We start from the raw sequence: 42154 nt of genomic DNA, 5'->3' as shown, positions 1-42154 counted from the left end.
AGGAAATGGTCATGCCAGGCGATAACGTGTCGATCACTGTGCAGCTGATCAACCCGATCGCGATGGAAGAGGGTCTGCGTTTTGCAATCCGCGAAGGCGGCCGTACCGTCGGCGCCGGCGTTGTTGCAAAAATCCTCGACTAAACTCGTCGCTCTTACACTGCCGCGGGTGATCATCACTCGCGGCTCGCTCTTTAAAGGAAAGAATTCATGGAACAGCAGAAGCAAAAACCGGCGAGCCTGAAGCAAAAGATCCGCATTCGCCTGAAGGCATTCGACTATCGCCTGATCGATCAGTCCGCTCAGGAAATCGTTGACACCGCAAAGCGTACCGGCGCGGTTGTGCGCGGACCGGTTCCACTGCCAACCCGCATGCAACGCTTCGACATCCTGCGCTCGCCGCACGTCAACAAGACGTCGCGTGACCAGTTCGAGATTCGTACCCACCAGCGCCTGATGGACATCATCGACCCGACCGACAAGACTGTCGACGCACTGATGAAGCTGGACCTGCCAGCTGGCGTGGACGTCGAGATCAAGCTGCAGTAATTGTTTTATTTGGCGCCGGGACCTTGCGCCGCAGATTTTTCTGTTGTATGTGCCCGGTTGCCGCGCTATACTAGCCGGCTTAATTCCGAATCGCCAGTTTGCACCGCATTCGCGACGATTCAAGTAGTACCAACATCAGCCCCGCCCAATCGCAGGCGGGAATGGAGAAAAAATGAACCATGACCAAAATCAGGGCCAAGGCCTGCTTGGTCGCAAGGTTGGCATGATGCGCATCTTCACGGATGACGGGGATTCGATTCCTGTGACCGTGCTGGACGTGTCCAACAACCGTGTGACTCAGATCAAAACCCCTGACACTGACGGCTACACGGCCGTTCAGGTTGCATTCGGTAGCCGCCGTGCTTCCCGTGTCAACAAGGCCGCCGCCGGACATTTCGCAAAAGCGGGTGTCGAGGCCGGATCGGTGCTTCGTGAATTCCGCATCAGCGCAGCAGCGGCATCCCAGCTCAAAGTTGGCGATGTCATTCCCGCTTCGCTGTTCGAAGTTGGCCAGAAGGTCGATGTGCAAGGCACGTCGATCGGTAAGGGCTACGCCGGCACCATCAAGCGTCACAACTTCAAATCTGGCCGTGCTTCGCATGGTAACTCGCGTTCCCACAACGTTCCGGGCTCCATCGGTATGGCGCAGGATCCGGGTCGCGTTTTCCCTGGCAAGCGCATGACGGGCCATATGGGTGACGTTACCGTGACCACGCAAAACCTTGAAATCGCTCGCATCGATGCAGAGCGCCAGCTGCTGCTGGTCAAGGGTGCGGTCCCGGGCGCCAAGAACGGCCAGGTCGTAGTTCAGGCTGCCATCAAAGTCAACGCCAAGAAGGGAGCCTGATAAATGGAACTTACGCTCCTGAATGAGCAAGGCCAGACCGCATCAAACGTCTCGGCTCCCGACACCATTTTTGGTCGGGACTATAACGAGGCGCTGATCCATCAGGTCGTGGTCGCCTACCAGGCGAATGCTCGTAGCGGTAACCGCAAGCAGAAAGATCGCGAAGAAGTCAGCCACACCACGAAGAAGCCATGGCGCCAGAAAGGCACCGGCCGTGCTCGTGCTGGTATGTCGTCCTCGCCGCTGTGGCGCGGAGGCGGTCGCATCTTCCCGAATTCGCCGGAAGAAAACTTCTCGCACAAGGTCAACAAGAAAATGTATCGCGCAGGTGTCTGCTCGATCCTTTCCCAGTTGGCGCGTGAGGGTCGCGTGTCGGTTATTGAAGGCATGACGCTGGAAGCGCCCAAGACCAAACTCTTGTCGCAAAAGCTCAAGGGCATGGGGTTGGACTCCGTGCTGGTCATCACCGACAGCCTCGACGAGAACCTGTTACTGGCGTCGCGCAACCTGGCCAATGTGCTGGTGTGCGAGCCGCGTCACGCCGATCCGGTGTCGCTGGTCTTCTACAAGAAGATTCTGGTGACCCGTGCTGCGCTGGCGAAGATTGAGGAGATGCTGGCATGAGCGCCATCCAATTCACTGAAGAGCGCTTGTTGAAAGTGCTGCTGGCTCCGGTGATCTCCGAGAAGGCGACTTTCGTCGCCGAGAAAAACGAGCAAGTCGTTTTCCTCGTCTCGCCAGATGCTACCAAGCCGGAAATCAAGGCAGCGGTTGAGCTGCTGTTCAAAGTACAAGTGGAGTCGGTGCAAGTTGCAAACCGGCAGGGCAAGGTCAAGCGTTCGGGTCGTTTCACGGGCCGTCGCAATCACACGCGCCGCGCGTTCGTGTGCCTCAAGGCCGGCCAGGAAATCTCTTTCACCGAGGAGGCTAAATAATGGCACTCGTAAAGACGAAACCGACCTCGCCAGCCCGTCGTGGCATGGTGAAGGTGGTGACGCCCGGCCTGTTCAAAGGTCGTCCGTTCGCCGCCCTGATCGAGAAGAAATCCAAGACTGCCGGCCGTAACAACAACGGCCATATCACTACCCGTCATATCGGTGGTGGTCACAAGCAGCACTACCGTGTCATCGACTTCCGTCGCAACAAGGACGGTATCGCGGCCAAGGTTGAGCGTCTGGAATATGACCCGAACCGCAGCGCCAACATTGCGCTGGTGCTTTACGCCGATGGCGAGCGCCGCTATGTGCTGGCCAGCAAGGGCATGGCTGTTGGTGATCAGCTGATGAACGGCTCGGAAGCGCCGATCAAGGCGGGTAACTGCCTGCCGATCCGCAACATTCCGGTCGGTACCACGATGCATTGCGTCGAAATGCTGCCAGGCAAGGGTGCGCAGTTGGCGCGTACTGCAGGCGCTGCAGTAGTTCTGATGGCGCGTGAAGGAACCTACGCTCAGGTTCGCCTGCGCTCGGGTGAGGTCCGCCGCGTGCACATCGAGTGCCGCGCTACCATCGGTGAAGTTGGTAACGGCGAACATAACCTGCGCAAGATCGGCAAGGCTGGCGCTAATCGTTGGCGTGGTATTCGTCCGACGGTTCGCGGTGTTGTCATGAACCCGGTTGACCACCCGCACGGTGGCGGCGAGGGCAAGACAGCTGCAGGTCGTCACCCGGTCTCGCCGTGGGGTCAGCAAACCAAGGGCAAGAAGACGCGTCGCAACAAGCGCACGACTTCGATGATCGTCTCACGCCGCGGCAAGAAATAAGGAATAGGACATGGCACGCTCATTGAAAAAAGGGCCGTTCTGCGACGCCCACCTGCTGGATAAAGTGGAAGCTGCTCAGGCGGCAAAAGACAAGAAGCCGATCAAAACCTGGTCCCGTCGTTCGACGATCCTGCCGGATTTCATCGGACTGACGATTGCCGTGCATAACGGCAAGCAACATGTGCCGGTTTACGTGTCCGAGCAGATGGTCGGTCACAAGCTCGGCGAATTCGCGCTGACCCGGACGTTCAAGGGTCATGCCGCTGACAAGAAGGCTAAGAAATAGGTCCGATCATGGAAACTAAAGCTACTCTCCGTGGCGTGCGTCTGTCGGCCCAAAAAGGCCGGCTGGTCGCCGATCAGATCCGCGGCAAGAAAGTCGAACAGGCTCTCAACATCCTGACCTTCAGTCCGAAAAAGGGCGCGGTCATCCTGAAGAAAGTCCTGGAGTCCGCGATCGCGAACGCCGAGCATAACGACGGCGCCGATATCGACGAATTGAAGGTCACCCAGATCTATGTCGAAAAGGCTGGCGTGCTCAAGCGGTTTACCGCTCGCGCAAAAGGCCGGGGCGATCGCATCTCCAAACAATCCTGTCACATCTTCGTGACTGTCGGTAACTAAGGAGTCACGATGGGACAGAAAATACATCCGACCGGGTTCCGACTTTCGGTTACCCGTAACTGGGGTTCGCGTTGGTACGCAGGTAACAGCAATTTCGCCACGATGTTGGGCGAAGACCTGAAAGTCCGCGCTTACCTGAAGAAAAAGCTGAAGAACGCATCGGTCAGCCGCGTCGTCATCGAGCGCCCGGCCAAAAATGCGCGCATCACGATTTTCAGCTCGCGGCCCGGTGTCGTCATCGGCAAGAAGGGCGAAGACATTGAAGTCCTGAAGACCGAACTCTCCAAGATGATGGGCGTGCCCGTGCACGTCAACATCGAGGAAGTTCGCAAACCGGAGACTGATTCCCAGCTGATCGCCGATTCTATCGCTCAGCAGCTCGAGAAGCGGATCATGTTCCGTCGCGCGATGAAGCGTGCGATGCAGAATGCGATGCGCCTGGGCGCCCTGGGTATCAAGATCATGTCCTCCGGTCGCCTGAATGGTATCGAGATCGCCCGTACCGAGTGGTACCGTGAAGGTCGCGTGCCGCTGCATACCCTGCGTGCCGACATCGACTATGGTACTTCCGAAGCCGAGACGACTTACGGCATCATCGGTATCAAGGTCTGGGTCTACAAGGGTGATCGCCTGGCCAATGGCGAAACGCCTGTGGTCGAGGTCGCAGCAGACGATGACAAGAAGCGCCGCGGTCCGCGTCGTGACGATGGCAAGCCAGGTGCTGGCCGTCCGCCCGTACGTGGCGCCAGGCGTCCTGAAGGCCAGGCTGCAGCGCCCGACAGCGCTCCGGCCCGAGCCAAACGTGTGCCGGCCGCCAAGAAGCCGGAAGGCGCAGCCCCGGCTGAGAAAGCAGGAGAATAATCATGCTGCAACCAGCACGCAGAAAATATCGCAAAGAACAGAAGGGCCGCAATCGCGGAATCTCGCACGATCGCGGCACCGCGGTGTCGTTCGGCGAATTCGGCTTGAAGGCAATTGGCCGCGGCCGTATCACGGCTCGTCAGATCGAAGCAGCCCGTCGCGCCATGACCCGTCACATCAAGCGTGGTGGACGGATCTGGATTCGCATTTTCCCGGACAAGCCTATTTCCAACAAGCCCGCAGAAGTTCGTATGGGTAACGGCAAGGGTAACCCGGAATACTACGTCGCCGAAATTCATCCTGGCAAAGTGCTGTACGAGATGGATGGTGTCGATGAGACGCTGGCGCGCGAAGCATTCCGTCTGGCTGCTGCCAAGCTGCCCCTGCAGACGACTTTTGTCATCCGCCAGGTCGGCCAATAATTGGAGTGGAACATGAAAGCATCTGAACTCAGCGGCAAGGACCAAGCCGCCCTGACCAAAGAGATGACCGACTTGCTGAAGGCGCAGTTTGGTTTGCGCATGCAGCTGGGAACCCAGCAGTTGAGCAATACGTCCCAGCTGAAAAAGGTTCGTCGCGATATCGCTCGGGTCAAGACGGTCATGAACCAGAAGGCAGGCAAATAATGAACGATCAGGTAAAAAAATCGCTCAACCGCACGCTCGTAGGCCGCGTTGTGTCCGACAAGATGGACAAGACCGTAACCGTGCTGATCGAGAACCGGACCAAGCATCCGCTGTATGGCAAGATCATCGTCCGCTCGCGCAAGTATCACGCGCATGACGAATCGAACCAGGTGAAGGAAGGCGACGTAGTCGAGATCCAGGAAGGTCGTCCAATTTCGAAGACCAAGGCATGGTCGGTTACTCGTGTCGTACAGGCTGCACAAAACGTTTGATTTGGTATTGCGTCGCGGCTGCTTTGCTGCCATAATGATTGGCTTCGCTTCAGAAGGTGCAATGCCTTCTGAAGCTTGCAGCGCAGCAGCAAGATTCGCAGTTCCGTAGTACCAGTTGTTTGGTAAATCGTCACCCTAATCGACCTGCCTGAATTTGGCGGGTTGCCGGGACCAAGACTGACCGTCGTACTGCATTGTGCGGTGACGCGGGAAAAGTTGGGAAAGAAAAAATTATGATTCAGACAGAAAGCCGGCTAGAAGTAGCCGACAACACGGGTGCGCGTGAAGTCCTGTGCATCAAGGTGCTGGGCGGGTCGAAGCGCCGTTACGCCGGCATCGGTGACATCATCAAGGTCACGATCAAGGAGGCCGTTCCGCGCGGTCGCGTCAAAAAAGGCGAAATTTACAATGCGGTCGTCGTTCGGACTGCCAAGGGCGTGCGCCGCCAGGATGGGTCGCTGGTCAAGTTTGATAGCAATGCTGCTGTCCTGCTTAACGCCAAGCTCGAGCCGATCGGTACGCGCATCTTCGGACCGGTCACGCGTGAGCTGCGTACCGAGCGCTTCATGAAGATCGTGTCGCTCGCACCGGAAGTCCTGTAAGGAGGCAACATGAGTCATATTCGGAAAGACGACGACGTAATCGTCATCGCCGGTAAAGATAAAGGCAAGCGTGGCGTAGTCAAGCAGCGTATCGATGCCGACCACGTCATCGTTGATGGTGTGAATGTCGCCAAGAAGGCGGTCCGCCCGAACCCGATGACGGGTACGACCGGCGGTATCGTCGACAAGCTGATGCCCATACATGTATCGAACGTAGCGCTGTTCAATGGCGCGACCGGCAAGGCAGATCGGATTGGATTCAAGACCGTTGACGGCAAGAAAGTCCGCGTCTTCAAATCCAACGGCGAAGCCGTGAAGGGGTAAGGAAAAATGACCCGTTTCCAGGATTTCTACGAAAAAGACGTCGTCGCCAATTTGACGACGAAGTTCGGCTACAAGTCGCGCATGCAAGTGCCGCGGCTGACCAAGATCACGCTCAACATGGGTGTGGGCGAGGCGATTGCCGACAAGAAAGTCATTGAGCATGCTGTCGGCGACATGACGAAGATCGCAGGCCAGAAGCCTGTGGTGACCAAAGCACGGAAGGCAATCGCGGGATTCAAGATTCGCGAAGGCTACCCGATCGGTTGCATGGTGACCTTGCGCGGCAAGGCGATGTACGAGTTTCTCGATCGCCTGGTTACCGTTGCGTTGCCCCGCGTTCGCGATTTCCGTGGTGTGTCTGGTCGTGCATTTGACGGCCGTGGCAACTACAACATCGGTGTGAAAGAGCAGATCATTTTCCCCGAGATCGAGTACGACAAGATTGATGCGCTGCGTGGGCTGAACATCAGCATCACGACTACCGCAAAAACTGACGAAGAGGCCAAGGCTCTCCTCGCCGAATTTAAATTCCCGTTCAGAAACTGAGGATGCCATGGCAAAACTGGCACTGATTAACCGTGAACAAAAGCGCGCCGACCTGGTAAAGAAGTATGCCGGCAAGCGCGCCGAGTTGAAGGCAATCATCGACGACCAATCGAAGTCCGAGGAAGAGCGTTACGAGGCGCGGCTGAAGTTGCAAGCGCTGCCCCGTAATTCGAGTCCGACGCGTCAGCGCAATCGTTGCGCCCTGACTGGTCGTCCCCGTGGCACTTTCCGCAAGTTCGGTCTGGCCCGTACCAAGATCCGTGAAATCGCCATGCGCGGCGAGATCCCGGGTATGACTAAAGCCAGCTGGTAATAGGAGAACAAGCATGAGTATGAGCGATCCTATCGCCGATATGCTGACCCGCATACGCAACGCCCAAGGCGTGGAGAAAGCATCGGTATCGATGCCCTCGTCCAAGGTGAAAGTTGCGATTGCCGCAGTGTTGAAGGATGAAGGTTATATCGACAGCTACGTCGTCACTGAAGAAGGTGGCAAGGCGCAGTTGGCGATCACGTTGAAGTATTACGCCGGTCGCCCGGTCATCGAGCATCTGAAGCGCATATCGCGTCCTGGCCTGCGGATCTACCGCGGCAAGAACCAGATCCCGACCGTCCTGAATGGATTGGGTGTTGCCATCATGTCGACGCCCAAGGGCGTGATGACCGACCGCAAAGCACGCGCAGCCGGTCTCGGCGGCGAGTTGATTTGCACCGTCGCTTAAGGAGTGCAAGATGTCTCGTGTAGGTAAAAGCCCCATTGCACTGCCGGCCGGCGTGGAAGTTACGCTAGCTGCAGAGCAGATCAAGGTCAAGGGCCCGTTGGGCACCCTGACTCTGCCTTTGACCGGTCAGGTCAAGGTAAAAAATGAGAACAACACGCTCACGTTCGAGCCGGTTGGTGACAGCCGTGAAGCGAATGCGATGTTTGGTACCGTTCGCGCACTTGTCAACAACATGGTGACCGGTGTCTCCAAAGGTTTCGAGAAGAAGCTGAACCTGGTTGGCGTTGGTTTTCGTGCCGCTGTGCAGGGCGACAAGCTGAATCTGTCCCTCGGCTACTCGCATCCGGTGGTCTACGAGCTTCCGGCTGGTACGAAGGCTGTGGCAACGACGCCCACCGAGATCGTGATTTCGGGTGTTGATCGTCAGGTGGTCGGCCAGGTGGCGGCTGAAGTTCGTGCTTATCGTCCGCCAGAGCCTTACAAGGGCAAGGGTGTTCGGTACTCCGACGAAGTCGTCGTGATCAAAGAAACCAAGAAGAAGTAACAGGGGCTGCGAATGGACAAGAAACAATCACGTCTGCGTCGCGGACGCCAGACCCGGGCAAAGATTGCGGAGCTCAAGGTCAATCGCCTTTCCGTGCATCGTACCAACCTGCATATCTACGCAACGATCTTCGGACCGGACGCGAAGGTGCTGGCATCCGCATCTACCGCGGAAGCCGAGGTTCGGCAGGAACTGGCCGGTCAGTCGGGCAAGGGCGGCAACGTCGCTGCTGCCGCGCTGGTTGGAAAGCGGGTAGCCGAGAAAGCGCTGAAGGCCGGAATCTCTGAAGTGGCTTTCGATCGCGCCGGTTTCCGTTACCACGGCCGTGTCAAAGCCGTAGCCGAGGCCGCTCGCGAAGCTGGCCTGAAACTCTAAGGAATAGTCATCATGGCAAAGATGCAATCGAAGATGCAAAGCGAGAAGCCGGATGACGGCATGCGCGAGAAGATGATCGCCGTGAACCGCGTGACCAAAGTGGTCAAGGGCGGTCGGATCATGGGTTTCGCAGCGCTCGCAGTGGTTGGTGATGGCGATGGTCGCATCGGCATGGGCAAGGGCAAGTCGAAGGAAGTGCCAGTCGCCGTGCAGAAAGCGATGGAAGAAGCCCGCCGCAAGATGATCAAGGTTTCGCTCAAGAACGGTACGCTGCAGCACGCGGTGACCGGCAAGCATGGTGCCTCATCAGTTCTGATGGCGCCTGCCAAGGACGGTACCGGCGTGATCGCCGGCGGCCCGATGCGCGCAATTTTTGAAGTGATGGGCGTGACCAACGTGGTCGCCAAGTCGAACGGTTCGACCAACCCTTACAACATGGTTCGTGCCACGTTGAACGGTCTGGCGAAGATGAACACTCCTTCCGAAATCGCTGCCAAGCGTGGCAAGTCGGTTGAAGAAATCCTCGGCTAAGGTGATGCAAATGGCAAAAATCAAAGTCAAGCTGGTCAAGGGCCTGATCGGAACGCGCGCAGATCACCGTGCGACGGTTCGCGGACTCGGTCTGCGTCGCGTCGATTCGGTTTCCGAGTTGGAAGATACCCCATCGGTACGCGGCATGATCAACAAGGTTTCCTATCTCGTGAAAGTTGTTTCGTAAGCCTAGCGCTTGCGAACGGAGCAAATGATGGAATTGAATAACATTCAGCCCGCCGATGGTGCCAAGCACGCGAAGCGCCGTGTCGGTCGTGGTATTGGTTCGGGCTTGGGCAAGACCGCCGGCCGCGGACATAAAGGTCAGAAGTCACGTTCGGGCGGCTTCCACAAGGTGGGTTTCGAGGGCGGTCAGATGCCTTTGCAGCGTCGCCTGCCGAAGCGCGGCTTCAAGTCGCTGGCAACGCCGTACAAGGCCGAAGTTCGCCTCTCCGACCTGGAGAAGCTGCCGGTCGGTGAAGTTGACATGCTGGCATTGAAACAAGCCGGCGTCGTGTCGGATCTGGCGCGCGTCGTTCGCGTGATTGCTTCCGGCGCGTTGACCAAAAAGGTCACCCTGACGGGACTGATCGTAACCAAAGGCGCAAAGGCCGCAATCGAAGCCGCTGGCGGCTCGGTCGCGTAACCTCCAGCCCACTCGGAGCAAGGTTTGGCGACTAGTCCGCAATTGGCGAAAAGTGGTGCAAGCGGGTTCCCGTGGAGCCGTGTGTGGTTCCTGCTGGGCGCGCTTGTCGTGTACCGGATCGGTGCGCACATCCCGGTGCCCGGTATTGACGCTACCCAGCTTGCGCAGCTTTTCAAGCAGAACCAGGGCGGCATCCTGGGCATGTTCAACATGTTCTCGGGTGGTGCGCTGTCGCGGTTCACGATTTTCGCGCTGGGCATCATGCCGTACATTTCGGCGTCGATCATCATGCAACTGTTGACGGTGGTGTCACCGCAACTGGAAGCTTTGAAGAAAGAGGGCGAGGCGGGCCGTCGCAAGATTACGCAGTACACCCGCTACGGTACGTTGCTGCTGGCGACGTTCCAGGCGCTCGGTATCGCAGTGGCCCTGGAGTCGCAAGCGGGGCTGGTAATCGATCCGGGCTTGGCATTTCGTTTCACCAGTGTTGTTACGCTGGTAACCGGAACGATGTTCATGATGTGGCTGGGTGAGCAGATTACCGAGCGCGGTTTGGGGAACGGTATCTCCATACTGATCTTCGCCGGTATTGCTGCCGGGCTTCCGAGCGCGATCGCTGGCCTGTTCGAGCTGGTCCGCACCGGTTCCATGAGTGCGCTGGCTGCGATTGTGATTTGTGTGATTGTGGCGGCGGTGACTTTCCTGGTCGTGTTCATCGAACGCGGTCAACGCAAGATCCTGGTGAACTATGCAAAGCGTCAGGTTGGAAACAAGGTTTATGGCGGGCAAAGCAGTCATCTGCCGCTGAAGTTGAACATGGCAGGCGTGATTCCACCGATTTTCGCATCGTCGATCATTCTGTTCCCGGCGACGATCACGAGCTGGTTCACGACGGGCGAGTCAACGAATGTCGTGACCTTGTTCCTGAAAGACCTGGCTGCTTCGCTGGCGCCTGGTGAGCCGATTCATGCGTTGCTGTACGCTGGTGCAATTATATTTTTCTGCTTCTTCTACACGGCTCTGGTGTTCAACAGCCGGGAGACGGCAGATAATCTGAAGAAAAGTGGTGCGTTTGTTCCTGGTATCCGCCCTGGTGATCAGACGGCTCGTTATATCGACAAGATATTGATGCGCCTGACGCTGGCCGGCGCGTTGTATATCACGCTGGTGTGCTTGTTGCCTGAGTTCCTGATTGCGCGTTGGAAAGTACCGTTCTACTTTGGCGGAACATCCCTGTTGATCATTGTGGTCGTCACGATGGACTTCATGGCGCAGGTTCAGAATTATGTGATGTCGCAGCAATACGATTCGTTGCTGCGCAAGGCAAATTTTAAGGGCGGCATGTCGCGCTAGGCGGCCCATAGATCGAGCACATCGAATGGCAAAAGACGACGTCATCCAGATGCAGGGCGAGGTTCTCGAGAATCTGCCGAATGCGACATTTAGAGTAAAGCTGGAAAATGGACACGTGGTGCTGGGTCATATCTCTGGCAAGATGCGAATGAACTATATCCGCATCCTTCCAGGGGACAAGGTGACAGTGGAACTGACGCCTTATGACCTTAGCCGTGCGCGGATCGTATTCCGTACCAAGTAATCAAAGCAACTGAATAACGAACTGGAAGAAAGAGGGCCACCATGAAAGTGCTCGCATCAGTAAAGCGGATCTGCCGCAACTGCAAAATCATCAAGCGCAAAGGCGTCATTCGTGTGATCTGCACGGAACCGCGTCACAAGCAGCGCCAAGGTTAACTTTAACGTTATTGATCAAGGAATAACGAATGGCACGTATTGCAGGGGTTAATATCCCCAACCATCAGCACGCCGTGATCGGCTTGACTGCTATTTATGGTATTGGCCGCCCGCGCGCAGAACAGATTTGCGAAGTCACAGGCGTTCCGACCGACAAGAAGGTCAAGGACCTCGACGACAACGAACTCGAGAAGCTGCGTGACGCCATCGGCAAGTTCCTCGTCGAAGGCGACCTGCGTCGCGATATCTCGATGAACATCAAGCGCTTGATGGACCTCGGTTCATATCGTGGCCTGCGTCATCGCAAGGGTTTGCCAGTTCGCGGTCAGCGCACTCGCACCAACGCCCGTACCCGCAAGGGTCCGCGCAAGGCCGCGCAAGCACTGAAGAAATAATTCCGAGCCTACGTCGGATTCAAGGAAAAGATTATGGCAAAAGCACCGAATAACGCCGCAGCAGCACGCGTGCGCAAGAAAGTCAAAAAGAACGTTGCTGAAGGCGTCGCGCACATCCATGCGTCCTTCAACAACACCATCATCACCATCACGGATCGCCAGGGCAATGCGTTGTCCTGGGCAACTTCGGGTGGTGCTGGCTTCAAGGGCTCGCGTAAATCGACTCCGTTCGCAGCGCAGGTTGCTGCCGAAGCGGCCGGACGCGTCGCTATTGAATATGGCGTGAAGAATCTGGAAGTTCGCATCAAGGGACCTGGTCCTGGCCGCGAGTCCGCAGTTCGCGCACTGAACGGTCTTGGCCTGAAGATCACCCAGATCCAGGACGTGACGCCGGTTCCGCACAATGGTTGCCGCCCGCCTAAGCGCCGTCGCATCTGATTTGTTTGGCAGTATCCAGTAAACTGCCCGCCAATGTCCTTGGCGGGCTTTGTTCTTAAGACCACCGTCCGCCTGATAAGGGGCCGGACTAGCGCCTGATGGAATTTCCACCGGGGCGTCATCGTAAAAGGAAAAAAACGTGGCACGTTATATCGGACCTAAAGCAAAACTGTCGCGCCGTGAAGGCACCGACCTGTTCCTCAAGAGCTCACGCCGCTCGCTCGATTCCAAGTGCAAACTTGATTCGAAGCCTGGCCAGCATGGCCGCACCTCCGGCGCCCGTACCTCCGACTATGGCAACCAACTGCGTGAAAAGCAGAAGGTCAAGCGCATGTACGGCATCCTCGAGCGCCAGTTCCGCCGCTATTTCGCTGAAGCGGATCGCCGCAAGGGCAATACCGGTGAGACGCTTCTGAGGCTGCTGGAAGCGCGTCTCGACAACGTCATCTACCGCATGGGCTTCGGCTCGACCCGCGCTGAAGCGCGCCAGCTGGTGTCGCACAAGGCGTTCACGGTCAATGGCAACGTTGTCAACATCGCGTCGTACCAGGTGAAGTCGGGCGACGTGGTCGCCGTGCGTGAAAAGGCCAAGAAGCAAGCGCGTATCATCGAAGCGCTGTCGCTGGCAGAGCAGAGCGGAATGCCATCGTGGGTTTCCGTCGATGCTAAGAAAATGGAAGGCACCTTCAAGTCGATGCCTGACCGCAGCGAGATCGCCGCTGACGTCAACGAGTCGCTGATCGTCGAACTGTATTCGCGTTAATCGCAATTTGCCCGCCTCCCTGGAGGCGGGTGTCTCCCCGTAATGCCATCAGCCTTATCGGCGTAACGAGCCGAGGGTATTGAAAAGGACATTTCATGCAAAATAGCTTGTTGAAGCCCCGAATTATCGAAGTCGAGTCGCTTGGCGCCAGCCACGCTAAAGTGGTCATGGAGCCGTTCGAGCGGGGCTACGGCCACACGCTGGGCAACGCCCTGCGCCGCGTTCTGCTGTCGTCAATGGTTGGTTATGCGCCGACCGAAGTGACGATCGCCGGTGTCGTGCACGAGTATTCGTCGCTTGATGGCGTTCAGGAAGACGTCGTCGACCTGCTGCTGAACCTGAAGGGCGTGGTATTCAAGCTGCACAACCGTGACGATGTCACGCTGACCCTGAAGAAAGAAGGCGAAGGCGCCGTGCTGGCGTCGGACATCGACCTGCCGCACGATGTCGAGCTGATCAACCCGGATCACGTCATTGCGCATCTGACTGCCGGCGGCAAGCTGGACATGCAGATCAAGGTCGAAAAGGGCCGTGGCTATGTTCCTGGTAACGTGCGCCGTCTGTCGGAAGACACGAACAAGACCATCGGCCGCATCATTCTCGATGCCTCGTTCTCGCCGGTGCGCCGCGTGTCCTACTTCGTCGAATCTGCGCGCGTCGAGCAGCGCACCGACCTCGACAAGCTGGTCATCAATATCGAAACCAACGGCGTCATTTCGCCCGAAGAAGCAATTCGCCAGTCCGCTCGCGTGCTGGTTGACCAGCTGAACGTGTTTGCCGCACTGGAAGGCACGGAAGCAGCTGCAGAAGCACCATCGCGTGCACCTTCGGTCGACCCGATCCTGTTGCGTCCGGTGGACGATCTGGAGTTGACGGTTCGTTCCGCAAACTGCCTGAAAGCAGAAAACATTTACTACATCGGCGACCTGATCCAGCGCAGCGAGAACGAGCTGCTGAAGACGCCGAACCTGGGCCGCAAATCGCTGAACGAGATCAAGGAAGTTCTTGCATCCCGTGGTTTGACCCTTGGCATGAAACTCGAAAACTGGCCACCGGCCGGTCTCGAGAAATAATCGGGAGGGGCGGTTGATCCGCCCCTCCATTCGTAGCACCAGGTAGCACCACGTAGCCTTACCTTGCACTACCGGCCCGCGCGGGGATTGTCCCGCGATAGAAGAGCTGGATTCAAACTTAAACCAGAAAGGAATTACCATGCGTCACCGTCACGGCCTTCGTAAACTGAACCGCACTTCGTCCCATCGTTTGGCGATGCTGCGCAACATGACCGTTTCCCTGCTTCGCCACGAAGCAATCAAGACCACGCTGCCGAAGGCAAAAGAACTACGCCGCGTGATCGAGCCGATCATCACCCTGGGCAAGACCGATTCCCTCGCCAACAAGCGCCTGGCCTTCAACCGCCTGCGCGACCGCGAGATGGTCGTCAAGCTGTTTGCCGAGATCGGCCCGCGCTATGCAACCCGTAACGGCGGTTACCTGCGTATCCTGAAGATGGGTTTCCGTCAGGGCGACAATGCGCCGATGGCTTTCATCGAACTGCTTGACCGCCCCGAGACCACGGAAGCCGTGGACGATACGAGCGGCGAGTAAGCACTACCTGCTCCAGCAAAAAGCCAGGCCAAGCCTGGCTTTTGTTTTTTTGGGGATAATGCTGCTGTGCCCGCGTGCGGGCCACTGCCGCCCGTCATTCAATCCGTCGCCAACAGGTCAGAACGATGTCCGATCCGATCATCCTTTCCGCTTCCGGTCTGCACAAGTCATATGGAGAAGGGACGGGGCGTATCGATGTCATCAACGGCCTGTCGTTTACTCTTCGGCGCGGCGAATGTTACGGCCTGCTGGGACCGAACGGTGCGGGAAAGACCACGACCTTGCGGCTTTGCCTGGGCCTGACCGTGCCTGACAGCGGGACCATCCGCCTGGTCGGCCACGAGATACCGCAGGATGCCCGTGCGGCGCGTGTGCGCATCGGCGTCGTGCCGCAAGGCGACAACCTCGATCCGGACTTCACGGTCTCCGAGAACTTGCTTGTATTCGGCCGCTATTTCGGACTGCCCGATGCTGTGATCCTGGAGCGGATTCCGCGCCTGCTCGAGTTTGCCAACCTCACTTCCAAGAAAGACGCAGGGATCGGCGAACTGTCCGGCGGCATGAAGCGCCGGCTCACGTTGGCCCGATCCCTGATCAATGATCCGGATCTGATCTTCATGGACGAGCCGACCACCGGTCTCGATCCCCAAGCTCGCCACATGATCTGGGAGCGGCTCAAGCGCCTGCTTTCCGAGGGCAAGACAATCTTCCTGACCACCCACTTCATGGATGAGGCGGAGCGGCTTTGCGACCGGCTTGCGGTGATCGATCAAGGCCGCATGATTGCAGAAGGCGAGCCACGGTCATTGATCGCGGCGCATATCGAGGCGGAAGTGGTGGAAGTCTACGGCGAGAATGCGCTGAGTTGGGGAGAAACGACCGGACGCGGCATGTCGGCGCGCTTCGAGATCAGCGGTGAGACAATTTTCTGCTACACCAACGACGCGCAGCCCTTGCTCGACAGCTTGGCCGTCGCTGCTGGCGTACGCTATATCCACCGCCCGGCCAACCTCGAGGATCTGTTCCTCAAGCTTACCGGCCGCGAAATGCGCGACTGAAATCAGGAGCACCTGTGGTTTCGAACTATTCATTGCCGTCCTTCTCGCTGCGATTCATTCCCATATGGCGCCGCAATTTTCTGGTCTGGCGCAAGCTGGCCGGCGCCAGCGTGCTGGGAAATGTGGCCGAGCCCCTGATCACCTTGATCGCATTCGGATACGGCCTGGGCAGCCTGCTGAGCAACATCGATGGCGTGCCCTACATTGCCTTCCTCGCATCGGGCGCGATCTGCATGTCGATCATGATGGCTTCGTCGTTCGAAGCGCTGTATTCGGCATTCTCCCGGATGCACGTCCAGAAAACCTGGGATGCGCTGCTGAATGCGCCGCTCGACCTCGACGACGTGGTGCTGGCGGAAATGCTGTGGGCCGCCACCAAGGCCATGTTTTCCGGCATTGCGATCCTGCTCGTGATGTTCTTGCTGGGCATAGGCTTGCACCCGCAAACCATTCTCGTGCTGCCCTTGCTGTTCCTTACAGGCATGACCTTCGCGTCGCTTGGCCTGGTCGTCAATGCATTGGCAAGGGGCTATGATTTTTTTACCTACTATTTCACCCTTTTCAACACGCCGATGATCTTCCTGTCGGGGATTTATTACCCGACGTCGAACATGCCGCAGTGGCTGCAAATGGTGGCGAATTTCCTGCCTCTCAGCGCGGCCGTCAATTTAGTGCGACCATTGATCCTGGGCCGATGGCCGGAATCCTGGCTGATGAACTTGGTAGTCCTCGCCATTTATTGTGTTGCCGGCTTCTATGCGGCTACCGTCCTCACCCGGCGCCGGCTCCTGAAATAGGAGACCACGGAAATGGATAGTGCAAGCGTCGTCCTGTGCAACGTGCCCGACCTCGATACCGGACGGGCAATTGCCCGGATACTGGTCGAGAAGCGACTTGCCGCGTGCGTCAACCTGCTACCCGGCGTGCAGTCGATCTACCGATGGCAAGGGCAGGTCGAGGAAGCGCCAGAGGTGACCATGGTGATAAAAACCGCGTCGTCCCGATATCAGGAATTGCAGCAGGCGATCCGCTCTGCGCATCCCTATGAAGTCCCGGAGATCGTATGTCTTCCGGTCGCGGGCGGGTTGCCGGCCTATCTGGACTGGGTGATTACTGAAACAAGGAAAGAGCTGGATGTTTAAGGGAAGTCCATTCATGTCGATAAGGGCAGTGCTGATCTGGTTTGCAGCCTTGCTGGCCATGGTTCCGTTTGCCTCTGGCGCGGCCGAAGACTATCTCGAGCCAGAAGCTGCGTTCAGGTTCTCGGCCCGCATGGCTGATGAGAAAACCATTGAAGTGCGATACGAGATCGCTGACGGTTACTACATGTACCGTGAGCGCTTTGCGTTCAGGGCGGAAGGTGCCGGGCTTGGCACACCAGACCTTCCGCCGGGCAAGGTGAAGTTCGACGAGACCTTTGGCAAGGACGTCGAAACTTACCGCAAGTCGGTGACGATCCGCGTGCCGGTGACTGCCGACCAGCAATTCAAACTGATCGCGACCAGCCAGGGTTGTGCCGACAAGGGACTTTGCTATACGCCGATGGACTCCGAGATCCGCCTGTCGCCCAAGCCGGGCAGCGGCTTGTTGTCTGCCGCGCGCAATGCGCTGGAGCCAAATGCCACGCAGGCGCCGCCACCGGGGGCGACAGCGCCTGCGGCCGGCAAGCTTGCTGCCGGTCGTGAGATGGGAAGGATAGAAGCATCCCTGCAAAGCGGCCGGCTGGCCTTGATCGTGCCGCTGTTCATCCTGCTCGGCCTCGGCCTCGCATTCACGCCCTGCGTGCTGCCGATGGTGCCGATACTTTCGTCCATCATCGTCGGCGAGGGCAGCAAGTCCGGAAGGGCGCGCGGGTTCGCACTGGCGCTGTCCTATTCACTTGGCATGGCACTGGTCTATACGGCGCTGGGTATTGCGGCCGGACTGGTAGGCGAGGGCCTTTCCGCCAGTCTCCAGAACCCGTGGGTGTTGTCGGCCTTTGCGGGGTTGATGGTCTTGCTCTCGCTCTCCATGTTCGGCTTCTACCAGCTCCAGATGCCAGCCGCGCTACAGACTCGCCTGATGCAGGCCTCTGGCCGCACGGGCGGCGGCAAGCTGCTTGGCGTGGGACTGATGGGTGGAATCTCGGCCCTCATCGTCGGCCCCTGCGTCGCCGCACCACTCGCCGGCGCCTTGGTCTACATCAGCCAGACACGGGATGTGGTGACCGGCGGCAGCGCCTTGTTTGCCATGGCAATGGGCATGAGCATTCCCTTGCTGCTGGTTGGCCTATCCGCTGGCACGCTGCTGCCGCGTGCCGGAGCCTGGATGGACACCGTCAAGCGCTTCTTCGGCGTACTGATGCTCGGTATGGCGGTGTGGATGGTCACGCCCGTCATTCCAGGATGGATCGCAATGCTTGCGTGGAGCCTGCTCGGTGCCGGTGCCGGGATCTGGCTATTGCGCAGGAGCAAGACCGGTTGGGTTTTCAAGATTGCGGGCGTGCTTTTTCTCGTGGCTGGAGCAGTACAATTTGTCGGACTTGCCACCGGCGGGCGCGACCCGCTTGAACCAATTGCGCATTTGACCGGTCAAGCGCGCCCGATCGAATTTCAGCCGGTGCGCTCGGTTGCAGAACTCGACCAGGCATTGAGGCAGACCGGCGGCAAGATCGCGATGCTCGATTTCTATGCGGACTGGTGCATATCGTGCAAGGAAATGGAGAAGCTGACATTCACCGATGCGCGGGTTCGCGCGGACCTGGAAAAGATGGTGTTGCTGCGCATCGACGTCACTGCCAATAATGCCGACGACAAGGCAATGCTGAAGCGTTTCGGCTTGTTCGGACCGCCCGGGATACTTTTCTTCGACGCCGAAGGGCAGGAAATCCGGCCCGCGCGCGTGGTGGGCTACCAGGCTGCGGAAGAATTCCTGCAGTCACTGTCATTGACTGCAGCGCAACCCGCCAGGCCGTCGCCACGTGGCTTGTAGCTGGCTGCAAGTCGTATAGTGTTTCTATTTCGGGTCGGGACCGTCGTCGAGATAGTGCTGGCGGCGGAACAGGAACAGCAGGACCACGACCACCACCGCCATTATTCCGATCGCCATCCAGAATCCCTGTTTTTCGCGCAGCAGCGGCATGTCAATGAAGTTCATGCCGAAGATACCGGTGATCAAGGTCAGTGGCATGAACAACGCGGTGATCACGGTCAGCATGCGCATGATCTCGCTGGTCCGGTGCGCCATTGCGGCGAAGTGGATCTGGACCGCGGTTTCAATCGACGATTCAAGCCGCCGCGCATGGTTCAGTACCCGGGTCACGTGCTCCATCAGATCGTTGATGCGTACCAGCAGCAGGTCGCTGCCGTGCCCTTGCGGTAGCTCCGACAGGTTGTCGACGAAATGGTCGCGCAGCTCCTGCAGGGCATCATGTTGCTCTTCGCACAGATGCTCCAGCCGGCGCAGTTCCACCCGGGCATCCAGCAGCGACATCCAGTTGTTGAACTGTCGGCGAGGGTTGAGCAGCGTGCGTTGCCAGCGATCGATCTGATTCGACAGCGGCTGTCGCAAATCGAGATATTGATCCACCATGGCGTTGAGCAGTCGCAGCATCAACTCCTGGGCAGACTGTGGCAGTCTTGACTGGCTGCCGCGCGGCCGTTGATCCAGCAGCTTGGCGCGTACCATTTCCACCGTGCGGCTGCCGGCTGCATGAACCGTCACCAGGGCGCGGTCCAGAAGCAGGAAGGTAACCGGCACGGTCGAAAGCTTGCTCACCGCCGGTGGCAGGCGACGCTCGCCCGCCTGCTCCTGTGCGGCCTCGGTGCCGCCCAGCAGTAGCTTGCGGAACACCAGCATGTAGTAATCGTGCGTCGCGTCGAAATAGGACGGATGCCGGAGATTAACGGCGTCGGTCAGGTGCGGGTCATACACCTGGATGCCGGTTGCTTGTTGCAGCAGGTCGCGCCAATGTTCCGGATCGGCCTGCACCTCGTCGTGGGTGAAGTCGAGCCAGTAGAACCCGCTGGACGGAAGGCCGACCGGCAGTTCGCTCAACAACTTCGCCTGACCATCCGCTACCAGGAATGCGTCCAAGCTGACCCCCTCCGGTTGATCGACAGGCTAGTTGGATTGCTTCAACAAGCGTGCTATGTCACGGGCAAAGTAAGTCAGCACGCCGTCAGCGCCTGCACGCTTGAAAGCGAGCATCGCCTCCATCATCGCCTTGTCGTGATCGAGCCAGCCGTTCTGCGCGGCGGCCTTGATCATCGCGTACTCTCCGCTCACCTGATACGCGAAGGTGGGCATCCGGAATTCGTCCTTCACCCGCCGCACGATGTCGAGGTAGGGCATGCCGGGCTTCACCATCACCATGTCGGCGCCTTCGGCGATATCGAGCGCAACTTCGCGCAAGGCCTCGTCGCTGTTGGCCGGATCCATCTGGTAGGTGGCTTTGCTGCCCTTGCCGAGGTTGGTCGCGGATCCGACCGCGTCGCGGAACGGTCCGTAGAATGCGGATGCGTATTTTGCCGAGTACGCCATGATGCGGGTATGGATTTGTCCCTGCTCCTCCAGTGCGGCGCGGATGGCGCCAATGCGTCCGTCCATCATGTCCGACGGGGCGACGATGTCCACGCCCGCCTGCGCCTGCACCAGAGCCTGCCGCACCAGGATCGCGGTGGTTTCGTCATTCAGCACATAGCCGTCGTCTGCCAGCACGCCATCCTGTCCGTGACTGGTGTAGGGATCAAGGGCAACGTCCGTCAGGATTCCCAGTTCCGGAAAGCGCTGCTTGAGTTCACGCACTGCGCGCGGAACCAGGCCTGCCGGATTCACTGCCTCGATTCCGTCCGGCGTTTTCAGCGAGGGGTCGATCACCGGGAACAGCGCGATCACCGGGATGCCCAGCGCCACGCAGTCCGCTGCGACGGCGAGCAGCACATCGACCGACACCCGTTCAACTCCCGGCATCGAGGCGACACTCTCGCGCCGGTTCGTTCCCTCCAGGATGAACACCGGGTAAATCAGGTCCGAGGGAGTGATCGTGTTCTCGCGCATCATCGCGCGCGAGAACACGTCCTTGCGCATGCGCCGCATGCGGATTTGCGGAAAGCCAGGCTTTGGGTCGGTTCGCGTCATGGTGTGTTCTGTGAAGAATTGGATGAAGAATCCGGAATTTAACGAAACTTTTTTCGCTCAGGGAGTCTCTACCACAGCAGGTGATTCGTCACCTCCCGCTTCTCCTCCCTGAGCGGGGCCGGCCGTTTTCACGGCCGGCGTTACTGCCCTGGAGATGCTCCCCTTTCTCCAGGGCTTTTTTCTTCGTCGGCGGCATCTTTTGCGGCAGCGTCGGTATTGGCCTCAATGTCGTCGGTAGCGTTGGCAACGTCGGCATCCTCGCCGCCCAATCCAAGCCACCCCTCGATTCGTTCGGTAGCCTCTTCAAGGCCGGTCCGCTTCAGCGCAGAGAACAGCTGGGCAGTGAACGGGAACGGCTGCCCCTTCTCGTCGACATAGCTGGCAAGGATGGTGCGTGCCTGCTTGAGCGCATTGGTGCTGTCGTTGCGGTTGAGTTTGTCGGCCTTGCTCAGCAGGCAATGAATCGGCTTTCCGGTTGGCGCGAACCACTCAAGCATCTGAATATCGAGGTCGGTGAAGGGGCGTCGGCTGTCGATGATCAGGACCAGTCCGGCCAGTTGCTGCCGGGTTTGAACATAGTCGCCCAGCAGAATCTGCCAATGGTCCTTGGCCGATCCGGACACCTCTGCGTAGCCATAGCCCGGCAAATCGACCAGGAAGCCCTTGATCTCATCGACCCGGGTCGGGTCCTTGCGGTGTTGCCCGACATGGGAGCCGCCGATCGAGAAATAATTGATATGCTGGGTGCGGCCAGGCGTCTTGGAGGCGAAAGCCAGCCGTTTCTGGTTGCACAATACGTTGATTGCGGTGGACTTGCCGGCGTTCGAGCGTCCTGCAAAGGCGATCTCGGGCACCTGCGTACTTGGCAGGTCGCGCAGGTGGTTGACGGTGGTGAAGAAGCGCGCTTGCCAGATTTGGGACATGAGGGAGGGTAGAAAATACAGGGGGGAGGCGAAAATGCCCGGAAGCTATTGTACAATATCGGGTTGCGTACGCCGAGAAGTCAACCGGATCTCCCTCCGGTCAGTACCCGGCGCGTGAGGTCGGTAGTCCGGCGCGATAGGTACTCAGGTATTCCATTCCAGCGCCATCGGCCATCAGGGCAGAATTTTAAATCTTCTCAGGGTGTTTGAATGAACCGTGCATTGATCCCGTTTCTGAAGTCGGCGTTGCTGGTAGTGCTGGCCGCGACCTCCATGGCTGGCCAGGCTGCGCAAGAAAAACCGGCCGCCAAAGCCGATCCCGCCAAGGGCGAAGCGATCTACACCAATGGCGACGCCGCTCGCAATATTGCTGCGTGCGTCTCCTGTCATGGCGCTGCCGGCAATTCGACCATCGTACAGAACCCCAAGCTGTCGGCACAGCACGAAGCCTATCTGGTCAAGCAGCTGACCGAATTCAAGGGGCCGACCCGGAACAATCCGGTCATGACCGCCATTTCCAAGCCATTGACCGACGACGAGATCAAGAACATCGGCGCTTACCTCGCCAAGCAGCAGGCGAAGCCGGGCGCAGCCAAGAACAAGGCTACGGTCGAAATGGGCAAGAAAATTTATCGGGCCGGTATCGCCGAGAAAAACATTCCCGCCTGCGCAGGCTGCCATTCTGCCAATGGCGCTGGTATTCCCGCGCAGTTCCCGCGTCTGGCCGGCCAGCATCAGGACTACACGGCAGCCCAGTTGGTGAATTTCCGTACTGGCGCGCGCAAGAACAGCGAGCAGATGACCACGATTTCCAAGCGCCTGTCTGACGACGAAATCCAGGCGGTCGCCGATTACGTTGCCGGCCTGAAGTAAGCCGCTTCAGGAATCAGCAGCGGTTGACGCTGCACCAGAAGACCAGACATCGGAAATCGGAATGACGGACAAAGGGGGTGGCGAATGCCGCCCCTTTTGCTTTGGATTGCAGCCCCCACTTTTGGCAGACATGGATACTACGACGTCAGGCATTGAACTCCAGACCCAGCGCCGCTGGTTGCGCGACTTCGTCGAGATGCTGTCGTCGATGCGCTTCGCCATCAGCTTGTTGAGCCTGATCGCCATCGCGTCGGTGATCGGCACCGTGCTCAAGCAGAACGAGCCGATGCCAAACTATGTCAACCAGTTGGGACCGTTCTGGTTCGAGGTGTTCGGCAAGCTTGGCCTGTATGCGGTGTATTCGGCCTGGTGGTTCCTGCTGATCATGGGATTCCTGGTGGCTTCGACTTCGCTTTGCATCGTGCGCAATGCACCCAGGATGCTCAGCGACATGCGCAGCTGGCGAGAAAACGTGCGGGAACAATCCTTGCGCAATTTCCATCATCGGGCCGAGTGGTCTGAAGCGAGCGGCGAACAGGCCATGCTGCAGCGCGCGCTGGCCGTCGTCTCCTCCCGCGGCTACAAGGTCAAGGTGGTCCAGAAAGATGGCGCGGCCCTCCTGACCGCCAAGCGCGGCGCCGCCAACAAGTGGGGCTATATCCTGGCCCACTCGGCGATTGTGATCATTTGCATAGGCGGATTGCTTGACTCGGACCTGCCGATCCGCTTCCAGCAGTGGGCATTCGGCAAGACACCGTTTTCCGGTAGCGGCGTAATTGCCGAGATTCCCGCAAAGCACCGGCTCGGGCTGGGCAACCCCAGCTTCCGCGGCAATACCCTGATACCCGAGGGCGGCAAGAGCGACACCGCAATCCTGCCGCAGGCGACCGGCGTGCTGATACAGGAATTGCCATTCACCATCGAGTTGAAAAAGTTCGTGGTGGATTTCTATTCGACCGGCATGCCCAAGCTGTTCGCCAGCGAGGTGATCGTCACCGATAACGAGACCGGCAAGCAGTTTCCGGCGACCATCAAGGTGAACGAGCCCCTGATCTTCAAAGGCATGGCGGTGTACCAGTCGAGCTTCGAGGATGGCGGCACCAAATTGAAAGTCACCGGCTATCCGATGGTGGGCGAGCGCAGCTACGGGTTCAAGCTTACCGGCGAGGTTGGCGGAACGACGCCGCTGTCCAGCGATCGTGGCAATGAATACACGGTCGAGTGGAGCGGATTCCGGGCATTCAATGTCGAAAACATGGCGGCCAACGGCGACGTGCGCGCGGTGTCACGCAACAAGACCTTGGCCGAAAGCCTGGATTCCCGGCTCGGCTCTGCTGCCAAGGCCGGCGGCAACAAGGACTTGAAAAACGTCGGTCCGAGCCTCCAGTACAAATTGCGCGACAAGACTGGGCAGGCGCGGGAGTTCCATAACTACATGCAGCCCGTGCAGGTGGACGGAGCATGGGTGTTCCTGGTCGGCATGCGGGAATCGCCGTCCGAGCCATTCAAGTATTTGCGCATTCCTGCAGACGACAAGGATTCGGTCGAGGAATGGATGCGGCTGCGGGCGGCAATCAGGAACCCGGCATTGCGCGAACAGGCCGCTCGTCGATATGCAGCCAAAGCGATGGCGGCAAACGCCGATGGCGGCATGCAGGATCGGCTGCGGCAGTCGGCCTTGCGTGGCCTGGAGATATTCGCCGGGGACGAGCAGCAGGCGGGCTTTCTCGCCATCTCCCGTTTCCTTGAGAAAATTCCCGCCGCCGAGCAGGAAAAGGCAGCCGACATTTTCATGAAGATACTGAACGGCAGCCTGTGGGACTTGTGGCAGGTGGCGCGGGAGGCGGACGGATTGCCGGCGCTGGCTGCCGACGAGAAGCATGGCAAGTTCCTGCAACTGGCGACCAACGCCCTGGCCGACGCCTTCTTCTATCGTGCACCGGTGTTTCTGCAACTCAACGAGTTCGATGAGGTCAAAGCCTCGGTGCTGCAGGTGACGCGCTCGCCCGGCAAGAATGTAGTGTACTTTGGCAGCCTGCTGCTGGTGCTGGGTGTGTTCGCGATGCTGTACATACGCGAACGCCGCTTGTGGATATGGGTGCGTCCGGACGGGCAGGAGGGCGGCGCTCACGCGCTGATGGCCATGAGCACCCAGCGCAAGACCCTCGACTTCGAGAAAGAATTCGAATCCATGAAGATCGACCTGACTGGAGCCGCCACGCCGGCCCGGGCGGCTTCCGGCAGCTGAACCCGAGCTCAACTATACTGGCGGCGCTTCCCTTCGCGGAGGCGCCGCCAACGACGGATACGTCTGGAGAAATACAATGGATATCGCACAAGAATCAGCGCGTGGCTTCTCGCCCGCGCCCGGGTTTTTCAAACGGCTGACGGTCCTCGACTGGCTGTATGCAGCCGCACTGCTGGGCGGCGCATTGTTTGCGCTGAACCGCTACGGCAGCTACATGGATGTGTACGAGAAAGCCATCCTCCTGCTGTCCGCCCCAGTTTTTGCATGGCTTGGCTGGAACTGGCGCGCGGCACAAGCGCTGATGGCAGGGCTGGCGCTGCTGTCGCTGGGGGCCATTGCGCTATATGACGGCTCGCTGGCAGCGGCAAACACGAAATTCCTGCTCAAGTACCTGTTGTCGAGCCAGTCGGCGATTTTGTGGATGAGCACCTTGTTCTTTCTGTCCACCCTGTTTTACGTCGGCGGCCTGGCGCTGCGATCCGAAACCGGTGGCTCCATCGGCAACAAGCTGTGCTGGTCCGCCGTCGTCTTCGGTTTTACTGGCATGCTGGTGCGCTGGTACGAATCCTATCTGGTCGGCGCAGACGTCGGGCACATTCCGGTCTCGAACCTCTATGAAGTGTTCGTGCTGTTCTGCCTGATCACCGCGCTGTTCTACTTGTATTACGAGCTTCAGTACCGCACGCGCGCCCTGGGTGCGTTTGTCATGCTGGTCATTTCGGCTGCGGTTGGATTCCTGCTCTGGTACACGATCAGCCGCGAGGCGCATGAAATCCAGCCGCTGGTTCCTGCCCTGCAGAGCTGGTGGATGAAGATCCACGTCCCGGCCAACTTCATCGGCTATGGCACATTCGCACTGGCGGCTATGGTTTCGATCGCCTACCTGCTGAAGTCGCATGGCCACCTTACCGACCGCCTGCCATCGCTCGAACTGCTCGACGACGTGATGTACAAGGCGATTGCCGTCGGGTTCGCATTCTTTACCATTGCAACCATCCTCGGCGCACTGTGGGCTGCTGATGCCTGGGGCGGCTACTGGTCCTGGGATCCGAAAGAAACCTGGGCGCTGATTGTCTGGCTCAACTACGCGGCCTGGCTGCATATGCGGCTGATGAAGGGCTTGCGCGGACGGGTCGCGGCATGGTGGGCGCTGGTGGGGCTGCTGGTGACCACGTTTGCCTTCCTCGGCGTGAACATGTTCCTGTCCGGACTGCATTCCTACGGCCAGTTGTGACCGCCCCGGCGACTCCTGCCGAAATCGTGTAAGGTTGGCCGGTTCCGCCCGACCAAGGCATACACCTATCGAGCAAGCTGCCCAGGAGTCGCCATGTTGATCAAACGTAGTCCCAACGGCATCGATCTGCCGTTTCCTTCCGAGATCACGCCGCGCGCGGTATTCGAGTCCCGGCGCGCTTTCATCAAGCAATTGGCACTGGGCTCCATCGGCGGCGCCGCGCTGCTTGAAATGGCCAGCCGCGAAGCCTTTGCGCAGTCCGGACAAAGGCTGCCCGCGCGAGCAAATCCCTCCTATGTCGTGATGGACAAGCACACGGCATACAAGGACGCCACCAGCTACAACAACTTCTACGAATTCGGCACTGACAAGGACGAGCCGGCAGGCATCGCATCGGTAATGAAAACCCGGCCCTGGACGGTGTCGATCGAAGGCGAGGTGGCCAAACCGCTCACCCTCGACTTCGACAGCCTGAGCAAGCTCGCTCCCCTCGAAGAGAGGGTGTACCGGCTGCGCTGCGTGGAGGGCTGGTCCATGGTGATTCCATGGGTAGGCTATTCCTTCTCGAACCTGATGAAGAAGGTCGAACCGAACAGTAACGCGAAGTTCGTCGAATTTACGACGCTTGCCGATCCGAAGCAGATGCCGGGACTCAATAGTCGCGTTCTCAAATGGCCTTACGTCGAGGGTTTGCGCATCGACGAGGCCAACCATCCGCTGACGCTGCTGACATTCGGCATGTACGGCGAAGTGCTGCCCAACCAGAATGGGGCACCGGTGCGCATGGTGCTGCCGTGGAAATATGGCTTCAAGTCGGCAAAGTCGATCGTCAAGATCCGTTTTGTCCGCGAGCAGCCGCAAACCGCCTGGAACCGTGCGGCGCCACGCGAGTATGGCTTCTATTCGAACGTGAATCCCGAGGTCGACCATCCGCGCTGGTCGCAGGCAGCCGAGCGCCGGATCGGCGAGGACGGACTGTTTGCGAAGAAGCGCAAGACGCTCATGTTCAACGGCTACAGCGAGGTTGCGCCCCTGTACGCGGGGATGGACCTGAGGAAGTTCTACTGACGGGTGAGTGATGTTCCACCCGAACTTCCATCCGACGCCCGGCCAGCTCAAGGCGATCAAGGGCGTCCTTTTTGCTGCCGCATTGCTGCCGTTCCTGCGGCTGGTCGTCTTCACGCTCACCGACAGGCTGGGCGCCAATCCGATTGAATTCATTACCCGCAATACGGGTGACTGGACGCTTTATTTCCTGTGCATCACGCTGGCCGTCACGCCGCTGCGGCGGCTGACGAATTGGCCGTGGCTGATCCGTTTGCGCCGCATGCTGGGCTTATATGCTTTTTTCTATGCCTGCCTGCATTTCCTGACCTTTCTCTGGTTCGATCACTTCTTCGATCTGCAGGAAATGTGGAAGGATGTGATCAAGCGGCCCTTCATCACCGTCGGATTCATTGCCTTCCTGCTGCTGATTCCGCTGGCGGTGACGAGCAGCAACGGCATGGTCAGGAGGCTGGGAGGCAAGCGATGGCAGTTGCTGCATCGGCTGGTGTACCTCATCGCCGGACTGGGTATCCTGCATTACTTCTGGATGAAGGCCGGCAAGAATGATTTTGCCCAGCCGATCCTGCTTGGCAGCATTGTGCTGGCACTGTTGCTGTTCCGGCTTTGGTGGGCATGGTCGCAGCGGCGCGTGAGAGCCGCTGCACCGGCCCGGCGCAGTTAAGACTGGGCGGGAAGTTGCTCCAGGGCGAACAGGCTCTCAGGCGTCTCGCGTTGCCGAACCAGCGTGCATCGTGAACCGTCGACCAGCACTTCCGCAGCCCGGCCACGGGTGTTGTAGTTCGACGCCATCGTCATGCCATACGCACCTGCGCTGTTGATCACCAGCAGGTCACCTTCGGCCACGACCAGTCCACGATCACGGGCAAGCCAGTCGCCGGATTCACATACCGGTCCGACCACGTCGTACTGAACCTCATCGCCACTGCGTTGCGTGACCGCCTGCACGCCCATCCAGGCTTCATACATTGCCGGGCGCATCATGTCGTTCATGGCGGCGTCGACGATGCAGAAATTCTTTTCCTCCCCCGGCTTCAGGTATTCGATCCTGGTCAGCAGCACGCCGGCATTGCCCACGATCGAGCGGCCAGGTTCGAAGCACACCTTGATCGGCCGGCCGCCATGTTTCTGCTGGCGCCATGCGTCGATACGCGCGAATACCCGGCCCAGGTAATCCCCGACCGCGACCGGTTGCTCATCGTCATAGGTAATGCCGATGCCGCCGCCGAGATCGAGATGGTGGATCGGGATTCCCTCGGATTCCATGGTGTCGATCAGGTCGATCAGCTTGTCGAGCGCTTCCAGCAGCGGCGCGTCGTCCAGCAGTTGGGATCCGATGTGGCAGTCAATACCGACGACTTCGATATTGGGAAGGCTGGTCGCCAGGCGGTACGCATCCAGGGCGTCGGTAAAAGCAACGCCGAACTTGTTCGCCTTCAGGCCGGTCGCAATGTAGGGATGCGTCTTCGGATCGACGTTGGGGTTGACCCGCAAACTGACCGGCGCGCGTTTGCCTGCTTCGCCCGCGACTTCATTGAGCCGCCGCAGTTCGGGAATCGACTCCACGTTGAAGCACAGGATATCGTGCGACAGTGCCAGCCGCATTTCGTCGCGCGTCTTGCCGACGCCGGAAAACAGGCATTTGCGCGGATCGCCGCCGGCTGCGATCACGCGCAGCAGCTCGCCGCCAGAGACCAGGTCGAAGCCTGCCCCGCGCGAGGCCAGCAGGCGCAGGATCGCCAGGTTGGAGTTGGCTTTCATTGCATAGCAGACCAGGGCATCCCGGCCGGCGCAGGCATCGGCATATGACGCGAAGTTTTCCAGCAGGGACTGCTGCGAGTAGACGTAGGTCGGCGTGCCGAAACGACTGGCAATGTCTGCCAGCGATACGGATTCGGCATGCAACTCGCCGTTGCGATAAGAAAAATGGGACATGAACAAAGGCCTATCGGGTTCCCGGGTAGGGAATCGTGGTGGTTGGCGCTGGCCGCTGCAATTGCGCGTCGTTCGCGGCCGGGACGGTACCGGGCACAGGGGCCGGCGCCGTGACAGCGCTTGCAGGCGCGGATTGCCCGGAATTGGGCAGGTAGAGCGGTCCGGTCTGTCCGCAGCCGCTTGCCAGGAAGGCGATTGCCGCGGCCAGCGCGACATGCAAAGGCAGGACTAGGTGCTTCACGTTTAGAATCCGGGATGGACAGACGAATGAGTGATTGGAGTTTAGCATGACGGAATCGGAATTCCTTGCCCTGGCGGAGTCGACGCTAGCCGCAATAGAGGCGGCGGCAGAACGCCTGGCCGACCAGGACGACCTCGACCTGGAGTGCAGCCGTCGCGGCAATGTGCTGGAGATCGAGTTGCCCGGAAACGGCGGGAAAGTGATTATCAACAGCCAGGCGCCGATGCAGGAAATGTGGGTGGCGGCTCGTTCGGGTGGCTTTCACTATCGCCAGCAGGAAGGGCGCTGGATCGACACGCGCAGCGGCGCGGAATTGTTCGAAGCGCTATCGAAGATATTGAGTGCGCAAGCCGGGCAGCCAGTAGTCCTGGCGCCCGGCTAAGCCGCTAGAACAGTTCGCTCTTGACTTCGTCCCGCGCGCGATTTCCCTCGGCCGGGCCGCCTTCGGGGCCACCAGCGCCAAGGCTGCGAACGCTGTTTGATGGCGGGTACTCGGCGTAATAGTAATCCCCATTGGCCGTGATCAAGCCTTCTGGCGCCGGGCGTTCTTCTACCGGAACCCCCTTGAGCGCTTTTTGCATGTAGTTGATCCAGATCGGCAATGCGACGCCGCCACCGGTCTCGCGATTGCCGAGATTGCGCGGCTGGTCGTATCCGATCCACGCCACGCCGACCAGTTTGGGCTGATAGCCGGCGAACCAGGCATCGATCGAGTCGTTGGTGGTGCCGGTCTTGCCTGCCAGGTCGGTCCGCTTCAGCGCCAGCGCCTTGGTCGCCGTGCCCTGCCTGACGACATCCTTGAGCATGCTGTCCATCAGGAAGGCATTGCGGGCGTCGATCACCCGGTTGGCCTCGTCGCCGGCTTTTTCGGGCACAGCCTGGCTCAGCACGCGGCCGCTGCTGTCCGTGATTTTGGTGATGAGGTAAGGGCTGACCTTGTATCCGCCGTTGGCGAATACCGCATAGGCGCTCGCCATCTGCAACGGCGTTACTGCACCCGCGCCGAGTGCGAGCGTCAAGTAAGGCGGATTTTTCTCGGCATCGAAGCCGAAACGGGTAGCGTATTCCTGCCCGTATTTGGCGCCGATCTTGTGCAGTATCCGGATCGAGACCATGTTTTTCGATTTGGTCAGGCCGCGACGCATGCTCATCGGGCCTTCGTACTTGCCGTCGTAGTTCTTCGGCTCCCACGCCTGTCCGCCAGTCTGGCCGGCGTCGAAGGTAATTGGCGCGTCATTGATGATTGTGGCCGGAGACAGGCCCTTTTCCAGCGAGGCGGAATAGATGAAGGGCTTGAACGACGAACCCGGCTGCCGCCACGCTTGCGTTACGTGGTTGAACTTGTTGCGGTTGAAGTCGAATCCGCCTACCAGCGCGCGAATCGCCCCATCGGTGGTGTTGGCCGCGACGAATGCCGACTGCACTTCCGGCAACTGGGTGACGGCCCAGTTCTTCCCATCCTGGATCACGCGGATGATCGCGCCACGGCGCACCCGGCGGTTGGGCGGGGCCTTGTCGCTCAAGAGATTGGTTGCGATTGCCAGGCCGGGCCCGGTGATCGTGATTTCTTCCCCGGACACCAGCATCGCCGTGATCTGCTTTGGCGACGCATCCAGTACCGCCGCGGCGACGATGTCGTCGCTGTCAGCACGATCGGCAAGCTCCGACTCGATGGCGTCTTCAGCCTGTTCCTTGTTGGCCGGAATCTCCATGTAGCCTTCCGGTCCGCGGTAGCCATGGCGCTTGTCGTAATCCATCACGCCCTGGCGCAACGCGAAATAGGCAGCATCCTGGTCGGTCTTTGTGATCGTCGTGAAAACGTTCAGGCCGCGGGTATAAGTCTCTTCCTTGAATTGCTCGTAAGCCATCTGGCGCGCCATCTCGGCGACATACTCGGCATGGATGCCGAACTCGCTGCTGTCAGTCTTTACACGCAGTTCCTGCTCGCGGGCCGTCTTGTACTGGGCTTGCGTGATGTAGCCCAGCCCGTGCATGCGCTCCAGGATGTACAGCTGGCGGGCGCGGGCGCGCTTGGGGTTGACCACTGGATTGTTGGCCGACGGCGCCTTGGGCAGGCCGGCCAGCATTGCCGCCTCGGCCACCGTGATCTCGCTCAGTTTCTTGCCGAAGTAGATCTGGGCCGCGGAGGAGAAGCCATAGGCGCGCTGTCCCAGGTAGATCTGGTTCATGTAGACCTCGAGGATCTGGTCCTTGCTCAGGCTCTCCTCGATCTTCCAGGCCAGCAGGACTTCGTAGAGCTTGCGTTTTAGCGTCTGTTCGCTGGACAGGAAGAAGTTGCGCGCCACCTGCTGCGTAATGGTCGATGCGCCCTGCTTGGCGCCGCCAGACAGGTTGTGGACCGCTGCCCGCAGGATGCCCAGATAGTCGACGCCACCGTGCTCGTAGAAACGGTCATCCTCGATCGCCAGGACGGCTTTTTTCATGACATCGGGAATGTCCTTGAAACGGACGACGTTGCGCCGCTCCTCCCCGAATTCGCCGATCAGGACGTTATCCGCTGAAAAAATCCGCAGCGGCATTTTGGGACGGTAGTCGGTCAGGGTATCCAGGGCCGGTAGGTTCGGATAGGCCATGACCAGCATGAAGCCGATCAGCAGCAGGCCGCCCAGGCCCAGTCCGCCGAGGATGCCACCGGCGGTCAGGGTCAGCTTGAGCGCGAGACTACGTTGCTTGCTGGGTGGGGTGCTGCCGGAAGCGGAGGATGCCATTCGGTGAGCGGAGGGGAAGAGGATGGATGCCGCGCATTATAACGGCGCGGACGGCACCCTGCGATGGTGCCCGCGTAACAGGAAGTTAATGAGTACTTACCCTCTTTGCAACACCCGCGTGGGGTTTTGGCAACGGGTCCCTGCTTACTCTGCAGAAAATCTTTACATGGGGATACCCCGTTGCTACGATTTAATGTAACGATTGATAAATATTTGCTAACTCCAAGTATTTAAACAACTTTTGCCAGAAATTCCGGTTCCTCACCGGCTCAGACAACCAAGGAGAGGGCTGGTTCACCGACCAGCCTTCCGGAGATATGCCCTTGTCATTCGATATTGCGTCCTTACTGGGCAAACGGAACGCGCCACTGATTGGCTTGGACATCAGCGCATCCGGTGTCAAGCTGGTCGAGTTGTCCTTGGCGGCGCCCGAGGAGTATCGGCTTGAACGCTGCGCGATCGAGCCGCTTCCGCGTGGCGCCGTCGTCGACGGCAACATAGAAAACATAGAACAGGTTTCCGAGGCGATCCGGCGCGTATGCAAGAAGAGCGGCACCCGTGCCAAGCTCGCCGCGCTCGGACTGCCGCCGGCCTCTGTCATCACCAAGAAAATCATCCTGCCTGCCGGCCTCTCCGAGGAAGAACTGGAGATCCAGGTCGAAACCGAAGCCAACCAGTACATCCCGTTTGCCCTTGACGAAGTCAGCCTCGACTTCGACGTGATCGGTCCGGTCGCCAACTCGCCGGAGGATGTCGAGGTGCTGCTCGCGGCATCGCGCAAGGAGAAGGTCGAGGACCGGGTTGCCGTCGCCGAGGCGGCTGGCCTGAAGGCGATCGTGATGGACATCGAATCGTACGCGGCGCGCGCGGCGATCGAACGGGTCAACGCCTTGTCCCGGCAGGATGGGGCAAGCCGCATCACGGCCCTGTTCCAGATTGGCGCGCAGGTGACCCACGTTTCGGCGCTGTTGAATGGCCAGGTGCTGTACGAACGGGAGCAGCCATTCGGCGGCAACCAGCTCACGCAGGACATCGTGCGCAGCTACGGCTTGTCGCAGGAAGAGGCGGAAGCCAGGAAAAAATCCGGCGACCTGCCGGACGACTACCAGACCGAGTTGCTCGAGCCGTTCCTCGAAAATGCCGCGCTGGAAGTGACCCGCGCGATTCAGTTTTTTTTCACCTCCACGCCTTACACCCGCATCGATCAGATTTTCCTGGCTGGCGGATGCGCCGCCATGCCGGGCCTGGTGGATATTGTCGCCAGCCGGACCGAAGTCAACACTTCCGTCGTCAGTCCTTTCAAGGGCATGCAGCTAGGCCAGGACGTGCGCGAGAAGCAGTTGCGGCTGGATGCGCCCGGTTACCTGGTCGCCTGCGGGCTGGCAATGCGGAGGTTCGACAAATGATACGGATCAACCTCCTTCCGCACCGCGAGGAAAAACGGCGGGAACGCAAGAACGCGTTCTATGCATCGCTGGTCGCCTCGGTACTGACCGGTGGCGTCATCGTGCTCGGGGTCGGAAGCTATTTCGGCACACAGATATCGAACCAGCAATACCGGAATGCCTTCATCAAGGGCGAAAATGCAAAGCTGGACCTGCAGATCAAGGAGATCGCGTCCCTCAAGCAGGAGATCGACGCCCTGAAGGCACGCCAGCAGGCGGTCGAAGACCTGCAAAGCGATCGCAACCAGCCGGTTTACCTGATGGTCGAACTGGTCAAGCAGGTGCCGGAGGGGATCTATCTTCGCTCACTGAAGCAGACCGGCCAGCGCGTTGTCCTGAACGGCATCGCTCATTCAAACGAGCGGGTGTCCGAGTTGCTGCGCAACCTCGGCAACAGTTCGTCGTGGCTGGAACGGCCGGAGCTGGTTGAAATCCGTTCGACGCCAATCGGCACCAAGGACGCGCGCAAAGCCTTCGACTTCACGGTCAACGTCGGAATCCGGCGTGCCCGCGACAAGGAAGCAAATGCCCAGACGCCAGTACCGGCGCTGCAGAATGTCTCCGCACCTGGCGCGCCGGCTACCGGCACGCCACCGCCCGCTGGCAATCCCGCAGCTCCCAAATCGTAGGATGAGATTCGCATCATGGCAGACGTGAAAAATTTGGGCGAGCGACTTGGCGCGCAGTTCCGCGGGCTGAATGGACGGCACCCCGGCCAATGGCCGCTGTTGCCCCGGCTACTGTGCGGAGTTGGCGTGCTGGTGGGCGTATCGGTGCTGGGCTGGTACCTGTACTGGGATGGCCAGATGGAGGAACTCGAACTCGGCGAGCGCGAAGAGGCGAAGCTCAAGGACGAGTACAAGCTCAAGATACAGCAGGCGGTTAACCTGCCTGGACTGCGCAAGCAGAAGGAACAGGTCGGCGAATACGTGGCGACGATGGAAAAGCAGTTGCCGAGCAAGGCCGAGATGGATGCGTTGCTGCAGGACATCAGCCAGGCCGGACGCGGACGCGGGCTGCAGTTCGAGCTCTTCAAGCCGGGGCAGGTGCTGGTCAAGGAGTATTACGCGGAGCTGCCGATCGATATCCGGATCACCGGCAACTACCACGACATTGGCGCCTTCAGCAGCGACATTGCAAACCTGCCACGCATCGTCACGATCAATAACGTATCGCTGACGGCGGCGAAGGACAACACGCTGTCAATGGATGCGGTGGCGAAGACCTTCCGTTACCTCGACAAGGACGAGGTGTCCGCGCAGCGCAAGACAACCACGGCCGCCAAGGGGGCAAAGAAATGATGCGCATCCCGAATCGGCTGGGAATGCTGTGGCTGTTGCCAGCGGTGCTGGTCGCCGGTTGTGGCGACAGCGGCGAGCAGGAAGTACGGACATGGATGAACGAGACGCGCAGCCAGACCCGGGTGTCCGTCCCCAAGCTGATCGAACCGAAGAAATTCACGCCCTTCCTTTACAGCCAGAAGGGCGAGATCGACCCGTTCAATCCGGTCAAGCTGCAAGTCGCGCTGGCCCGTCAGCAGTCAGCTACTTCCAGCAAGCTGCGCCCGAATATGGAACGGCGCCGCGAGGCGCTGGAGGCATATCCGATGGATAGCCTGAAGATGGTCGGTACCCTGCAGTCCAGGGACCTGCGTTTCGCGTTAATTGAAGTTGACAAGCTGGTCTATCAGGTCAAGATCGGCAACTACATGGGTCAGAACTTTGGCATGGTGACGCGCATCACGGACAACGAAGTCGAACTCAAGGAAGTCGTCCAGGATGCGGGCGGCGAGTGGATAGAGCGCAAGGCCAAGCTGGAGCTCCAGGAGAGCAAAAAATGAAAAAAGAAAATATCCGGCTGGCGGCATGCCGCTTTGGCCTGCAGGTTGCATGTGTCGCTGCGCTGGCAAGTGCCGCTGGCGGCGCTTACGCCGCGCAGGGAAACGCCATCGAATCGATCACGGCCAATCGACAGGGGGCCGACGTGGTGGTCCGGATCAACCTGAAGAACCCGCTGGTAAAACAACCGATCGGCTTTTCCATCAGTAATCCGGCGCGTATCGCGCTCGACCTGGCCGATACGGCAAATGCCACGGGCAGCACGACCAGGGAAATCGGGCTGGGCGATGTCCGCAACGTGAATGTGATCCAGGCCGGCGACCGCTCCAGGCTGGTGTTCAACCTGAAGCGCCCCTTGAATTACTCGACCACGGTGGACGGCAAGACCATCGTGGTGAAGATGGATGGCTCGCCCGAAGTCGCGGCCGCACCTGCGAGTTCCCCTGCGGCGGACAGCACGGCCAAATCCGGGTCAGGGTCCACTGGCGCAGCGGTCCGCCAGGCTATCCGTGACGTCGACTTTCGCCGCGGTCCCGCAGGCGAGGGGCGGATCGTGGTCGAACTGCCTGGCAGTCCGGGAGGCGTGGACGTGCGTCAGCAGGGACAGACGATCCTGATCGACTTCCCGCAAACATCGCTTCCCGACGTGCTCCGGCGTCGCATGGACGTGGCGGATTTCGGCACGCCGGTCAAGGCGATCACGACGGTTACCCAGGGCAGCAATGTCCGGATGACCATTGAACCCAAGGGGACTTGGGACTACAACGCCTATCAGAACGATACGCAGCTGGTGGTTGAAGTGCGGGCCGTGAAGGACGATCCGACCAAGCTGGGGCAGGGCACGCAAACCTACCGCGGTGAGAAGCTGTCGCTGAATTTCCAGAATGTCGAGGTGCGCGCGGTGCTCCAGGTGATCGCCGATTTCACCGGACTGAATATTGTCACCAGCCCGTCCGTGGGCGGCAACCTGTCATTGCGGCTGAAAGACGTGCCGTGGGACCAGGCGCTCGATCTGGTGATGCAGGCGACCGGACTGGACATGCGCCGCAATGGCTCGGTGCTCTGGATTGCGCCCAAGGAAGAATTGCTCACCAAGGAGAAGCTCGAACTGGAGCAGCGCTCGCAGATCGCCGAACTGGAGCCCTTGCGCACCGAGACTTTCGAATTGAGCTACCAGAAGGCCGACGCCTTCAAGGCCTTGCTCGACAATGCTGGTGGCCGTGGCGTATCCATACTGTCCAAGCGCGGTAGCGCCATGATCGACCAGCGTACCAACCAGGTGTTCGTCACCGACATTGCCTCCAAGGTTGAAGCGGTACGCAATCTGGTGCAGAAGGTCGACGTCGCCAGCCGCCAGGTCCTGATCGAGGCACGAATCGTTGAAGCAAACGACACCTTCAGCCGCAACCTCGGCGCCAAGCTGGGATTCGGCGTGCAGGCGACGGCCAACGGCGGCACGGCTGCCACCGGCGGACAACTGATCACGCCCGGCCCCTCGGTCGGGTCGGTTGGCGGCAACTCGGTGAACCTGCCGGCGCAAGGTATCGGCGGCGCCACTGTCGGGTCCGTCGCGCTCACCCTTTTCAATGCGGCTGCAACCCGTTTCATCAGCCTGGAACTTTCGGCGCTCGAGTCGGATGGCAAGGGCAAGGTCCTGTCCAGCCCACGCGTCATCACCGCCGACAAGCTGAAGGCGACTATCGAGCAGGGCACCGAGCTTCCCTACCAGACGGCAACCAGCAGCGGCGCCACTTCGCTGGCTTTCCGCAAGGCCAATCTCAAGCTCGAGGTGATCCCGCAGATTACGCCCGATGGCAACGTGATCCTGGACGTCGACATCAACAAGGACAGCGTCGGACAGGCAACCTTGCAAGGCTTTGCGATCGACACCAAGCATGTGAAGACCCAGGTGCTGATCGACAACGGCGGGACGGTAGTCATCGGCGGCATCTACATCCAGCAGGATCGCGAGACGATCAACAAGGTGCCGCTGTTCGGCGATATCCCGGTCGTTGGCAATCTGTTCAAATCGACTGCCCGCACGAATGACAAGACCGAGTTGCTGATCTTCCTGACGCCCAAGGTCCTCAACGACAAAGTGGCCGTGCGATAATCCGGTTTTACAATCGGCAAACCCCCGGCGGCTGCCGGGGGCGCACAAAACGTGTCCCGCAATATCTTCCTGGTAGGGCTGATGGGGTCTGGGAAGACCACCGTCGGCCGCGCACTGGCGCGCAAGCTCGACCTCCGGTTCGTGGACTCCGACCACGAAATCGAGGCGCGCACTGGCGCGACCATCCCGCTGATCTTCGAGATTGAAGGAGAGGAAAGCTTCCGCCAGCGCGAAGCGGACGTCATACGCGATCTCACGCAACAGGATGGCATCGTGCTGGCAACCGGCGGCGGCGCAGTCCTGAATGCCGCCAGCCGCGAATTCCTGAAAACGCGGGGAACCGTGATCTGGCTGCGGGCGAGCGTCAACAGCATCCTGCAACGCACCGGCCATGACCGCAACCGCCCGCTGTTACAGACCGCCGACCCGCGCAAGCGGCTGGAGGAGCTCGCGGTCCAACGTGAACCGTTGTACCGCGAGGTCGCTCACATGACGGTCGATACCGGCCGCCCGAATGTCCAATCGCTGGTACAGTCGATCCTGCAGCAGCTTGACGCCCGCGAAGGCCGCACGGGCCGTCCTTGCGACGATGCCGCACCCACTCAATCATCCCCGAACCTGATGAATCCTGCCGCCGCACCTGAAAGCCAAGCCGTTCCTGCCACCATCGCCCTGACGGTTGACCTGGGGGAGCGCAGCTACCCGATCACTATCGGCCAGTCCCTGCTGGATGATGTGGCCGGCATTGAGGCCGCGGTGAAGGGTCCGCGGGCCGCGATCGTGACCAATACGGTGGTCGCCCCACTTTATCTGGAACGCTTGAAGTCGACTCTGAAAGCAGCGGGCAAGAGCGTGATCGAGGTCATCCTGCCGGATGGCGAGGAGGAAAAGAGCTGGCCGAACCTGATGCGAATCTACGATGTTCTGCTGGGGGAAAAATGCGACCGCAAGACCACGCTGCTTGCTCTTGGCGGCGGCGTCATCGGCGACATGGCCGGCTTCGCCGCAGCCACCTACATGCGCGGCATACCGTTCGTGCAGATACCGACGACCTTGCTGTCGCAGGTCGATTCGTCGGTGGGTGGGAAGACGGCCATCAATCATGCCTTGGGCAAGAACATGATCGGCGCGTTCTACCAGCCGCAGGCAGTCATTGCGGACACGACCACGCTCAACACCTTGCCTGCGCGCGAACTGTCGGCAGGCCTGGCCGAAGTCATCAAGCATGGCGCGATCATTGACGTGCCGTTTTTTGACTGGATCGAAGCCAATATCGGCCGCCTGATGGAGCGGGACCCGGAAGCGCTGGCTTATGCGATCAAGCGCTCCTGCGAGATCAAGGCCGAGGTCGTGCGCCAGGACGAGCGCGAGAGCGGCCTGCGCGCGGTGCTGAATTTCGGGCATACATTCGGCCACGCCATCGAGTCCGGACTTGGCTACGGCAACTGGCTGCATGGCGAAGCAGTGGGCTGCGGAATGGTGATGGCAGCCGACCTGTCGCATCGTCTCGGCTATCTGGATGCCGGCAGCCGTGACCGCGTGAAGGCGCTGGTGCGCAAAGCCGGCCTGCCGGTCACTGCGCCGGACCTGGGCGAGTCGCGCTGGCTGGAACTGATGGAAGTGGACAAGAAGAATGAAGGCGGCGAGATCCGCTTCATCCTGCTCAAGCCGCTGGGAACGCCGCTGATCACCACCGTGCCCCAGGAAGCATTGATCGCTACGCTCAGGGACTGTACCCGACCAGAATGAATCCGGAAGCGCAACTCGCCAGTTACGCAGCAAGGTCTGATACCTCGCCCGGCCGGACCTGGCGGGAAGCGCCGTCGGCGTCGCGCTCTGAATTCCAGCGCGACCGCGACCGGATTGTCCACTCATCGGCCTTTCGCAGGCTCGAATACAAGACCCAAGTTTTCGTCAATCATGAAGGCGACCTGTTCCGTACCCGGCTCACGCACAGCATCGAGGTAGCGCAGATTGCCCGTTCGATCGCGCGCAACCTGCGCCTGAACGAGGACCTGGTGGAGGCCATCTCGCTGGCCCATGACCTCGGGCATACCCCCTTCGGCCATGCCGGCCAGGAGGCGCTCAATGCCTGCATGAAAGACTACGGCGGCTTCGAGCACAACCTGCAAAGCCTGCGCGTGGTCGATGCGCTGGAAGAACGCTATGGTGGCTTCGACGGCCTGAACCTGATGTTCGAAACCCGCGAAGGCGTGCTCAAGCATTGTTCAGCCCCCAACGCGCGCAAACTCGGTCCTGTGGGCCAGCGCTTCCTGCTCAACCGGCGGCCCTCACTCGAGGCGCAGCTTGCCAATCTCGCTGACGAGATTGCGTACAACAATCATGACATCGACGACGGATTGCGATCGGGCCTGCTGCAGCTGAAGCAGCTGGAGGACGTCGATCTGTTCGCCCGGCATCGCGTTGAAGTGGAACAGGCCTTCCCGGGAATTTCCGGCCGGCGGCTTATCAATGAAACGGTGCGCCGGATGATCAATGCACTGATCGTCGACCTGATCGACGCATCCAGCGCGAGGATAGCCGAGGTCCGGCCCCAGACCCTCGATGACGTGCGCGACGCGCCAGCCATGATTACATTTTCCGAGGGGATGGAGGCGGAAGCGCTGGTGCTCAAGCGCTTCCTGCGTGCCAACCTGTACCAGCACTATCAGGTGAACCGGATGACCAGCAAGGCGCGCCGCATCGTGCGCGAACTGTTCGAGGCATTCCTCGGCGAGCCGAATCTGCTGCCACCGGATTACCAGCTCACCGATGCGACACGCGAGCAACAGGCGCGCAAGATTGCCGACTACATCGCCGGCATGACCGACCGCTATGCGATGCGCGAATATCGCCGCCTGTTCACGGTCGACGAGGCCTGACAGGCTGCCAGGATTCTCGCCGGCCGCCTCAGTCCAGCTCGCGCAGCGGATGCGCGTAGTCCGGCCACGCAGGAACGAAATAGCGCGCGATGGCTTCGGGCTGCACGCCGGCCGCGCTGTCATGCTGCCAGCGCGGCGCATGGTCCTTGTCGATGACGCGTGAACGGATTCCTTCCAGCACCTCAGTCCCCTCGAAACTCCTCCGGATCATGGTGCGCTCCATGCGCAGGCATTGGGCAACGCTCATGTCCTGCGCGCGCCGCAATTGTTCGAGCGTGACGCACATCATCAGCGGGGACCGCTGCGCCATCAATTCAATTGCCGTGCGGGCGTAGTCGCCGTCGTCCGCTCGCAAGGACGCCAGGATGGACGGCAGGTCATCATGGGAAAAATGATGTTCAAGCGCGTCGATGTTGTTCCCGAAGACCCCGGTTGCGCATTCAATCTTTGCGTCCGGCTGATCAAGATGCTGCGCGAGCGCGTCCAGGCGCTTGCCTGGCTTTGCCCGTGCCAGGACATCGACGATGCCGGCCAGTGCGGTGGACCGCACTGCGCGATCCGCCAGTCCGGCATACAGCGCATCGGCCGCATCGATGACACGGCCCGTCAACGCCAGGTCATGGCCGGTGCGACGCGCCGCGCGGGACAGGAAGTAGCCGCCGCCCACGTCCGGAAACAGTCCTATGCTGACTTCCGGCATGCCCATCCGGGTTCGTTCCGTCACGATCCGCATGCTCGCGCCCTGGCTGATTCCCATGCCGCCCCCCATCACTATCCCGTCCATCAGGGCGACGGTAGGCTTGGGGTAGGTGTGGATCAGATGGTTGAGCCAGTATTCTTCGGTAAAAAAATCTTCCAGCAGCGCGCTTCCATCGCGCGGGCCGCCGCTGGCGACGCGATGGAAAAAGCGGATATCGCCGCCGGCGCAGAATGCGCGCTCGCTGCTGCTGCGTAACAGGACCAGGTCGATGCTGTCATCGTCGCGCCAGTTGCGCAGCGCTTGTGTGATGGCGCGGATCATGTCGAGCGAGAGCGCATTGAGCGCCTCGGGCCGGTTCAGCGTCAGGATGCCGACGCCGCCGGTTGTGCTTGAAATTACGTGGGGGTTCATGCGTGCTTGCGGCAGTTGAGGATAGCGATGCAGTGTACCGGCCTCGCACCCGATCCTCAATCCGCAATCCACAATCCTCATTCCGGAACTGGCGATGTCACTTCAATGACGGTGGTGGCGGGCAAAATAAAAGGGCGCCGCGGCGCCCCCCTTCAGTAGCAATGCGTCCCTGTTCAGCCGGGAGCCGCTTCCTCATTTTCCGGCTCGCCCGAGATGTGCTTGAGCGCGGCATGCTGGTGGTCCTGCAGCTTGGTCTTGTATTTGATGACCGCCCGGTCCAGCTTGTCGATCAGGCTATCGATTGCGGCATACAGATCCTGCGCGAAGCTTTCAACATGCAGGTCCTTGCCTCGTAGATGGAGATTGATTTCAGCCTTCTGTCGCTTCTCTTTCTCAGTAAGTTTCTCGACCGTCAGGATGACGACCACATCGATCACGTGGTCGAAATGACGCTTGATGCGTTCCAGCTTGGTTTGCACATATTCGCGCAATGCCGGGGTCAGTTCGAGATGATGTCCACTGATAGTGAGATTCATAGACCGCTCCTAAGAATAT

The 42154-nt window shown here is 59.7% G+C and carries 55 protein-coding genes; 47 read left to right on the top strand and 8 right to left on the bottom strand.

The genetic code is table 11. From position 1 onward, the window contains the following. From FVE66_RS19975 to dsbD, 34 genes are all read left to right on the top strand, one after another. Window positions 1-143 (top strand): EF-Tu C-terminal domain-related protein (locus FVE66_RS19975; RefSeq protein WP_479680770.1); only part of this gene is annotated, 143 nt, incomplete at its 5' end. 66 nt (window positions 144-209) lie between these two features. After that, entirely contained in the window at window positions 210-548 is a 339-nt protein-coding gene (rpsJ, locus tag FVE66_RS19970) for a 30S ribosomal protein S10 (protein ID WP_151449245.1), read from the top strand. Window positions 549-720: 172 nt separating this feature from the next. Beyond that, a complete protein-coding gene (gene rplC / locus FVE66_RS19965; protein WP_151449244.1) occupies window positions 721-1395 on the top strand; it encodes a 50S ribosomal protein L3 in 675 nt (224 codons plus the stop codon). Between the two features lie 3 nt (window positions 1396-1398). After that, entirely contained in the window at window positions 1399-2019 is a 621-nt protein-coding gene (rplD, locus tag FVE66_RS19960; RefSeq protein WP_151449243.1) for a 50S ribosomal protein L4, read from the top strand. Beyond that, complete coding sequence (gene rplW, locus FVE66_RS19955; RefSeq protein ID WP_151449242.1) at window positions 2016-2330, top strand: 50S ribosomal protein L23; 315 nt, start codon at window positions 2016-2018, stop codon at window positions 2328-2330. Before rplD ends, rplW begins: the two co-directional genes overlap by 4 nt. Then, window positions 2330-3157, top strand: coding sequence for a 50S ribosomal protein L2 (gene rplB / locus FVE66_RS19950; RefSeq protein WP_151449241.1), 828 nt, complete (start codon window positions 2330-2332; stop codon window positions 3155-3157). The genes rplW and rplB overlap by 1 nt, the downstream gene beginning before the upstream one ends. A gap of 10 nt (window positions 3158-3167) precedes the next feature. Further along, on the top strand, window positions 3168-3443 hold the full coding sequence (rpsS, locus tag FVE66_RS19945) for a 30S ribosomal protein S19 (RefSeq protein ID WP_151449240.1): 276 nt from the start codon (window positions 3168-3170) through the stop codon (window positions 3441-3443). Between the two features lie 5 nt (window positions 3444-3448). Further along, window positions 3449-3781, top strand: coding sequence for a 50S ribosomal protein L22 (rplV, locus tag FVE66_RS19940; protein ID WP_194164417.1), 333 nt, complete (start codon window positions 3449-3451; stop codon window positions 3779-3781). A gap of 9 nt (window positions 3782-3790) precedes the next feature. Next, window positions 3791-4642, top strand: coding sequence for a 30S ribosomal protein S3 (rpsC, locus tag FVE66_RS19935; RefSeq protein ID WP_151449238.1), 852 nt, complete (start codon window positions 3791-3793; stop codon window positions 4640-4642). Window positions 4643-4644: 2 nt separating this feature from the next. Beyond that, window positions 4645-5064, top strand: a complete 420-nt coding sequence (gene rplP / locus FVE66_RS19930; RefSeq protein ID WP_151449237.1) for a 50S ribosomal protein L16 — start codon at window positions 4645-4647, stop codon at window positions 5062-5064. Between the two features lie 12 nt (window positions 5065-5076). Further along, a complete protein-coding gene (gene rpmC / locus FVE66_RS19925) occupies window positions 5077-5268 on the top strand; it encodes a 50S ribosomal protein L29 (RefSeq protein WP_151449236.1) in 192 nt (63 codons plus the stop codon). After that, window positions 5268-5540, top strand: a complete 273-nt coding sequence (gene rpsQ, locus FVE66_RS19920) for a 30S ribosomal protein S17 (RefSeq protein ID WP_151449235.1) — start codon at window positions 5268-5270, stop codon at window positions 5538-5540. The genes rpmC and rpsQ overlap by 1 nt, the downstream gene beginning before the upstream one ends. A 233-nt stretch (window positions 5541-5773) precedes the next feature. Further along, window positions 5774-6142 carry a 50S ribosomal protein L14 gene (rplN, locus tag FVE66_RS19915; protein WP_151449234.1) on the top strand — a complete coding sequence of 123 codons (369 nt, stop codon included), beginning with the start codon at window positions 5774-5776 and terminating at the stop codon, window positions 6140-6142. A gap of 9 nt (window positions 6143-6151) precedes the next feature. Then, window positions 6152-6466 (top strand): 50S ribosomal protein L24, encoded by a 315-nt coding sequence (rplX, locus tag FVE66_RS19910; protein ID WP_151449233.1) that lies wholly within the window; start codon window positions 6152-6154, stop codon window positions 6464-6466. A 6-nt stretch (window positions 6467-6472) separates the two neighbouring features. Beyond that, entirely contained in the window at window positions 6473-7012 is a 540-nt protein-coding gene (gene rplE / locus FVE66_RS19905) for a 50S ribosomal protein L5 (RefSeq protein ID WP_151449232.1), read from the top strand. A gap of 7 nt (window positions 7013-7019) precedes the next feature. Continuing rightward, the gene (gene rpsN / locus FVE66_RS19900; protein WP_151449231.1) at window positions 7020-7325 is read left to right on the top strand and encodes a 30S ribosomal protein S14; all 306 of its coding nucleotides are present in this window, start codon (window positions 7020-7022) and stop codon (window positions 7323-7325) included. Window positions 7326-7338: 13 nt separating this feature from the next. Next, entirely contained in the window at window positions 7339-7734 is a 396-nt protein-coding gene (gene rpsH, locus FVE66_RS19895) for a 30S ribosomal protein S8 (RefSeq protein WP_151449230.1), read from the top strand. Window positions 7735-7744: 10 nt separating this feature from the next. Continuing rightward, window positions 7745-8278, top strand: coding sequence for a 50S ribosomal protein L6 (rplF, locus tag FVE66_RS19890; RefSeq protein WP_151449229.1), 534 nt, complete (start codon window positions 7745-7747; stop codon window positions 8276-8278). A 12-nt stretch (window positions 8279-8290) separates the two neighbouring features. Beyond that, entirely contained in the window at window positions 8291-8653 is a 363-nt protein-coding gene (rplR, locus tag FVE66_RS19885; RefSeq protein WP_151449228.1) for a 50S ribosomal protein L18, read from the top strand. Between the two features lie 12 nt (window positions 8654-8665). Next, window positions 8666-9184, top strand: a complete 519-nt coding sequence (rpsE, locus tag FVE66_RS19880) for a 30S ribosomal protein S5 (RefSeq protein WP_151449227.1) — start codon at window positions 8666-8668, stop codon at window positions 9182-9184. A gap of 10 nt (window positions 9185-9194) precedes the next feature. Further along, window positions 9195-9371: a 50S ribosomal protein L30 gene (rpmD, locus tag FVE66_RS19875; RefSeq protein ID WP_206668799.1), complete on the top strand. Its 177-nt coding sequence runs from the start codon at window positions 9195-9197 to the stop codon at window positions 9369-9371. A 27-nt stretch (window positions 9372-9398) separates the two neighbouring features. Further along, window positions 9399-9830: a 50S ribosomal protein L15 gene (gene rplO, locus FVE66_RS19870; protein WP_151449226.1), complete on the top strand. Its 432-nt coding sequence runs from the start codon at window positions 9399-9401 to the stop codon at window positions 9828-9830. A gap of 24 nt (window positions 9831-9854) precedes the next feature. Continuing rightward, a complete protein-coding gene (gene secY / locus FVE66_RS19865; RefSeq protein WP_151449225.1) occupies window positions 9855-11183 on the top strand; it encodes a preprotein translocase subunit SecY in 1329 nt (442 codons plus the stop codon). Window positions 11184-11208: 25 nt separating this feature from the next. Next, window positions 11209-11427, top strand: coding sequence for a translation initiation factor IF-1 (gene infA / locus FVE66_RS19860; protein ID WP_010812378.1), 219 nt, complete (start codon window positions 11209-11211; stop codon window positions 11425-11427). 41 nt (window positions 11428-11468) lie between these two features. Beyond that, a complete protein-coding gene (gene rpmJ, locus FVE66_RS19855) occupies window positions 11469-11582 on the top strand; it encodes a 50S ribosomal protein L36 (protein WP_151449224.1) in 114 nt (37 codons plus the stop codon). A 29-nt stretch (window positions 11583-11611) separates the two neighbouring features. Continuing rightward, complete coding sequence (gene rpsM / locus FVE66_RS19850; protein WP_151449223.1) at window positions 11612-11977, top strand: 30S ribosomal protein S13; 366 nt, start codon at window positions 11612-11614, stop codon at window positions 11975-11977. 33 nt (window positions 11978-12010) lie between these two features. Next, window positions 12011-12415, top strand: a complete 405-nt coding sequence (gene rpsK / locus FVE66_RS19845; RefSeq protein ID WP_151449222.1) for a 30S ribosomal protein S11 — start codon at window positions 12011-12013, stop codon at window positions 12413-12415. 139 nt (window positions 12416-12554) lie between these two features. Continuing rightward, entirely contained in the window at window positions 12555-13178 is a 624-nt protein-coding gene (gene rpsD, locus FVE66_RS19840) for a 30S ribosomal protein S4 (RefSeq protein WP_151449221.1), read from the top strand. Window positions 13179-13273: 95 nt separating this feature from the next. Next, on the top strand, window positions 13274-14251 hold the full coding sequence (locus tag FVE66_RS19835; RefSeq protein ID WP_151449220.1) for a DNA-directed RNA polymerase subunit alpha: 978 nt from the start codon (window positions 13274-13276) through the stop codon (window positions 14249-14251). 139 nt (window positions 14252-14390) lie between these two features. Then, window positions 14391-14786 carry a 50S ribosomal protein L17 gene (rplQ, locus tag FVE66_RS19830; protein ID WP_151449219.1) on the top strand — a complete coding sequence of 132 codons (396 nt, stop codon included), beginning with the start codon at window positions 14391-14393 and terminating at the stop codon, window positions 14784-14786. Window positions 14787-14911: 125 nt separating this feature from the next. Continuing rightward, window positions 14912-15844: an ATP-binding cassette domain-containing protein gene (locus FVE66_RS19825; RefSeq protein ID WP_151449218.1), complete on the top strand. Its 933-nt coding sequence runs from the start codon at window positions 14912-14914 to the stop codon at window positions 15842-15844. A gap of 14 nt (window positions 15845-15858) precedes the next feature. Then, window positions 15859-16641, top strand: a complete 783-nt coding sequence (locus FVE66_RS19820; protein ID WP_151449217.1) for an ABC transporter permease — start codon at window positions 15859-15861, stop codon at window positions 16639-16641. 12 nt (window positions 16642-16653) lie between these two features. After that, complete coding sequence (cutA, locus tag FVE66_RS19815) at window positions 16654-16986, top strand: divalent-cation tolerance protein CutA (protein ID WP_151449216.1); 333 nt, start codon at window positions 16654-16656, stop codon at window positions 16984-16986. Window positions 16987-16999: 13 nt separating this feature from the next. Continuing rightward, the gene (dsbD, locus tag FVE66_RS19810) at window positions 17000-18814 is read left to right on the top strand and encodes a protein-disulfide reductase DsbD (protein ID WP_241673302.1); all 1815 of its coding nucleotides are present in this window, start codon (window positions 17000-17002) and stop codon (window positions 18812-18814) included. A 24-nt stretch (window positions 18815-18838) separates the two neighbouring features. On the opposite strand, the gene FVE66_RS19805 is transcribed toward dsbD, so the two are convergent. The 3 genes from FVE66_RS19805 to yihA all read right to left on the bottom strand — a co-directional run bounded on the left by FVE66_RS19805 (window position 18839) and on the right by yihA (window position 21885). Continuing rightward, window positions 18839-19918, bottom strand: a complete 1080-nt coding sequence (locus FVE66_RS19805) for a magnesium transporter CorA family protein (RefSeq protein ID WP_151449214.1) — start codon at window positions 19916-19918, stop codon at window positions 18839-18841. 27 nt (window positions 19919-19945) lie between these two features. Continuing rightward, window positions 19946-20962, bottom strand: coding sequence for a porphobilinogen synthase (gene hemB / locus FVE66_RS19800; protein WP_151449213.1), 1017 nt, complete (start codon window positions 20960-20962; stop codon window positions 19946-19948). A gap of 140 nt (window positions 20963-21102) precedes the next feature. Continuing rightward, window positions 21103-21885: a ribosome biogenesis GTP-binding protein YihA/YsxC gene (yihA, locus tag FVE66_RS19795; protein ID WP_151449212.1), complete on the bottom strand. Its 783-nt coding sequence runs from the start codon at window positions 21883-21885 to the stop codon at window positions 21103-21105. Between the two features lie 210 nt (window positions 21886-22095). Between yihA and FVE66_RS19790 the strand changes: the two genes are divergently transcribed. The 5 genes from FVE66_RS19790 (at window position 22096) to FVE66_RS19770 (ending at window position 27969) form a co-directional block, all read left to right on the top strand. After that, window positions 22096-22758, top strand: a complete 663-nt coding sequence (locus tag FVE66_RS19790) for a c-type cytochrome (RefSeq protein ID WP_151449211.1) — start codon at window positions 22096-22098, stop codon at window positions 22756-22758. 130 nt (window positions 22759-22888) lie between these two features. After that, window positions 22889-25006 carry a cytochrome c biogenesis protein ResB gene (locus tag FVE66_RS19785; RefSeq protein WP_151449210.1) on the top strand — a complete coding sequence of 706 codons (2118 nt, stop codon included), beginning with the start codon at window positions 22889-22891 and terminating at the stop codon, window positions 25004-25006. Between the two features lie 76 nt (window positions 25007-25082). Further along, window positions 25083-26240, top strand: coding sequence for a c-type cytochrome biogenesis protein CcsB (gene ccsB / locus FVE66_RS19780; protein ID WP_151449209.1), 1158 nt, complete (start codon window positions 25083-25085; stop codon window positions 26238-26240). Between the two features lie 93 nt (window positions 26241-26333). Next, window positions 26334-27308, top strand: a complete 975-nt coding sequence (msrP, locus tag FVE66_RS19775; RefSeq protein ID WP_151449208.1) for a protein-methionine-sulfoxide reductase catalytic subunit MsrP — start codon at window positions 26334-26336, stop codon at window positions 27306-27308. Between the two features lie 10 nt (window positions 27309-27318). Beyond that, entirely contained in the window at window positions 27319-27969 is a 651-nt protein-coding gene (locus FVE66_RS19770; protein ID WP_151449207.1) for a protein-methionine-sulfoxide reductase heme-binding subunit MsrQ, read from the top strand. Here FVE66_RS19770 and lysA read toward each other — a convergent pair. Further along, window positions 27966-29240: a diaminopimelate decarboxylase gene (gene lysA, locus FVE66_RS19765; RefSeq protein ID WP_151449206.1), complete on the bottom strand. Its 1275-nt coding sequence runs from the start codon at window positions 29238-29240 to the stop codon at window positions 27966-27968. The genes FVE66_RS19770 and lysA overlap by 4 nt on opposite strands. Window positions 29241-29250: 10 nt before the next feature. Further along, window positions 29251-29481, bottom strand: a complete 231-nt coding sequence (gene lptM, locus FVE66_RS19760) for an LPS translocon maturation chaperone LptM (RefSeq protein WP_161993350.1) — start codon at window positions 29479-29481, stop codon at window positions 29251-29253. A gap of 46 nt (window positions 29482-29527) precedes the next feature. On the opposite strand from lptM, the gene cyaY reads away from it, so the two are divergent. Beyond that, window positions 29528-29863 carry an iron donor protein CyaY gene (gene cyaY / locus FVE66_RS19755; RefSeq protein WP_151449204.1) on the top strand — a complete coding sequence of 112 codons (336 nt, stop codon included), beginning with the start codon at window positions 29528-29530 and terminating at the stop codon, window positions 29861-29863. Between the two features lie 4 nt (window positions 29864-29867). On the opposite strand, the gene FVE66_RS19750 is transcribed toward cyaY, so the two are convergent. Continuing rightward, window positions 29868-32210 (bottom strand): penicillin-binding protein 1A, encoded by a 2343-nt coding sequence (locus FVE66_RS19750; RefSeq protein ID WP_151449203.1) that lies wholly within the window; start codon window positions 32208-32210, stop codon window positions 29868-29870. A 323-nt stretch (window positions 32211-32533) separates the two neighbouring features. Between FVE66_RS19750 and FVE66_RS19745 the strand changes: the two genes are divergently transcribed. The 7 genes from FVE66_RS19745 (at window position 32534) to FVE66_RS19715 (ending at window position 40488) form a co-directional block, all read left to right on the top strand. After that, window positions 32534-33616, top strand: coding sequence for a pilus assembly protein PilM (locus FVE66_RS19745; protein ID WP_241673301.1), 1083 nt, complete (start codon window positions 32534-32536; stop codon window positions 33614-33616). Then, the gene (locus FVE66_RS19740) at window positions 33613-34284 is read left to right on the top strand and encodes a PilN domain-containing protein (protein ID WP_151449201.1); all 672 of its coding nucleotides are present in this window, start codon (window positions 33613-33615) and stop codon (window positions 34282-34284) included. Before FVE66_RS19745 ends, FVE66_RS19740 begins: the two co-directional genes overlap by 4 nt. Before the next feature lie 15 nt (window positions 34285-34299). Beyond that, on the top strand, window positions 34300-34956 hold the full coding sequence (locus FVE66_RS19735) for a type IV pilus inner membrane component PilO (RefSeq protein WP_151449200.1): 657 nt from the start codon (window positions 34300-34302) through the stop codon (window positions 34954-34956). Continuing rightward, window positions 34953-35495, top strand: a complete 543-nt coding sequence (locus FVE66_RS19730) for a pilus assembly protein PilP (protein WP_338325414.1) — start codon at window positions 34953-34955, stop codon at window positions 35493-35495. The genes FVE66_RS19735 and FVE66_RS19730 overlap by 4 nt, the downstream gene beginning before the upstream one ends. Further along, a complete protein-coding gene (locus tag FVE66_RS19725; RefSeq protein WP_151449199.1) occupies window positions 35492-37606 on the top strand; it encodes a type IV pilus secretin PilQ in 2115 nt (704 codons plus the stop codon). The genes FVE66_RS19730 and FVE66_RS19725 overlap by 4 nt, the downstream gene beginning before the upstream one ends. Before the next feature lie 81 nt (window positions 37607-37687). Then, window positions 37688-39355 carry a bifunctional shikimate kinase/3-dehydroquinate synthase AroKB gene (gene aroKB, locus FVE66_RS19720; RefSeq protein WP_241673300.1) on the top strand — a complete coding sequence of 556 codons (1668 nt, stop codon included), beginning with the start codon at window positions 37688-37690 and terminating at the stop codon, window positions 39353-39355. Then, window positions 39352-40488: a deoxyguanosinetriphosphate triphosphohydrolase gene (locus FVE66_RS19715; RefSeq protein ID WP_151449197.1), complete on the top strand. Its 1137-nt coding sequence runs from the start codon at window positions 39352-39354 to the stop codon at window positions 40486-40488. Before aroKB ends, FVE66_RS19715 begins: the two co-directional genes overlap by 4 nt. A 28-nt stretch (window positions 40489-40516) precedes the next feature. Here the strand turns inward: FVE66_RS19715 and FVE66_RS19710 are convergent, their stop codons facing one another. Beyond that, entirely contained in the window at window positions 40517-41599 is a 1083-nt protein-coding gene (locus FVE66_RS19710) for an enoyl-CoA hydratase/isomerase family protein (protein ID WP_151449196.1), read from the bottom strand. 173 nt (window positions 41600-41772) lie between these two features. Then, window positions 41773-42135, bottom strand: coding sequence for a ribosome hibernation-promoting factor, HPF/YfiA family (gene hpf, locus FVE66_RS19705; RefSeq protein ID WP_151449195.1), 363 nt, complete (start codon window positions 42133-42135; stop codon window positions 41773-41775). Window positions 42136-42154: the final 19 nt, after the last annotated feature.

Origin of the sequence: Lacisediminimonas profundi, assembly GCF_008831265.1 — a bacterium.
Classification (GTDB): Bacteria; Pseudomonadota; Gammaproteobacteria; order Burkholderiales; family Burkholderiaceae_D; genus Lacisediminimonas; species Lacisediminimonas profundi.
This window is presented reverse-complemented; position numbering and strand designations above follow the sequence as displayed.

Bases quoted from the DNA above. Each gene is read 5' to 3' on its own strand.
- rpsJ (WP_151449245.1), top strand. From the start codon at position 210: ATGGAACAGCAGAAGCAAAAACCGGCGAGCCTGAAGCAAAAGATCCGC.
- rplC (WP_151449244.1), top strand. From the start codon at position 721: ATGAACCATGACCAAAATCAGGGCCAAGGCCTGCTTGGTCGCAAGGTT.
- rplD (WP_151449243.1), top strand. From the start codon at position 1,399: ATGGAACTTACGCTCCTGAATGAGCAAGGCCAGACCGCATCAAACGTC.
- rplW (WP_151449242.1), top strand. From the start codon at position 2,016: ATGAGCGCCATCCAATTCACTGAAGAGCGCTTGTTGAAAGTGCTGCTG.
- rplB (WP_151449241.1), top strand. From the start codon at position 2,330: ATGGCACTCGTAAAGACGAAACCGACCTCGCCAGCCCGTCGTGGCATG.
- rpsS (WP_151449240.1), top strand. From the start codon at position 3,168: ATGGCACGCTCATTGAAAAAAGGGCCGTTCTGCGACGCCCACCTGCTG.
- rpsC (WP_151449238.1), top strand. From the start codon at position 3,791: ATGGGACAGAAAATACATCCGACCGGGTTCCGACTTTCGGTTACCCGT.
- rplP (WP_151449237.1), top strand. From the start codon at position 4,645: ATGCTGCAACCAGCACGCAGAAAATATCGCAAAGAACAGAAGGGCCGC.
- rpmC (WP_151449236.1), top strand. From the start codon at position 5,077: ATGAAAGCATCTGAACTCAGCGGCAAGGACCAAGCCGCCCTGACCAAA.
- rpsQ (WP_151449235.1), top strand. From the start codon at position 5,268: ATGAACGATCAGGTAAAAAAATCGCTCAACCGCACGCTCGTAGGCCGC.
- rplN (WP_151449234.1), top strand. From the start codon at position 5,774: ATGATTCAGACAGAAAGCCGGCTAGAAGTAGCCGACAACACGGGTGCG.
- rplX (WP_151449233.1), top strand. From the start codon at position 6,152: ATGAGTCATATTCGGAAAGACGACGACGTAATCGTCATCGCCGGTAAA.
- rplE (WP_151449232.1), top strand. From the start codon at position 6,473: ATGACCCGTTTCCAGGATTTCTACGAAAAAGACGTCGTCGCCAATTTG.
- rpsN (WP_151449231.1), top strand. From the start codon at position 7,020: ATGGCAAAACTGGCACTGATTAACCGTGAACAAAAGCGCGCCGACCTG.
- rpsH (WP_151449230.1), top strand. From the start codon at position 7,339: ATGAGTATGAGCGATCCTATCGCCGATATGCTGACCCGCATACGCAAC.
- rplF (WP_151449229.1), top strand. From the start codon at position 7,745: ATGTCTCGTGTAGGTAAAAGCCCCATTGCACTGCCGGCCGGCGTGGAA.
- rplR (WP_151449228.1), top strand. From the start codon at position 8,291: ATGGACAAGAAACAATCACGTCTGCGTCGCGGACGCCAGACCCGGGCA.
- rpsE (WP_151449227.1), top strand. From the start codon at position 8,666: ATGGCAAAGATGCAATCGAAGATGCAAAGCGAGAAGCCGGATGACGGC.
- rpmD (WP_206668799.1), top strand. From the start codon at position 9,195: ATGGCAAAAATCAAAGTCAAGCTGGTCAAGGGCCTGATCGGAACGCGC.
- rplO (WP_151449226.1), top strand. From the start codon at position 9,399: ATGGAATTGAATAACATTCAGCCCGCCGATGGTGCCAAGCACGCGAAG.
- infA (WP_010812378.1), top strand. From the start codon at position 11,209: ATGGCAAAAGACGACGTCATCCAGATGCAGGGCGAGGTTCTCGAGAAT.
- rpmJ (WP_151449224.1), top strand. From the start codon at position 11,469: ATGAAAGTGCTCGCATCAGTAAAGCGGATCTGCCGCAACTGCAAAATC.
- rpsM (WP_151449223.1), top strand. From the start codon at position 11,612: ATGGCACGTATTGCAGGGGTTAATATCCCCAACCATCAGCACGCCGTG.
- rpsK (WP_151449222.1), top strand. From the start codon at position 12,011: ATGGCAAAAGCACCGAATAACGCCGCAGCAGCACGCGTGCGCAAGAAA.
- FVE66_RS19835 (WP_151449220.1), top strand. From the start codon at position 13,274: ATGCAAAATAGCTTGTTGAAGCCCCGAATTATCGAAGTCGAGTCGCTT.
- rplQ (WP_151449219.1), top strand. From the start codon at position 14,391: ATGCGTCACCGTCACGGCCTTCGTAAACTGAACCGCACTTCGTCCCAT.
- FVE66_RS19825 (WP_151449218.1), top strand. From the start codon at position 14,912: ATGTCCGATCCGATCATCCTTTCCGCTTCCGGTCTGCACAAGTCATAT.
- cutA (WP_151449216.1), top strand. From the start codon at position 16,654: ATGGATAGTGCAAGCGTCGTCCTGTGCAACGTGCCCGACCTCGATACC.
- dsbD (WP_241673302.1), top strand. From the start codon at position 17,000: ATGTCGATAAGGGCAGTGCTGATCTGGTTTGCAGCCTTGCTGGCCATG.
- hemB (WP_151449213.1), bottom strand. From the start codon at position 20,962: ATGACGCGAACCGACCCAAAGCCTGGCTTTCCGCAAATCCGCATGCGG.
- yihA (WP_151449212.1), bottom strand. From the start codon at position 21,885: ATGTCCCAAATCTGGCAAGCGCGCTTCTTCACCACCGTCAACCACCTG.
- FVE66_RS19790 (WP_151449211.1), top strand. From the start codon at position 22,096: ATGAACCGTGCATTGATCCCGTTTCTGAAGTCGGCGTTGCTGGTAGTG.
- FVE66_RS19785 (WP_151449210.1), top strand. From the start codon at position 22,889: ATGGATACTACGACGTCAGGCATTGAACTCCAGACCCAGCGCCGCTGG.
- ccsB (WP_151449209.1), top strand. From the start codon at position 25,083: ATGGATATCGCACAAGAATCAGCGCGTGGCTTCTCGCCCGCGCCCGGG.
- msrP (WP_151449208.1), top strand. From the start codon at position 26,334: ATGTTGATCAAACGTAGTCCCAACGGCATCGATCTGCCGTTTCCTTCC.
- FVE66_RS19770 (WP_151449207.1), top strand. From the start codon at position 27,319: ATGTTCCACCCGAACTTCCATCCGACGCCCGGCCAGCTCAAGGCGATC.
- lysA (WP_151449206.1), bottom strand. From the start codon at position 29,240: ATGTCCCATTTTTCTTATCGCAACGGCGAGTTGCATGCCGAATCCGTA.
- cyaY (WP_151449204.1), top strand. From the start codon at position 29,528: ATGACGGAATCGGAATTCCTTGCCCTGGCGGAGTCGACGCTAGCCGCA.
- FVE66_RS19750 (WP_151449203.1), bottom strand. From the start codon at position 32,210: ATGGCATCCTCCGCTTCCGGCAGCACCCCACCCAGCAAGCAACGTAGT.
- FVE66_RS19740 (WP_151449201.1), top strand. From the start codon at position 33,613: ATGATACGGATCAACCTCCTTCCGCACCGCGAGGAAAAACGGCGGGAA.
- FVE66_RS19735 (WP_151449200.1), top strand. From the start codon at position 34,300: ATGGCAGACGTGAAAAATTTGGGCGAGCGACTTGGCGCGCAGTTCCGC.
- FVE66_RS19730 (WP_338325414.1), top strand. From the start codon at position 34,953: ATGATGCGCATCCCGAATCGGCTGGGAATGCTGTGGCTGTTGCCAGCG.
- FVE66_RS19725 (WP_151449199.1), top strand. From the start codon at position 35,492: ATGAAAAAAGAAAATATCCGGCTGGCGGCATGCCGCTTTGGCCTGCAG.
- aroKB (WP_241673300.1), top strand. From the start codon at position 37,688: ATGGGGTCTGGGAAGACCACCGTCGGCCGCGCACTGGCGCGCAAGCTC.
- FVE66_RS19715 (WP_151449197.1), top strand. From the start codon at position 39,352: ATGAATCCGGAAGCGCAACTCGCCAGTTACGCAGCAAGGTCTGATACC.
- FVE66_RS19710 (WP_151449196.1), bottom strand. From the start codon at position 41,599: ATGAACCCCCACGTAATTTCAAGCACAACCGGCGGCGTCGGCATCCTG.
- hpf (WP_151449195.1), bottom strand. From the start codon at position 42,135: ATGAATCTCACTATCAGTGGACATCATCTCGAACTGACCCCGGCATTG.